Source organism: Nitrincola nitratireducens (genome assembly GCF_000585235.1).
Classification (GTDB): Bacteria; Pseudomonadota; Gammaproteobacteria; order Pseudomonadales; family Balneatricaceae; genus Nitrincola; species Nitrincola alkalisediminis.
The window spans coordinates 57672-111833 of sequence record NZ_AONB01000015.1 but is presented as its reverse complement, the minus strand read 5'-3'; the positions used below and the strand labels follow the sequence as shown (position 1 = coordinate 111833).

The following is a 54162-nucleotide window of genomic DNA, read 5'->3' as shown; positions in this document are numbered from 1 at the left end:
TACTTAAAAAGAAGCCCCGCTTCAGTGACTCTCCCCCGGAAGGGCTTGTCTCTCAAGCGAGGCGCGAATATTAAAGAGGTTTTTGGGAGAGGTCAACTACTTTTTTGTATTTATTTATCTAGGTGCACCCCCCGATGCTTACGGCAAGGAGGATGTCAGCAATATGTTTTTAAAGCTCCAAAGCAAGAAAAGACTATAACCGCTGTTTGGCAACACTTCTGTAGAGCGTGTCAAATGACACTTCCAACTCATACGCTGTTAATGATTTTGAAAACAGATACCCCTGTACAAACTCACATTGCAAGTCCTGAAGTATGGCAAGTTGATCATCCGTCTCAACACCTTCAGCCACAATTCTAAGCTTTAAGCTTTTTGCCATTGAGATGATGGCTTTAACCACAAGCATATCTTGCGTGCCATGCCCCAACTCTCGAATGAATTCGCGATCTATTTTCAATATATCAATTGGAAATCGTTTAAGATAACTCAGCGCTGAGTAGCCTGTGCCAAAGTCATCAATCGCTAACTGAACACCCATTCGGCTAAAGGAACTCAACCACTCAATGGTTGCGTGACTATTGTCTAACAACATCCCCTCAGTGATTTCAAGCACCAAACTTTCAGGCCTAAACCCTGTTGACTCAAGGATATTCCTTAGCACTATATCATCCAGGCCTAAACTTCGCTGACGCCCCGAAAGATTAACCGACATATATAAATGATATCCTTGTGCGACCCATTGGCCTGCTTGCCGACAAGCCGTCTCAAGCACCCATTGACCTATAACACCAATCATACCGGTATCTTCCGCTAGAGGAATAAAACGATCAGGTGAAATCATGCCATGCAAAGGATGATTCCAGCGGAGCAATGCTTCTACCCCGACTAAAGACAAGGTACGGCTATCTATAATCGGCTGATAATATACTTCAAGTTGCTTTTGCTCTAATGCAACTCGCAAATCCTGCTCCATTTCCATCATGCTATTGGCATCTTCTTGGAGCTGTTCACTGAAAAACTGGTAACGATTTCGTCCGCCTTGCTTCGCACTATACATCGCTAAGTCGGCATTTCTGAGCAGATTATCTGCACCTCCTGACACGCTCGGATACATAGCGATACCGATGCTTGCACCAATTATAATTTCTCGGCCAGCCAGCATGAACGGATACGAAAGTTGTTGGATCATTTTTTCGGCAATACGCCCTGCTTCTTTTCCCGAACAAATATTATGAAGTAGAACAACAAATTCATCCCCGCCAAAACGAGCAACCGTGTCACTTTCTCTCACACAGCTCAACAAGCGTCGCGCCACATTTATAAGAAGCTCATCACCGTATTCATGACCAAGCGTATCATTAACATATTTGAAACGATCCAAATCCACAAACAATAACGCCAAGGTTTGTTGATCTCGATTTGCTGAAACAATTGACATTTCAAGCCGATCCATTAACAACGTTCTATTCGGCAACTCCGTCAAAGCATCATAATAGGCTTGATGCCGAATCCGTGCTTCGGCATTTTTTCGACTGGTTATATCTGAAAATACAGATATATATTCACTAATGTCACCTGAGTCGTTTCGTATAACTGAAATTGAGAGCCATTCCGGATAAACACTACCGTCTTTACGTCGATTCCATATTTCACCAGCCCAAGCCCCTTCAACGGACAATGTACTCCAAAGCTGATGATAAAAGTTTCGATCATGTCGCCCAGAACTTAATATACTTGGATTTTTACCAATCACTTCTTCTTTTGTAAAACCTGTTATTTTAGTAAATGCGGGATTAACCGTTTTGATTCGCCCATTCTGATCTGCAATCATAATGGCTTCATTCGTTGTTTCAAATACAACAGCAACCATTTTCAACTGTTCTTCAAGCACAAGACGCTCAGTAATATCTTCTTTCACAGCTATAAAATGACTAATGTCACCTTCTTCTGTTCGAAGCGGAGATATAGATGTTGAGTCCCAAAAAAAACAACCATCTTTTTTTCTATTTAACAAGTGCCCCGACCACGTATTTCCACGATTTAGCTCTTTCCACATATCTGTAAAAACTTGACTCGACATTTCGCCAGATTTGAGAATGTTATTATTTTTCCCTAATAACTCTGATTCTGAATAGCCTGTCATTTCAGCCAACTGTGCATTAACATACTCAATGATACCTTTCCTATCGGTAATCATTACAGCCACTGGGCTTTGCTCCAAAGCACGCCCAAGCATTCTCAATTTGAACTCTGTCTGCTGTATAACACTGATATCTGTCCTAACACAAACCCATCCTCCATCTTGTGTCATGTTATTACTGGCCTGATAACATCGATTATTCGGCAAGTGTTCAATATAGTATTGACTCACTCGGGGATTTGCCGTCTGCGCGGATAGGCTTTTGATTCCGACTTCGGCATGCTTAGATGCAATGGACGGCCAATCAACTAACGAGTCATAATTCAACCAAGGATAATACTCAAGCCACTTTTGATTGAACAAAACCAACGACCCCTTTGCATCAAATAATGCAAAGGCCTCAGATAGGCTGTTTACAGCATCTTGTAAACGATTAGTTGCTTGTTTAGAAGCGTGTGTTTCATGTTGCAGACGCCTAAACAGCAGTGTCATAACCAACATTAGCAAGGCACTTAATACTAATAAAAAAAGCGTCAAGTACTCTGAAGCCTTCAATCGATTGAGGTAAACCTGTTGGTAGGATAGTTCTAATTGCCTTAAGATTATTCTCGTATCGACAGCAACATACTCATCCCGATACTGATGTAAATTACTTAGATGCCGCAAGCTTGTTGAGGCCTGAGAAATAAACAAGCTTAATAATTCATCACCCGTATTTTGCCTTACTAGATTATACAGCTGCAGCTCTAGCTCATCTCGTGATTCAGTCAAGGGATATAAATGGTATCGATAAAGCGCACTCAGTATACGAGCCGCGTCATCTCTATGCGGATGATTATCCTGCCTGAGTGCTTGCACCTGCTGTGGCATATATAAAAGACCATTTCGTATCAGTGATGCGGAATGTTTTATTTCTTCGACAACATCCTCTTTATGCAATTGCATGGACTGATAGGACTTTAAGAGCATGACAGAGGTTTCATCTAAACCAGCAATAAATGAATGACGCGTATCGAGCATCTTTTCTAGTAACTCATCACTGTTTCTTCGATACACCACAAGCTGGTCATAGTGTGTTCGCAGTCCTGATGCTATCAACAAGACCTCTTCGTCTAATAATGCATCTAATTCACGTAACTGCAAAAAGCCGTCTAGACGCTGCGTGTGCTCTAATACGTCATGCGTTCGCGTTGAGAAAAACAAAGCGAGCACAAGCCCTGCCAAAATACAGAAAAACAGTATAAAACCTTGTTTATGTTGATTAATCACTCAGCACCTGCTTAAGCAATGGGTGCTCACCTAATAGTGAACGAATAAATTCTGCAATATCCTGTGCCTGATCTCGAGTGAGCTGCCTTCCTAGCTGTACACGAGCCATCATATCGATCGCTTCTTCCAAGGAGCTTGCACTTGAGTCATGAAAAAAATAGTGATTTAAAGCGGCGGTTCTTAGCCCTGGCACTTTAAAAACGTACAAATGCTTACGATTTCCTGTTACGTTGTACCGACCAAGACTAACCTGCTCCATTTCAGCCGATTTAAATAAGGTAAAGCTTTCCAGCGATCCCATTCGAGCAAACATATTCCCTCCAACATTTGCACCTTGATGGCAACTGATACAGCCGTACTCTTGAAACAGTCTAAATCCGTTTTTTTGCTGCGCCGTAATCGCTTCCATATCACCTGCTAGCCAGCGATCAAAGGGGGAGTTGGTGAGCATTAATGTTCGCTGAAAAGCTGCCAACGCTATTCGAACCTGCTCTGGATTAAGCTCCTCATCAAACACTTTTTTAAACTCTGAACGTAACTGAGGGTCCGCGTTGAGTCGACCTATCACCAAAGGCCAATTTGAGGCCATTTCCAGTTCATCATGTAAGGGACCATCAACTTGCGCTTCCAAGGTTTTTACACGCCCATCCCAAAACTGCGTATGATTTAAATGGCTATTAAAGACGCTGGGGGCACGAATGACACCTTTTTTACCGCCAACACCTGTTGAGACCTTTGCAAGATCCATCCCTCCTGTCTCCAATGCATGACAGGTAGCGCAGCTCACCGTCTTATCACCTGACAAACGCTCATCATGAAAAAGCTGTTCGCCTAGCTTTACAAGCAGTGGATTTTGTTCTGGTGGGTTAGGTACAGGTAAAATTGTTGCGTGAAGCACCTGTGCAACAATGCAGCACAAAAGCAATATCACAAATCGGATCTCGCGGATCATTTTTAAGCGCTGCAAAACGGCGACCCCTAACCAGAATTATAATCAAACCATTAAGCATAGATTTAACCGCACATATTGCAACGTTTAAAAAACTCTTGATCTTGTCCTAGATCAACAAATATACACTTTTTCATCTTTTTAAACCCAAATCTGGATTTTAATGACATTAGCCCTTAACATTTCAATCTGTTACTAAGGGAATGATGACGAACCGCTCAGTACATTCTAATTTTCACATTACACCGACAAAGGAATTGGCGATGAAAAAACTCGCTTTTGTACAAAAGACTTCATATGCTGCCTGTCTAGCTATCACGCTCACACTCAGCGGCTGCAAAACCACAGGAAGCGACATGTCAGGACTGCTATCCGCAGGCATGGGGATGGCGACCGCAATTACGATGACAGACCAACAAATGAAGCTGATTGGTGATCAATCAATTGCCCACCTTGATAGTCAGCATCAAATTGCGCCCTCAAACAGCCGCTATGCTCAACGTTTAGCTCAGCTAACTCAGGGCTGGGAAACCGTTGATGGCCAGAGCCTTGAATACAAGGTCTATATGCTACCCGAAATCAATGCGTTTGCTGTTCCAAACGGCTCTATTCGCATGTACAGCGGCTTGATGGATGAAATGACCGATGATGAGGTACGCTACGTCATTGCCCATGAAATTGGTCATGTGGTGTTAGGCCATTCCAAACGCGCATTCCAAGTTGCCTATGCGGCTTCTGCCGCACGTGAAGCGGCGGCGGCCAGTGGCAACACAACCGCAGCAGCTCTTTCAAACTCGGAGCTAGGTGAACTGGGCGAAAAACTAGTTAACGCTCAATTCTCTCAAACTCAAGAGCATGAAGCCGATGACTATGCAATTAAATTAATGCAACGCCATGGTATGAATGCACAAGCAGCCGTGACTGCACTCAGAAAGCTAGAAGCAAAATACGGAAATAGCCGTAGCCTTTTCTCTAGCCACCCAGCTGCAGGAGATCGTGCGGACCGCTTAAGCAATTCACTCAGATAGCAAGCCTCTACCGATTGCGGTGCCTATGATCGACTGAGCATGCACCGCAGTCCACTAAAATATTCGCTTGCCAAGTGATGATTCCATTCCGTACTCTATGACCATCTAAAACATTCCCTTTCTTGCAAAACCAAACCACTAACGGATTAAGGATAAATCTATGAAAGTAGGCATAGCCTTAGGCAGCGGCGCATCCCGTGGCTGGTCTCATATCGGCATTCTTCGTGCTTTACATGAGGAAGGCATTACACCTGAAATCGTCTGTGGCACCTCAATCGGTGCGCTGGTGGGAGCCGCCTACGCAACAGATCATCTCGACAAACTGGAAGATTGGGTTCTAAAACTCACTAAACTAAAGCTTGCACAGTTTTTTGAAATTAACACGTCCTTAAATGGTTTTGTAAATCGTGATCGGTTAGTTGAACTACTTGATGGCCATGTTGCTCCGAAACAATGCAATATTGAGGACCTGCCTAAACAGTTCGCTTCAATCACAACTGATTTGGAAAGCGGTCGTGAGTTATGGATTACGGAAGGGTCTGTTTTAGATGCAGTATGGTGCTCAATTGCACTGCCTGGGTTGTTTCCGGCCGTCAAATACCAAAATAAATGGGTTGTGGATGGTGGGCTTGTCAATCCAGTTCCTGTATCAACTTGCCGAGCGCTAGGCGCTGACGTGGTCATTGCAGTGAATCTAAACGGTGACCTATTAACACGCCCCCAACCCAAACCTGTACAGAATGTCAAAGCCTCAACGCGTTCATCAAAAGCATCACCTGTTAGTAAAATTACCGAGCTTGTAAATTACGCGGGAGCCGTTTTCTCATCCAAGGAAGATACTGAAGAAGCCGCTCCCAGTATGTTTGATGTCATCGCAGGATCGGTCAATATCACTCAAGACCGAATTACGCGCAGTCGTATGGCAGGCGATCCTCCAGACATTCTTCTATCACCCCGCTTGGCCAAGATCGGATTGCTTGAGTTTTATCGAGCAGAAGAAGCGATTGACGAAGGAAGAGCCTGTGTTAAACGCATGTTACCCGCCTTGCAGCATGCGCTAGGGCTATAAAACCCTAACGCATGCTTGGCAACCTCAGCTAGCACTGCCTTGGTTTGGAGTCTCACCACAGCGAAACCAGAGCGCATAGAGTGCGGGAACAAAAATAAGCGTGATCAAGGTGCCAACAGCAACACCCCCAATTAAAACATACGCCAACGGCCCCCAGAAACTATCAAAGGTGAGCGGCACAAACGCCAAAACGGCCGCCAAGGCTGTCAAAATTACAGGACGGGCACGTTGCACCGCCGCCTCCACAACCGCATCGCGAGCACTCATCCCCTCTTCAAAGTTATCCTGGACCTGTTGAGTCAAAATCATCGTATTGCGCATCAAGATCCCCCCCAGACCAATCAAACCCAACAGCGCGACAAATCCGAAGCTGATCAAACATTAACAAGGCCAAAACAGCACCGACGAGACCTAAAGGCGCTGTAGCCACTACAATAAAAGTCCCTGAAAAAGATCGCATCTGCAACATGATAAAAATGAGCATGAGCACCAACATCAACGGTTGCAACTTCTGAATCGAGGCATCGGCTTTGCCAGATTGCTCGACTGTTCCACCTATATCGATACGATACCCCTCTGGCAGCGCTTGACGAATATCCTCTAAGGCTTGCCAAATATCGGCCGTGACATCAGGCGCCTGGGCACCCGACACATCAGCATGGACGGCCAAAAACCGCTCGCCACCAAACCGCTTTATAACAGGCTCTTCATAGCGTACTTCAAGCGTCCCTAATTGCGACAATGGAATACTGCGTCCTTCCTGTGTGCGGATTTCAATATCTTCTGGTGAACCTTGCTCAACACGCTGCGCCCTCGCATACATTTGTACTGTTCGGATATTTTGCCGAACCTCAGTCACCGGAGCGCCATTTAACTGAAACTGCAATTGCTGAGCGACATCCATTGGCGTCAAGCCATTAAGCGGATGTGATCCTTATCCATGACTAAGTGCAAGCTTGGAATTCGCTCATCCCAATCCAGGTGCGGATCCTCCGCATGAGGATGCTCACGCATGACATCTCTTACTTGATAGGCGATTTCACGAAGCTTCAGTGGATCTTCACCCACAACTCGAAAGCTTACCGGCCATACAACGGGCGGACCGTAAAGCAGCTTACTCACTCGCACTCGTGCCTCAGGAAACGCTCCTGCATGGATATGCGTCTGCAACATATCGATAATCCGATCACGCGAAGCTTCATCATGACCAATCGCAATCATTTTGGCAAAAGCCGGATCAGGCTGTTCAGGATTCGCTGAGATAAAAAAGCGCGGTGCGCCAGCTCCGATATATGCAGATAAGGATTTAACGTCATCCACCTCCGACAAAATAGCCTCTAATTTTCTAACTGTGACATCCGTTGTCAGAATAGAGGTACCTTGCGGATGCTGAATACTAATCAGAACTTCCGGGCGATCTGAACTGGGAAAAAATTGCTGCTGCACTACGCTTGCCATCGCAACCACACTGATAATCAGCAAAGATACCGTCAAGACAACGACTGTTTTACGATAGGTGACACATGCGCTGATAAACACACGCAATTTTTGATATAAAGGCGTCTGATACAACCCACTGTGACCAGATGCACTGTAGTCAGGTAAAAGCTTTACACCTAAATAAGGCGTGAAGGTAACAGCAACCAACCAGGACACAAGCAGCGCATAGGCCAACACCCAGAAAATATTGCCTGCATATTCACCAACACCTGACTGCGCAAAGCCAATCGGCACAAAGCCAGCCACCGTCACCAATGTTCCAAAGAGCATTGGGGCAGCCGTGACACTCCATGCATGACTGGCAGCACGAACTCGGTCCCAACCCGACTCCATTTTAACAATCATCATTTCGATGGCAATAATGGCATCATCCACCAATAAGCCTAACGAAATAATGAGCGCACCTAAGGTAATTCGGTCTAGATTGATACCGGCTAACTTCATGAGCAAAAACGTAAGCCCCAGTGTTAGCGGAATAGCAATACCGACCACTAAGCCAGCTCTAAAACCGATTGCCAAAATACTGACGCCCATGACGACTATAACAGCAACTAAAAACTTCACCTGAAAAAGGTTAACAGCCCCCGTGATCGCTTCAGTCTGATTGGTGATCACAGTGAGCTCAATGCCCAGAGGAAGTCGGCTCCGTTCACGTTCAACAAACTCGCCAAGCCGCTGCCCAAAATCCAAACCGTTCTCACCTGAGCGCATGACAACCCCTAATAACAGGGCATCTTCCCCTTGTGCCCGCACAAAATACGACGGAGGGTCTTCGTACCCATAGTGAATATCCGCTATATCGGATAAACGCAGCAGGTGATTCCCAATTCGCAAAGGAACAGCCGCCAATTGCTCTTGATCCGATAAATCAGCAGCAATTCGCAGATGAACACGCGGTCCATCCAATTCCCATGCACCAGCAGACACCAACTGATTGTGAGCCTGAATGGCTGCAAAGACATCTTGAGGGCTTAATTCCAGCTGACTCAAATAGGTCATATTAAATTCAACAAAAACACGTTCGGCTTGCTCAGCTAAAACTTGAGCCTTAAGCACACCCGGAACACGCTGCAACCGATCTCGCATTGCTTCAGCCTCTCGCGTCAAGTCACGCATGGGAAACCCAGGAGCAGTGAGCGCCATCAAGGAGAAATATACATCTGCGAAATCATCATTTACGATGGGACCGATAACGCCTGCTGGCAGGTTTGCGGCCTCATCCATCATGCGTTTTCGGACTTCATAAAAAAGATCAGGGACAATCTCACCTGGTGCGAAGTCTTGAAACTCGATCTGTAGAATCGCTTGGCCCGGACGAATCGTGGTTTCGATGTTGTATAGATAATCGATTTCTTGAATCCGCTTTTCCAATCGATCAACCACTTGGGTTTGCAATTCTTCTGTTGTGGCACCAGGCCATACAGCCGAAACAACAGCAAATCGGACTGTAAAGCTTGGATCTTCGGCGCGCCCTAATGAGAAAAAGGAGTAAACCCCTACGCAAACCGATAAGAGTATAAAAAACAAAGTAACGGATCGCTCACGAACAGCAAGCGCGGATAGGTTGGGAAAACTCATAGAGCCCTCTCCCTAACCTGCATGCCGGGCGTTAATAAATGCGTCCCCAACGCAATCACTCTGGATTGAGTATTAAGATCCGCTCGAATCCGTGCATATTCCGTTGTAAGTTCAAGAACATCAACCGAAACGGGCTGTGCCTGCCCTTCAATCACTTGCCAAACCTGAGCCCCCAAACCTCGCTCATCCAATGCAGCCAATGGAACTCGTAGCACATCCTCTGCATTATCGGATTTAAACAAGGTCACCTGCACGACACTGCCTAACAGCAAAGACTCATTTGACTCCAGCAAACGATAGCGTGCCCGCCAACTGCGACTTGATGAGTCTGCCGCGCCAGCTATTTCACGTAATTCAACCTGTATTGAACGCTCACCTCTTAAATCTATCTGCCCTACTTGAGGAGGAGATTGCCCATCTGGCAGATAAACTTCGATCTCTTTATCGCCTTCTTGAGCCAAGGTTGCCAGCACCTGTCCTGCTGCAACGACTTGCCCCGCCTCAACCTCAACATTAATCATTACACCTGCATGCTCAGCGCTGAGTTCTGTATAGGTGCGAGTATTTCGTGCTTGTGCCAATACCGCACGTGCTGACTCACGCTGACTCAACGCTTCCCGCTCGGCCAGCTCAAATCGTTCAAGCGCTTGGCGACTAATGTAGTTCTGCTCCAGCAGCTGCTGTTGACGCTTCAGCTCATTGCGTGCGGTCGCGAGCGCTGCATCCGCTACCGCCAACTGAGCCATTGCGCTTCGTTCAACCTCGTCAACATCACGTGGGTCCAGTGTGAATAAAGGATCATTGGCATTAACCTTTTGTCCAGCAACAACATGTTTTGTCAAAACCCGACCATTTAGCTGAAATGCGATTGGCGACTCATAGCGCGCTTTTACGCTACCCGACAGTCGCACGTCCGCTCGCTCATCTTGAACCACTTCACGTGTTAACACCCAAGGTATCGGCTTTGATTCAAGACTTGTATAATCCTCTTTAAAGCAGCCACTCAACAGAAGAAGTGGTAACAACAGAACGCAGACTTTCTTTAACATAACGGTAAGCCCGATCAGAAATTAATTACTGAACGCAATCGTACATTAATCTATTTGGAATGCAAAGTGCCAACGAATGAACGCGCAGGCCGCCCTGTCGACCCGAGCAAAGATTTAGCCATTATTTGTGCTGCCAGAAGACTTTTATTTAGTGAAGGGGCATCTGCTGTCTCGATTGAAGCTGTCGCTAAACTAGCAGGCGTTTCGAAAGTAACCGTCTATGCACGCTATGCTAATAAAGAAGAGCTTCTAAAAGCCATCACCGAGACAGAAACAGCGCAGCTCATGATCGGTCTTAATATAAGTCCGCAAAAACAGTCGGATGTCAAAGATGCTCTGATCACGTTTGGCACACATTTGTTATCATTCTTGATTAGTAATGAATGCCTGCATTTTATGAGAATGCTCGGAAATCCTGGCTGTTTTCCAACAGACGCTGTCAATCAACTGTATGCAATGGGGCCTGAATCCACCCATACGCAACTCGTACAATGGATGAAAGATGCGCACGCAGCAGGCTTGGTGCAGATTCCACAACCCGACAAAAGTGCGGAAATGCTACTCGGGATGCTATTTGGTATTGATATTGTCAGAGCCATGTATGGGCAACCCTGTATACGACATGTAGAAACGGTTCCAGAGCACGTCGAGTGGGTGGTAAATCAATTTTTACGCATTCACTCAGTGGAAGGCGAATCTACTTTCAGCGAAAGCTGATTTTTAGCCTCAATCCATTGAGACATGTACTGTGTGCTCTTCATACTGTGATGGCGCAGCATTGAACTCATGAAATGCTGCCCTCGCAAACCATTGAGCTGTGAATGATGCATAACCAACTTTTCAATTAAAGCCGATGCATGCAGAGAGGCTAAAAAGCGCGATGCCAGCAGAGCATCACCCCGTTCTTGTGCTTGGTGCCAACGAGCGGAATCCTGATAAAGGGCTACGGCCTTTTCAATAAAATCCTGATCGTCGTAGGCAATAGCACCGGGCCAATCGTCACTGATACCCTCCGCCCCCACTGGGGTGGTCACACTCGGAGTGCGTACCGTCATGGCATCAATCAGCTTACCTTTAATCCCCGCACCAAAACGCAAGGGAGCCAATAATATACGTGCTTGGCACATCACCTGCAAAGCATCGTCCACCCAGCCCTTAACACAAAAGCCATCTTTAGGATTGTGTAACTGGGTCGCTTTGGGCGGTGGATACGCACCGTATATATGCAACTCCGCCTTTGGCAGTTTTTTACGTATACTCGGCCACAGATGTTGCTTTAACTGCAGCACCGCATCCCAATTCGGTGCATGACGGAAGTTCCCGATCGTAATAAAATGCTGACGCTCATCGAAGCTGGGTAGGTGGCATGATGACTGAGCTTCAACCATCAAAGGGATATAATGCAACTGTGTCGCAGGGACATGAAACTGATTCTGTAAGAGTGTCATTTCCACGTCTGATATCATCAATGTCAGATCACTGCGAAAGATAGCTGCGATTTCGCGCCACGCCATCGGCGTATGCATATCGCGCAACTCAAACTCTCGCCCCTCCTTGACCGCTTGATGACGCCCATCTCTCAAACTGTGTAGATCTTCGGTATTCAGGACCCTGAGCGCACTGGGTAGACACTTCTCTACACGCCAGCCAAATTGCTCCTCCATCATAAAACGATCAAAAACAACGATATCAGGTGCCAGATGTTGAATAAACCGATCAAAGGATGCTGAGTTCAGCTCTATGCTATGGCAGGCTATCTCGATACGAGACAAGTCAGCCATGTGCTCTGTCATCTGTGCCGGACTTGCAAAATGCACTTGCCAGCCCTGACCTCGAAACACCTCCAACAACTGCATCATCCGACTGCCCGCTGCAGAGGACTTAGGTTCAGGCCAGACGTAACCGATTACCAATAGCTTCAAAGAAACACCCTAACCATTTGACTTAACAGGAGAAACCCACTCTAGAAAACGATCTGAAAGCGACGTTCTTTTTAAACTCACCAAGACAATACGCTCAAGTGGCGACTCGCTCTCATAATCGTGCTGATACTCTATTAAGCCCGTTAAACCGAGCAGCATCTGTATCCGATGCGTAAACGCATGCCAAAGCGTAGACTCAGGATCATAACCGCTAGAATCATCCGCCTCCTCTAACATCATTGGAAAAGTTGCAACGAGACGCTCAACGCATTGATCCGTCGTCACCCAATCATTTCGGGTCTTTAAAAAGCGCATCAAAAAGAGAGAAGTCAATCGTATGGACTGCAGCTCGGGATTTCCGTCTAGGTAGCCCCAGTTTAATTTCGTAATCAAGCACTCGATCATCGGCTGATACAGCTTCGACCATTGTTGTTTTTCTAAGGCCGCTTCTGATTTACGCGTCAACAAAAGACGCCCCTTTTGCACACGGCATAAACCAGAATTCTGAGCCAAGAGTCGAGTAATGTGAACCGGCAAAGAGTCTTCTTCACTTCGCAATCGCGGCTGATACACATCAAACCCATAAAAATAGCGTTGGGTATCGAGTGCATCATGCATAGCACGCACGACGGTCAGGGGCAGATTTCCTTTGGGCGTGAGTTTATTATTGCCCTGAAGAATCTCATCTGCCAAAACCTTAAACATCGCCAAAAAAGGCACTTGATCTGGTGTGGCATGCTCGGGATGAAAACGTATCACCTCTTCAGCCTGAAAGGGTGTGTAGAGCAAATCATGCAATTGGTTGGGACTCAATCCCAACAAGTCATCTTCAATCGGCTGCTCAAACATGGACCGAAAAAAGTCCTCGATGACTTCATAGCGCATTTCATCGGTTTCAAATTCAAACTCTTGCAATAACGCTTCAAGCTCCGATTTAGCATCATCTGCTGCGGCGCGAATTTCGGGATCTGTCATCAATGGCCCAAAGCGCGTCACTAAATCTAAATCCTGGTTGACACGCTCAGTATCAAAACCATCGTTATATAAGTCATCATAATTAAACCAAGGGTAACGATCGCTAAAAACCTCAGCACTTAAATGCTGTACAGCTGACTGCAACTCTAAATACCCTTCAACCCCTCTGGAAGACTCTGGCGGACACGCCCTTTCACCCGCCAAACACAAAATCACGGCTGATCATCATCAGCGAAATATGGCAAGGTTTTTTCAAGTTGAATGAGATGCTCCCAGCCATCCTCCTCGTCATAGCCATACATTAAGCTAGGCTGCTTGGTATGGAGAACATCACTTAACGTATATAGCGTTTCATCACGCTCTTCAAGCGCTGCGCTCGGATCACCATAGCAATTTCCCGCCGCATCTTCGAAATAATGCTCACCAATATCTTCCCAGCCCATGGTGACCTGCAAGATACAATGCAATTGATATAGGGACAGATCACTGGGAAGCAGTAATCGACGCCAAATTTCAGGCTGCACATGTTTTAGGGTAACTTTAATTTGAAGCAGAATGGGGGCATTATTCTTTGAGGGCATACTTCTCTAACATGCATTGTGACAAATGAAGGGATGAGTATAGAGACTCATTGCAGGCTTTGGCAACATCAATAAAAAAGGGGCTAGATCGCCCCTTCTCTGCTAAATCATCTTAGCTTAGTGCTTTTTTGATACGTGAAATCGCATCTTCCAGTATATCCATACTGGTCGCAAAGGATAAGCGCATATTCCCCGGAGCACCGAATGCAGATCCTGGAACCAGTGCCACGCCTGCTTCGAGCAGCAAGTATTCAGCCAATGCGATATCGTCAGCAAACTCTGGGCGGCTGTCGATCACCTTGTGAAAGCTTGGAAATGCATAGAAGGTTCCGTCCGCTGGGATACAATCCACCCCTTCGATTTCATTCAAAGCATTCACGACAAACTCATGACGTGCTTTAAAGGCTTTTACCATTTCAGCCACACAGCCTTGATCGCCATTCAATGCCGCTTCAGCGGCAACCTGGGCAATAGAGCATGGGTTTGATGTGCTTTGTGACTGAACCTTAGTCATAGCAGCAATCAACCAAGCAGGGCCTGCTGCATAACCAATACGCCAGCCCGTCATAGAGTAGGCTTTGGATACACCATTCAATACGATGGTTTGATCGTAGAGTTCAGGGCATGCATTTAAGATATTGCAGAAAGGCTCATCCCCAAAGAGAATGTGCTCATACATATCATCGGTTGCGACCAAAATATTTGGATAGCACTTCAGCACTTCACCTAAGGCCTTTAATTCGTCTAGTGTGTATGCAACACCAGATGGATTTGAAGGACTGTTTAACACAACTAAGCGTGTTTTATCAGTGATGGCATTTTGCAACTGTTCCGGAGTGATCTTGAAACGCGCCGCTTGGGTCGTTTCAATAATCACTGGCTTGGCATCCGCAATCAGGACCATGTCTGGATAAGATACCCAGTAAGGTGCTGGGATAATTGCCTCATCGCCCGCATTCAATAACGCTAGCGCCAAGTTGAAGAAGCTTTGCTTCCCGCCACTGGAAACCAATATTTGATTTGGTTCGTAATTAAGGCCATTATCACGATTAAATTTGGCTATAATCGCTTTTTTAAGGCTTGGCGTCCCATCAACCGCAGTATATTTTGTAAAGCCGCCATTGATCGCGTTGATCGCAGCTTGTTTAATATGCTCTGGGGTGTCGAAATCGGGCTCGCCCGCACCTAAGCCAATGATGTTTTTGCCAGACGCTTTAAGTTCAGCCGCACGTTTAGTAACGGCAAGAGTCGGGGAAGGTTTGATACTGTTTACGCGGTCGGAAAGCTGCACGTCCAAGCTGAAATCCTCGTTATATTCTGGGGCACAAATATCCATCAAAAAACAGCGCAAATCATACAGTATTGCGCTCGCGGTCTAAATCCCTATAAGGGTGAATTTACATTTAATTTTTACAGGAGTCGTCTGTGAAGCAACGTTTCAGAGTTCAATCAGCCTTTAAACCCGCGGGGGATCAGCCTATGGCCATTGCTGCCTTGGTTGACGGCATTGAATCCGGCTTAGCCGCGCAAACTTTGCTTGGCGTTACCGGGTCGGGCAAAACCTTTACGATTGCCAATGTCATTGCAGCTGTGCAGCGCCCTACAATCATTATGGCGCATAACAAAACGCTGGCGGCTCAACTTTATGGCGAGTTTAAAGAGTTTTTCCCTGACAACTCTGTTGAGTACTTTGTCTCTTACTACGACTACTATCAACCCGAGGCTTATGTTCCTTCCTCCGACACATTTATCGAAAAAGATGCATCCATAAATGATCATATTGAACAAATGCGCCTTTCAGCCACCAAGGCCTTACTTGAGCGAGAAGATGCCATTATTGTCGCGACAGTATCGGCTATTTACGGCTTAGGTGATCCTAAGTCCTATCTCTCGATGATGTTGCATTTAGACCGTGGTGATCAAATTGACCAACGCACGTTATTGAGACGCTTAGCAGAGCTACAATACACACGCAACGATATTGAACTGCACCGAGGTAATTATCGTGTGCGAGGCGATGTCATCGATATTTTTCCTGCAGAATCCGAGATGGAAGCTATTCGTGTGGAGCTGTTTGATGAAGAAATCGAACAACTTTCGTACTTCGACCCTTTAACGGGTGAGATCCTTCGCAAAGTCCCACGTGCAACCATTTATCCAAAAACGCATTATGTAACACCCAGAGACACGCTAGTGGAGGCAACGCAACATATAAAAGCAGAATTACAAGAACGCCTGGCGTTTCTTAAAGAGAACAACAAACTGGTTGAAGCTCAACGTCTTGAGCAACGCACAATCTATGATATCGAGATGATTCTTGAGCTGGGCTACTGCTCTGGTATCGAAAACTATTCCCGTTACTTATCTGGACGCGATCATGGTATGGCCCCACCTACCCTGTTTGATTATCTCCCCGACAATGCGTTATTGGTGATTGATGAGTCTCATGTGACCGTTCCGCAGATTGGTGCGATGTATCGGGGTGATCGGTCGCGCAAAGAAACTCTGGTTGAATATGGTTTTCGCCTACCCTCTGCGCTGGACAACCGCCCCATGAAGTTTGAGGAGTGGGAAACGATTGCCCCTCAAATGATTTTTGTCTCTGCCACGCCAAGCAAGTACGAAGCCGCGAATGCGCAACAGGTCGTTGAGCAGGTCGTACGCCCAACAGGATTAATCGACCCGCTTGTTGAAGTTCGCCCTGCCTCTTCTCAGGTTGATGATCTTCTGGGGGAAATTGATACAATTGTCCGAAAAAAAGAACGTGTCATCGTCACTGTGTTGACCAAGCGGATGGCCGAAGATCTAACAGACTACCTATCAGAGCACGGTGTCAAAGTTCGCTACCTTCATTCGGATATTGATACGGTTGAGCGTGTCGAGATTATTCGTGATTTACGGATTGGTGAGTTTGATGTGCTGGTTGGCATTAACTTACTTAGGGAAGGTATTGATATGCCGGAGGTTTCCCTCGTGGCCATTTTAGACGCCGATAAAGAAGGCTTTCTACGCTCAGAAACATCCATGATTCAGACGATTGGCCGAGCGGCACGTAATATCAATGGTCGCGCCATTTTATATGCGGATCGAATCACAGGATCAATGCAGCGTGCCATGGATGAAACGGAGCGCCGTCGGAATAAGCAGATTCAACACAACCTTGAGCAAGGGATCACGCCTAAAGGTATTTTCAAATCTGTTGCAGACATTATGGAGGGCGCCCAAGCACCTGGCTCTCGTAAGTCATCGAGGGGCGCTAAAAAAGCGGCTGAAACAAATGCTGAGTATCGCGTGGATGAAGCGATCCTATCGCCGAAGGATCTTGCCAAGGCATTGAGTCGTTTAGAAGATCAGATGTATGAAGCGGCACGCAATCTGGAGTTCGAAAAAGCAGCGAAATACCGTGATGAACTGGAGCGACTGAAGCACAGTACAAATATTTTATAAAAATCGTTAAAAAAACAGTTGCAAGGATCTCAAAGCTCTCTATAATACGCACCACAAAACAGGACTATAGCTCAGTTGGTTAGAGCACCACCTTGACATGGTGGGGGTCGCTGGTTCGAGTCCAGTTAGTCCTACCAAATTTACAAACAAAAACAGCGAGTTAGCGCAAGCGGCTCGCTGTTTTTGTTTGTGAGTTTCCATAAAGTTTCCAATACACCGAACGCCCACTGGTCGCTTATTTCTCAGATTACTACCCCAAACACTATTGACTTCCGGCCCAATAATTTTTTAAAAATCAAATCGCCATGATCAATCTTCACAAGATCATTATTGATCATCTAATACTCAATAAAGTAAAGCTAAGCACCTAGCAGCAAATCGCGAACTTCAGCCACAGATGAGTTTTGTGTTGCTGCCAGCACTGGCTGGCTAAATAAAACAGCATAAGCTTCCGGCCGAGTATGGTGAGCAGCTAAACGTGGGTGTAGACGTTGCTTTAATGCTTGACTACTTTCATGCGCTTGCACTCCCTCCCCCAAAACATCCAGCAATGCCCCTTCTAAGCACTGTGGTTGCCACAAAATAATACCGTAACCCGCTGCTTGGGCATTTTTTTGCTCGGCAGGTGTTGGTGGAATATCGGCATCTAGCACTAAGTAGCGCTGATTGTACGCTTCAGCCTGATAAGCGCGACTCGCATGGGTAATGATATTGCCGGGCGAACCACCATCACCGGCTTTTACCGTGACTTTACGGCCACTATATCTTTGCTGAAACAAATTCTTCAGATGATCAATAAAGGCTTTATCATCACTGCCTTCACCAACAATCAGTAGTGTTGTCAGGCTTACGTGGCGTTGCTTCCTTGGCATCCTTCCTCCTATAGATCCGGCACTGCACCCAATGCGCCTGCCATATACTTGGCATATAGGTTATCGTCGGCACGCAGGCCAATAATCTCATCCGCCCTCCAGGCTTCGCTGAATTGCCCAACCTTTTCTACCAGATAGATTTGATGCTTTTGCAATAGATTAAGCACTTCAGGCGTATGACAAGTAAAGATTAACTGCGCTTGCTTGGGGTTGGTATGCTCCAAGCGGAACCAGTCTAGCAGTATGGGAACCAGATGCGGATGTAAATCATTATCCAGCTCGTCAATTACCGCCACGCCCCCCTGTTGCAGCGTCTTTAAAATAGGCTCCAATAACACAAAAGCTGATTGTGTACCGCTGGATTCTTCAAAAAATGGCAGTTCAAAACTCTCGCCACTCGATGTTTGGTGCAAGCCAAATGGTACATGAATAGTACCCTCTTTACCCGTTTCATCACGGCTGACCAATTGCTTAATTTCAACACGGCTTAAGCCCAGATCAAACAGGCACATCGCCTCTATCATTGGTTCTATCAGCTCAGGTGTTTTAGCAAATCGTTCAGCCGCACGAATAAGGGCGCCATGCTGAAAATGTCTGCGACCGGAACTGGCTACATTGGTTTCAATGTGCTGAAAATAGTCCACAAATTCTTTGGCTTCAATGACGTCAAAATTATGCGCGGCACTAATGATAGAGGCATTGCTACGAATTTTTTCTGCTTGAGGTTTGGCAAAACCAAAGCCTTTTTGTTTAACACTGTAACCGTCTGCGTTTTTTTCTCTTTTTATCAAATAGCTAAACTGATTGCTAGTTTTTTCAAATATGGCCTCAAATTGTACCTCACCCTGATTGAGCTCAAGCTGATAGCGGTAATCTTTGTCATTTAACCGAAACTCAAGCACCAATAAAGTTGGTTTATCTTCAAGCAAACGATGCGAGGCGTAGGGAATATCATCATCCGGTGCAGTGCCTAAAAACGAGTCAGTAATAAACCAGCTTAAGAATGCCAACGGCTTTAACAGCTGTGTTTTACCCGAGCCGTTGGCACCAATAATAGCGACTGCTTTATTAAAACGCTCACCATTAAGATGAAGATCATACCCTGACGGAGTCGGCTTTTTACCAAGCGCAAAATCGATTACTGTTGTTTCTGCAAAGCTATAAAAGTTACTGATAGTAATTTTTTTAAGCATAAAAGGTCTATTTCAACAAATTTTTGTTTATTTTGCGCTTTTAAATTAAGTTAAACAAGCCTTAGTCAGCTATCCAAGCCAGCATTAAGCCGCTTAACTCCACCATCAATAGCTAGGCAATTATTGACAATAACCGCGGTCTATCACATTCGCTGATACATCAGCTGTTTAGCCCAGCGCCCTTATCTCCAGTCATTATTTCGCACGGCTTCGTTTTCTAAGCGCATGACCCAAGTGAAAAAAATAGTCCTCAAATGCGGCGTTTATTCGGCTTCTTTCGTCTCCTTGTGGATAGAGCCCTAACTGAGCCTCCTCAGATGATTTCGTCCCTTTCACCAAAAAATGATTACAAATCGAATGATCCTGCACGAAGGCTTCAAATGCTCTAGCTGCCATTTCTTCAGGCAAACTCCAATATAAAGTACCTTGTGCGCTATCGACTTGTTTAGATGATTGAAACAACTGGCTTGAATCTCGCCCCTTCTCGTCAAGGAAAATAGTCTCAAAGCATTTGAACAATCGATCATTTAGTGGATGTGGAACGGGCGTAGCATCGTGTAGCCAAGCTCTGGATGCAAACATTTTTATTGGCACATCACTAAAACATTTATCCGCCAAGTAGTGATCTAGGGCATGAAACCATTCATGTGCAATACTCCCAGGACCTGCATTTTTGGCCAGAGAAAAACACCGTGTAGAAAGATGGTAATGCGCCGAAACTCCGGGTCTTCCGCCGATACCATATTGAAATGCCAATGTGCCTCGAAGAGAAATAAGCGCCTCCGTACCATTGAGTATCGTCATAAGGTCAGCCAATGCATCATAAAAATGCGCTGCCGCTTCTTCATTTTCGGCTCGCGTAACCCAGCGGCCCACTTCAACAGAACGAAAGTCATACAACTTTCGAATACTCAGAAAATCAACGATTTCACCGTAACGGTGTTCAGGTCCTCGGCGATAGTAGGATTTCATAAACTCAGTACTTTTTGTTTTCGGATCCAGACTATATGAGACGCCATGTCAGGATCTGACTTTAATGCCTCAAGCGAGTTAAACCGCAAGGCCAACTCCATCTCATCATGTCGTCTATGCACCGCTCGATGACAGGGATAACACAACCAAACGCCCTGTTGGAGTTGCTCTAGAGTGTAATGTTTTTGGAATCGTGCTCGACGATGAACCTTGCGGGGTATCAAATGATGAAATGTCAGTGGCGCATCTCTCTGGCACAACTCGCAGTGAGTATTTTCAGGTTTCTTTCGCACCTTGATCTCCTTTAGGCTGCAGTAGAGCACTCAACTTGATAAAAGACCCATATGAGACTAATATAACAATACAATTCAATATGGGATCAAAGCAATGACAACGGTAGCAGAAGCCCAACATGCTCCAAGTATCAACCATGGCGCAGCGTTTAAAATGGGCAACAATATCCTTGATAAATGGGGATGTTCTGCTGCTCAAAAGCAGGCCATCTTGGGCATTCCAAAAAGTTCGTTTCATCGCTATCAAAAAGATGCCAGTACCGTCTTTTTAAGCAGTGATCAGCTTGAGCGCCTTAGTTATCTTGCCAACATTCATCAGGCACTCAGAATGGTGTTCTCCAATCCTGATAACGTGTATGGCTATATGGGTATGGTTAATCATAATCCATACTTCAATGGCAGAACACCGCTATCAATTATAAGCACAGGCAATTTTGGCGCATTGTATGAGGTGTTTAAACGAATCGATAGCATGAGAAGCGGGCAATGGTAGACAAGCAACCGCGCATTTCTTTTTCAAAACAAGAAGCCTATCGAATGGTTAACTCAAAGTTCCCTCCCATTACGTTGTTCGATGACGTAATAAGCGCGGAGGACTTTGAGACGGCCTATGCCTTGCAAGCATTAACCAACCCTAGAATTCTTAACGCGCTTGGCGACCTAACGCTTATTCCTACAGAGGAGATACCTTTTGGTATTACAGGGGTAAATTATGCAACAGCCCCATTTACCCATGTTAATCCTGACGGTTCTCGTTTCAGCGATGGCTCATTCGGCATACTTTATCTTGCCGATACCACCGCCACAGCCATCGCAGAGACTCGATATCACCAAGAAAAGTATTTTCGCAATGTTGAAGGTCTCCATTACGACACTGTTGATATGCGATGCCTCAAATTTACGTTTTCGGCCGAGCTTATTGATGCAACATCGATTGATACAATCCACGCACCCGATGATTACACGACGTCCCGAATTTTTGGTGCGCAGGTTAAAAAGTCAGGAGAGGCTGGACTTCAATACCGCTCTGTCAGAAATGAAGCGTCTATTTGCTGGGGACTCATGTCTCCTTCATTTGTAGAGTCCGCCGTTCAAACGCGGCACTTTGAGTTCGTCTTTGATGGTGAGAGTATCTCAAAGGTTCGTGAGCTCAAGTACACTATGAGTTCATAGCACCTGAGTTTTCCGCTTCGAAGTCAAAAATCGCCAGATTTATAGACATTCCATAAAAGCCACCTACCACCACACATCAAATATTATGTTATAGTATAACAAACAAATCTGCTTTTGGCCTTCTGAGTTAACCATGAATGATCTAAACCAAACGACCGATGTTCTTACTATCACCTTGCCAAACAAGGATGAGATCCACTTACCCTCACCCACTACACTGCTAGAAATCGCACAAAGAATTGGACCCGGTCTGGCAAAAAGCGCCATCGCGGGTCGTGTAAACGATCGGTTAGCGGACCTATCTGACCCGATTACAAGCGATGCCAGCGTCCAAATTATTACCGCCAAAGACCCAAACGCACTAGAGATCATTCGGCACTCATGCGCCCATTTGGTAGGGCACGCCGTCAAACAACTCTATCCTGATGCCGAAATGGTCATAGGACCTGTGATCGAAGATGGTTTTTATTACGATATTGCATACGACCGTCCTTTTACGCCAAATGACTTGCAAGCGATTGAGGAGCGGATGAGAAAACTCATCGCGCAGGACTATCAAGTTATCAAGAAAATGACGCCACGAGATGACGTCATCCGTCTTTTTAGTGAACGTAATGAGCGCTATAAATTACGTTTAATCGACGATATGCCCGATGAGACATCACTGGGCCTCTACTTTCATCAAGAATACGTGGATATGTGCCGCGGCCCTCATGTTCCCAACACGCGTTTTCTAAAACACTTTCAGCTGACTAAACTCTCGGGGGCCTATTGGCGAGGCGATGCCAGCAACGAACAATTACAGCGTATTTATGGCACTGCATGGGCCGATAAAGAAGCATTAAACGCCTATATAAAGCGGATTGAGGAAGCAGAGAAACGCGATCATCGCCGTTTAGGACGCCAACTGGGATTGTTCCATTTTCAAGAGGAGGCACCTGGCTCCGTTTTTTGGCACCCACACGGCTGGACTCTGCTTCAGATTCTCATCAATTATATGCGTCGTCGACAAAAAAACAGTGGCTATGTTGAAGTCAATACTCCCGATCTTATGGATAGAAGCCTCTGGGAAACCTCGGGTCATTGGCAGAACTATCGTGATCATATGTTTACTACGCAAACCGAGGATGAACGGCATTTAGCACTCAAACCCATGAACTGCCCTGGCAGCGTCCTTTTGTATAAACACGGTCTAAAAAGCTACCGTGATTTACCCATACGCATGGGTGAGTTTGGCAAGGTTCACCGCTATGAACCATCAGGATCGCTTCATGGCTTATTGCGCGTCAGGCACTTCACTCAAGACGATGCTCATATCTACTGCACGCCTGAACAAATGAATGAAGAGTGCCGTCGTGTTGTTGAATTAGTCTTAGACATCTACAAAGAATTTGGATTTGACAATATACATCTAAAGCTCTCTACCCGCCCCGAGAACCGAATGGGCAGTGATGCAGTATGGGACCGTTTAGAGGAAGCACTTGTCACCTCTCTAGAGTCAATGAGCTTGTCTTACACTTTCAACCCTGGTGAGGGTGCTTTTTACGGCCCTAAACTTGAATTTGTTTTACGCGATGCCATTGGACGCGACTGGCAATGCGGAACACTTCAAGTCGACATGAACCTGCCGGAAAGATTCGGTCTGGAGTATGTTGATGAGCAAGGTGAACGCCAGCGCCCAGTCATGCTGCATCGCGCCCTGTTTGGATCTTTAGAACGCTTCATTGGTATTTTAATTGAACATCATGCGGGTAAATTACCGGCGTGGCTTGCTCCCGTTCAAGCGGTGGTCATGTCGATCACAGAAGCTCAATCCGATTACGCCAATGCAGTGACGGATATCCTTTCAGGGGCGGGTCTTCGTGCAATAGCAGACATCCGAAATGAAAAAATCAGCTATAAAATTCGCGAACAAACACTGCAACGCATCCCCTACTTATTAATTGTGGGCGCAAGAGAGGCCGAAAACGCTCAGGTCACTCTAAGACACCGCGATGGAGAAGATTTAGGCACCTTCTCAGTTGAAGAAGTAGTAAAGCGTCTCAACACAGAATGCGCCGCACCCGATAGAGAAACACAGGAACGTCAGCAAGCGGCAAGACTCGCCGCTATCACACACTTAACCGCCTCAACCTGTTAGGGGTTTCATATGAATACGCTCGCAAAACGCTTACCCGTAACGGTTTTATCAGGCTACTTAGGCGCCGGTAAAACCACCGTCCTGAATCACATACTCAATAACCGCGACGGCCTCAAAGTAGCGGTGATCGTCAATGATATGAGTGAAGTGAATATTGATGCGGCACAGGTTCAACAAGAAGTCTCGTTAAATCGATCTGAAGAAAAACTGGTCGAAATGAGCAACGGCTGTATTTGTTGTACCCTGCGTGAAGACCTGCTGATCGAAGTCAGAAAACTTGCAGAAGAAGGTCGTTTCGACTGTCTTGTCATTGAATCTACTGGGATCTCTGAGCCCCTACCAGTTGCAGAAACCTTTACCTTTGCAGATGAAGACGGCATAAGTCTTTCAGACATTGCTAAACTCGACACCATGGTGACTCTTGTTGATGGCGTTAATTTTTTACAGGATTATGATGCCGCCTATTCACTTCAGGACACGGATGAAAACCTTGGTGAGGAGGATGAACGGAGTGTCACGGACCTGCTAGTGGAACAGGTGGAATTCAGCGATGTTATTTTAATCAGCAAAACAGATCTAGTCAGTGATGAGGATATCAAGCGTCTAACCGGTGTGCTTCGAAGCTTAAATACGGATGCTGACATTATTCCGATACAAAAGGGTGCCGCTCCCCTAGATAAACTACTGAATACGGGACGCTTTAGTTTTGAGCGAGCACAACAAGCACCTGGTTGGCTGAAAGAAATACGCGGCGAACACATTCCTGAAACGGAGGAATACGGTATTTCCAGTTTTGTGTATCGGGCACGCCGCCCTTTCGATCCCGCCAAATTTTATCAATTTTTAAATACCCGAGTGACCGAAGGCAAACTTATTCGCTCTAAGGGGTTTTTCTGGCTAGCCACTCGACCCGAGTTTGCAGGTCAATGGAGCCAAGCAGGTGGGATAGGTCATCACAGTATGGCTGGACTTTTCTGGAAAGCCGTACCCAAAAACCGCTGGCCTGATGATCCTGAATACTTAAAGTCTATTGAAGACATATGGGTAGAGCCCTTCGGTGATATGCGACAAGAGTTGGTGTTTATTGGCCAGAACCTAAATCAAAAAGCCATGATTGATGCACTCGATAACTGTCTGATCACCGACGAGCAATTATTAGCAGGTAAGTCGGAATGGGCTTTACTCGACGATCCTTTTCCGGCTTGGGAGTAGGATCATGACAATAACAAAAGAGCAGCTACTCCAGGCCTCTGAATCAGCGTATATGAATGATGAGCAGCTGAATTTTTTTAAAGCATTACTGGAAGAAATAAAATTTCAGACTCTAGAAGACATTGAAGCAAGCAAAAATGAGCTCTCACATCCACCTGAAATGAATGATGAGGGAGACCGTGCAGCTTATGAGGAAGAGTCCAGCATTCGGCTCAGGACACTTGATAGAGATCGAAAGTTAATCCCCAAAATTGATGCTGCTCTGAAACGAATTAACGATAAAACGTATGGCTACTGCTTGGAGTCTGGAGAGCCCATTGGCATCCCCAGACTCTTGACTCGGCCCACTGCCGAGCTTTGTATTGAAATAAAAACACTCGCAGAAATGAAAGATAGGAATTACTCGAAGTAAGCTAAGGCCAAGGTTTATTCCTTGGCCTAGCAATACTGAGTCAACCTGAATCACCTCCGCCAACGGGGTGCAACGCACCCACAATAAGATCTTTAAAATAACACTTCACGCCATGAAGTCCGGAATATAATATCCGGCTGCAATTGAGTCTCGGATGAATCACAGTTGCCTTCTTCATCACAGGTAATCATTTTGTCTTCAATAAACACTGGATTTCCAGTTGGACTGGAAGTGCCCAGCCCAGACACAGGCACTTTTTTATCATCAAAGGTCACATAATCGGACTCATTAAACACTCCATCGGAATTCACATCAAAGAAGCTGTAACTCAGTCTTCCACCAGTAAATGGATCTATCACCATCTGATAGCCGCGACCACCCGGCATACACCGATCACTAAAATCAGGTATTCGAGTTGTTCCCAGGAGCACCCGACCTCTAAAAACATTACTCAGTACCATGCGTTCCCCTTCCTGACCAAACGTTGGGGAAATCAAAGGAATAAACCAACCAGATTTACCTGCCATTTCGTTTGTAGTTCCCTCGCTTATCACACGCAGATCGCGACCAGCGGCAACGACTTCAGCAAGAATTTGTCGCTCAACCAACTGATCTTTTTTAATCAACGTATTAGAATCCTTTAGTCCATACCAAGTTTGTAAAGACTTATCCGTAACATCTTCAGCGACTAAATAGCGTCCTGTACCAAAGAAGATCCAGCGTTGCAGATCACTAGTATACGGATTCTGACCCAACAAAGGTGCACTCGATATGGGTTGCCCACCTGTCTCGAATAGCTTGGTGACCACTGGATTCGGGCTCAATAGACTTGAGAATTTCCATAAATTTCCCTTTTGATCACCAGCAAAGACTAAATCTATAAAGCCTTGCTTAGATGAATCCCACACCGAAGCTGCCGATAACCCATTGCCTCCACCCACTCCAGTATCTATCCATTCCATTTTTCCAGTATCAATACTAACGAGTAATAATTGAGCCTTGCCAGACTGACTGTTTAATCCATTACCGAAAATAACACGCCAATCTCCATCCGCCACTTGAGCAATAACAGGTTTTCCTAATATCACTCCAAGTTCTGGAGCACTGTCAGCACTAATTTCCCACAGCAGGCTAATATTATTAGGGTTCGTAACATCTAAAGCAAAAATCCCCTTGCCTCCCAAGCCTAGACTACCCACAAGCACACTTCGCCATTGATTATTAATAAAGACATCCGCAGCCGCCAACTCCCCATCGACTAGATAGGCATGCTCATAGTCTGGATTTGCCAACTCAACCATTTGACCTTTAATCACTGCATTCGGCACAAATGCAAAGGTCTCAACACCCGTGTTTGCATCAAAACTATGCAGCATACCCGAGTTACTGCCAGCATAGACTCTTGCAGCACGCGACTTTTGAGATCTTGCCCAAGTTAAATAGCTATTTGCGCCTTTAAATGTATACCCTTCGTATCGTGCCACATTTTCTGGGCTGCCTATATAAATCGGAAGGGAATTAATAAATGTACCCAATACAGACTGCCGAGTCCGATATACGCCATTAGGTTGCGATTGCTCTAAACTACGATCGCCCCGCAAATAGTTAACAAGTGTTTCATCCCCAAGTGCCGATTTTTGTTCAGCAGTTAAAAACTCAAACACAAACGGCACTAGTGTAGGCTTATGATTTACACCATAAGTACCGGAGTGAGTATAGATCTTGCGCCCACCAATTGCTTCCCAAGTTGGCAGTTGCTCATTGGCTCTCCAAACACGTTCGTTGCCGCCAGCGACAAGTGGTTTATAGGCAACTAGATCGCCACTCCAATGATTAGAATTATATTCAGTCGTAAAGGTTAACGTATTGCTGTTGAGCTCGCTGCTGGTGGCAACCACACCTCCACCAGAGGCAAAGCGTTCAGAACTGATATTTTTGAATGCATCTTCTAAGCTTTGCACCATTTTATCGGCTTCACTGGCAACATAAAAATTCCGTGGACGTTTGTCGCCTGTTTGGGTGAGTACATCACCGGAATCATGCCACCAATGATCAGGAATTGGGCCAGTGAAGGTCTCCGGATCAAAATCATCTGGAATCTGCAATCCACCATATTTAGCGGCCAACCAGTACTGATTGCTGTTTTTGCCCGCTAAAGCTTGACCTTCTCGCACATCGACCCAATGCGTTGATAGGGTTTGCTTACCTTGAAGATTCGGCCTTAGATCAGACGTTCTTGCATGATAGGCCATGCCCACCATATAGGCTGAGTTCTCGCGTCCAGTGAAGGGGGTATTAATGGTGATACCCTCCAGCTTCGCCACCTTATCCGTCCAACTCACAACGCCTTTGTCTCCATAGCTCGTATCTGAGGCAACTCGCTGAGGAACCGAAGAGGGCTCACCCTCCATCCGAGTGTTACCGGGCAGGTTTTTATCTCGGTGCGTATTCACATCTCCAATACCTAAAATAGCACCTGCTTGGCACCAATACTGGTAGGGATCGTCCCAATCAGTGATTACGGGAAAAGCATCCGCTAACTCCCAACGCTGCTTGTCCGTCAGTTGACCTTCTGGAACCGATGAATACGCCAGGATAGGTAGCTGATTCTTCATGTAGCGTAACGCGTGATAATACAGCTCACTGACTGGGTCATGTGATTTGTGTTGTTTTTCTGTTAACTGTCCAAATTTATTCAAATAGTTAATAACACCACTATTAGTTATATGAAAGTTTGAGTCTTTGATTGCATAGTAGGTATTGGTGGCACTTGCATCATTAGGATCTGGATTAGTGACAAGCACCCCTGTAACGGGATCCCATTCCCGATTGGGGTTCTCTTCCATTTGTCCTGATACTGGATTTAAGCGAACAGGGCCAACATACTTCTGTCTAGCTCGCATAACACCACCATCACGGAGTGCGTCATGATCGTTTAAAAAAGCGAACACGCTATAACGCATTCTTGATGCATACTCCTGAATTAAGCCTTCAGGTTTCCAGCCTTCTTTATATTGAACACAATTTGATTCAAGCAAACCTTGTACGCATACGGCCACTCTCACATAGAAATCGATGGGTGCTGACGACAGGTGAATATTATTTAAGACACCGCCCACACTGTCTTTATTGGCAGCACGAAACTCCAAACGATGTTGACCCGTTCGATTTGCATTGAGCGTTAACTCAATCACTTGCCAACTCGTATTGCTACCTGACAAGCTACGAATCAATGCTCCATCCCAGTAAACGTTTATGTTTGAAGAGTTCACATGACCTGAACGTGGCGCATATGAGAACTTCAACTGGTAAGTTTCTCCACTTCGAGCAGAAAGATCTCGATATAGATTGGACGCATCATTTGTATTCCGCTCTAACTCGATGACTAAGTCATCTCCCCCGGCGACTCCAAACGCAGAGGCTTTATTAATCTCTACCAGCCCATTGGGATTATCCGTTTGCCAAAAACCATCTCCCAGCCGATTGACAGGGACATTGGTGCCAATCAAGGCCGTTGGAATTTCAAAATCCACGGACTCTGATCTTACAACGCGCATACGATTCCCTAATCCATGCGCCACTTCTGATACCAACGCATTCGAGAAAGGTGTCACTTGATTCACATTGTTTTGCAAACTACGATTGCCGAAATACTGATTATTGCGATCATAACGAGCTTTCTCTAGCCAAGTAACTGTCGGAGTATCTTTTACTCTCAGCCCCCCCGTCAGCGCTTTTCGGAAGATCAATCGTCTGCGTTGCAGCCCAGTTAAGATAGTTACCACTCCACATAGCCCCTTCACATGAATACCCTGTCGTAAACATGAGTGGAAAAAAGTGCTCTTCCGATTTATTGGCAGAGGTTTGATAGCCATAACATTTATCTGAATCAAAATAACCTGAGTAACGCTGATTAAGAGAAAACCCACCCAAATTGGCAACACTCAAAATGGTCGGCCATTCCACTGAGGGGGTGAGTACTAAATTCGATGGCAAGTTTGACACTACCGTTAAAGGCTTAGTCGGAAGTTCAAGGGGCGTTGCAAATACCGAACCCGCATATGCAAAGAATAAGGTACTGGTAAACAACAAAGAGACTCTATTCTGAATAGCGAGTCCTTTTCGAGAAAACTGACGAAGCATTTGTCGAGTATCCATTTTAGTTCTCACTGAAGTTTTACCATCATTTGTAAAATCACTCTTCCACGCTCATCCCCAACCGAGCCACTCACGCTCGTCACTCTAAAATATCGAGTTGGGATTTTGGCGGACTCGCCATAGTTTTGAGTGGAGGACTGGGTTAAGTTCGATAAATCCTTTGATGCACGTGTTTCAAGGTATTGAATCATGTACTCGGCTCCAGAAGGGCCCGCACTCACCCACCCCTTCTCTTTCTGATCCGGCATACTGGCAGAACAGTCATTCGAGACTAGAGTGCAGTTTATAACCTGATTTGAGGAGATGAATGCATGAATATCTTTTTTTGCTTCTTGCAGTATGAGTGCTTCTGCATCATTTAGCGCATCCTCAGCGCGCTGAAACGCAAACGAGCGCTCTTGTAGATTGCCTGCCATTCGTTCTTGAAATAGTGTGGAGCGCATGACCGACAGACCTAAAACAGTCGAGATCAACAACATCACCAACGCGGTTAATAAAGAAACACCCGCTTGCCTTTGCATTAGTTTCGCCTCGCGATTGTATAGCAAAATCCTTGAGAACCTACATCATTGCAAAAGTCTGTTTCCGACATTAATGATCGCTCAATACGTTGAGACGGATGCGAAATTGACTCTAGACCAAAGGCAATTTCAATCACATTTGCGTTTCCTGCCCAAGAACGAATATTGAGCTGCGTCACGCCAGGGACAACTTCATCTATCACACTATTGCTTCCATCAAGCCTTACCCGGAACAATGCTCTGCCACTTGAGTTACTGGGCGAATGACCAACGTACCAAGTTTCAGCATGCAAAAATCCAAGAAGCGGTAAGGTATAGGATGACAAATTTAAAGACGCATCAAAAAAAATTGATTTTTTATTCGTACCCGTTGGGGCTGTAGCATTAAACAAAGCGACTCCACCGGCATCACACGCCATTAAGGCATCGCCCACGGACACATCATGCTCGGATGTGCTCAAATCAGAAATAACTCTAAAGCCTGAAGCAAGCCTTTCAGTCACTATCCAGGGATCATCTGCCATTCTTCTGATCATCAGAGCACTCGTGCCGTTTATCCGCTCCCCAACTTGATCACCAAATGCCACGGCTGGACTCGCTACATTCGCCGGATATACGGTTAATGCGTCATTCCAAGATGCTCCAGCCCACCAGGGTGACGGTGTGTTGGTTAGCAAGCTTTCCAATGGCTCATCGGGAGCACATCCTGTTGAGCCTGCTTCTCTGACTTCTCGCGCAAGGATTTCAAACGTCAAGCGAGCGCGGTCTTGCACTTCTGCAAGGGTTTGATTGGTTTTAAACGTTTCAATATTGGCTAAAACCACTGAGGTAATAGCACCCACTAGGACCAATCCAAGCAACATTGAAATCATTAACTCGATTAATGAAATTCCTTTGCTGTAGATGGGTAACAAACATCTTTCAAGTTTGTTTCGATTTAAAGTCATAACGTTATATCAACCGAAAATTGAGAAACGGCTAGGGCTTTTGCATCAGATTCGTTTAGTGCAGCTCTGGAATCATCCCACTCTACCGTGATTTGACATGCACGAACGACGCAACTGATTTGCCCTCGCGCACCGTTAAGTTGAGTGGATAAGTTTCGCCTCCACACCTGAACAGCTTGTGCTTGATAGGAACTGCCAGACGGAGTCGATGCGGACAAGGCAACGTTATAGACTGAATAGTCCTGTGTTTGAGAATCAGCCCTCATCATATCGACCATCGAATATACTTGACCCACCACTAACGAGCGATCCATCGCACTTTGACTTTGTTTAAGCGCAGAGACTTGCAGCGATGCGAAGCCTAAAATTCCGACAGTCACCAATAGTAAGGTAATGAGTATTTCTAAAAGACCAGCCCCATGTTGAGAGAAGTACCGAACTGTTCGCAATTTGATTGGCATTGAAGGGGCGTCTCCTTAACACACGGCTTTAACTGGATCCAATGTCATGATTTGCTGGGAGGATATCCCTAAAACCACTCTTCGAGTCCGCTCAGGTAGTGCCACTGAACACACTTCGATCCAAGGTTGGGGGTTAGAAGAGAGTAAATTACGGCCTTCATACGCAAAACCATTCCCTCTAAAATCAATACGGTTCCCGTTTAAATTGGATTGAACCTGCAATATTCCCGGAGTGATATCACCGCGCATACTGACCTGATTAGACTGATTATCTCTCAGGAGCCAAAAACGCCAAGGACCCGCAACGGTGGAACAGGCTATTGCTGTCTCAGAGTCCGCCTTACAAAATGAAAAGCTTGTATTACGTTTAATCGCCTCAGAGCGTGCCAACGACAAGGCTGCATGAATTTCATTAATCTGCGAATTAACACGATTACTCAGAACAAATGTCTGGTAATTGGGTAAAGCAATTGTGATTAGAATCGCAAGCACCATGATGCTAACCATCAATTCTATTAAGGTAAGGCCTTGATGACGTTTCATACGCTCACTGTTTCAAACAAGATCTTTCCGTAGTATAGATCAAAAAAATTTGATAATGAACAAATATAACTCACCCACATTCCTCAAGCGACACTCTGATCCCTACAGGCATGTGCAGTTAGAAAATAACGCAGCGATTCCCTTCAATCCGTCCTTTTCCCCTGCAGGATTACGCTCTGAAAAAGAACCCATAGCTTAGTCAAAAGCGTACCTTTTTTTAGCTCATAACCAACATGAATGATAAACTCTTTAAACCAAGACAATGCGAGGCCATACAATGAAGCACATTCGGGGCATAATTTTCGATCTAGATGGTACACTGGTGACCTCATCTCTCGACTTTTTGGCCATTAAGCATGAAATTGGCTGCCCTGATCATGAGGACGTGTTGTGTTTTTTGAAATCCCTGCCTGAACAGAAACAACACGAAGCTATGAGCATTATTCATCGCCACGAATTACGCGATGCTGAACGCAGTGAGTGGATGCCAGGCGCTCGGGCTTTTGTCGATCAATGCCTCGTTGAGAATATACCCATGGCGATCGTGACTCGAAACTCGCATCACCCTACAAGGGTAAAAATCAAGCGCAACTCAATCCCTATTCACCGTGTCATCACTCGGGAAAACTCAAAACCTAAGCCCGACCCTAGCGCCTTGCTCCAGATTGCAAACGACTTCGGACTCTCCACCTATTCAATGTTGATGGTCGGCGACTACAAGTACGATTTAGAAGCGGGTCGGAACGCAAAGATGCACTCTTGCTTAATTAACTATCCTTCTTTACCGGACTATCATCACCTAGCGGACTACACGTTTGAGCATTTTGATTTACTGCACCAAGCCATGTTTAAGTGATTCATAGACAAATAACTGTTAATTTGAGTCCAATGAGCCAGCGATAAAATCCATTACTGCCAAATCCAGGGTTATTCAATTGAAAGCAAATAATAAAATAGGGTCTACCACCGCAGATAATGAGTTAAAGCCGGATGACTCCCAGTCGCATAACGGGCCTAATACTGCTGAAAAAAACGCTCCAACCATTGCAACGCTTGATGACCTTGCCAAACTGACCAATTATTCACTGTTAGAGGCTCTCAATTGCGATCCTGATGCAACCGTCGATGGAGTGGATCACAATCCACGACAGGTTTTCTCCGGTCATTATGTCCCTGTTAAACCCACTCCTATCGAAAACCCTGAATACGTCGCACATAGTAAAGACTTCTTTCAAGAGTTGGGACTTGCTGATGACCTCGCGCAATCCGAAGCCTTCCTGCGCCTATTCTCTGGTGATATAAGCCAAGTCCCTGAACCCATGCGTGACCACGGATGGGCCTGTGGCTACGCGCTGTCCATTTACGGTACTGAATACACTCAGCAATGCCCTTTCAAAACGGGTAACGGATACGGCGATGGACGCGCTATTTCAATACTTGAGGCTGTGATCAAAGGGCGTCGGTGGGAAATGCAATTAAAAGGGGGTGGTCGAACGCCCTACTGCCGTGGTGCTGATGGCCGAGCTGTTTTGCGATCTAGCGTTCGGGAGTTCCTAGCACAAGAGCATATGCATGCGCTTGGCGTTCCTACGTCACGGTCTTTAAGCCTGTATGTTTCAAAGTCAGAAAAAGTTAAGCGGCCCTGGTATTCAGAGGGGTCACACTCTCTCGATCCGGATAGATGGGTAATGGAACCTGTTGCCATCTCAACGCGTGTCGCGCCTTCGTTTATTCGGGTGGGTCAACTCGAACTCTTTGGTCGTCGAGCCCGAAAACAGGAACACCCGCAAGCTATGATTGAGCTGAAACAACTCGTACTTCATTTAATTGATCGAGAATACAGTCAGGTCATCGACCCATCGCTCAGTCTGGAGGCGAAAATACTGTTACTCGCACGAGCGTTTCGTGATCGTTTAACCTCGCTGGTGGCAAACTGGATCCGTGTCGGCTATTGTCAGGGCAATTTTAACAGCGATAATTGTGCCGCTGGTGGCTTCACCCTTGATTACGGCCCGTATGGTTTCTGTCAGGCATTCCACCCCTACTTCCAACCCTGGACAGGTGGCGGACGCCATTTTTCGTTCTTTAACCAACCCATGGCGGCAGAACGAAACTTTCAAATGTTTTGCTCGGCCTTGCGCCCCTTGCTTGAAACTCATTCAGAGGCTGTGGTCCAACTTGATGAGATTCAAGAAGGCTTTACAGAGGTTATGCAAACTAAGCTGGAAAAGATGTGGGCTGCCAAACTGGGCCTCAATACATTTAACGCTGAGCTATTCAACGAACTCATCATGCTTATGCTACAAACGCCCGTTGATTATACGATCTTCTTCCGCGAGCTCTCTAATCTACCTAATGATATGATGCCCCTTACAAAAAGTTTCTACACGGAGGCCATGTCTAAATCAGAGTCACAACAATTGGATGCGCGCTGGGCCGATTGGCTCACTCAATGGACATCACTGATCGCGGAAAGAACACCACAACTCTCTCGTGATGAAATATCCAGTCAGATGAAATGCGTTAATCCTAAATACACTTTACGGGAATGGCAGGTGGCACCTGCTTATCAGCAAGCGAGTGATGGGGATTACGCTCTTCTTCGAGAAATTCAAGACGTCATGACACAGCCCTATACCGAGAAGTCAAAGGATGTGGACGATAAATATTACCGACTGCAACCCGCTGCATTTTTTGAGGTGGGTGGTTTGTCGCATTATAGTTGTTCGTCGTGACAGACGAAGTATTCGGCGACACGTATCAAGTATGAGCAATCATTAATGGCAGCCGCATCTAATCGACTCGACCGTTTTTTAGCACGCAGGTTGCAGCGCTCACTAAAACAAATACGGCTGGACCTCGTTAAAGGACGGGTAAACGTCGACAATGAACTTTGCGATGATCCCTCTCGGTTGGTGAATCAATTTACCCAAATTGATTACGATGGGCTGGTGCTGCAAAACAACCAGCCTATCTACATTCTGTTACACAAACCCATTGGTGTGGTGTGCGCGACGAAAGATGCTCAGCATAAAACGGTCATTGACCTAATCGAGCACCCTCAAAAAAATGAGTTGCATATCGTAGGTCGACTGGATTTAAACAGCTCTGGGCTGGTTTTACTCACCAACGACGGACGCTGGTCGAGTGCACTGACCGATCCTAAGCATAAGGTGAATAAAGTCTATGAAGTTGAAGTCGAGCACCCGATTACTGAGGACTACATTACCGCTTTTGCACAAGGCATGTATTTTGAGTATGAAAACCACATCACCGCACCTGCTTTACTAAGAATTCTTTCAGTAAACAAAGCACAAGTCGTACTAACCGAAGGTAAATACCACCAAATAAAGCGTATGTTTGGTCGGTTTCGCAACCCTGTACTTAAACTGCACCGAGTTGCAATTGGAAATTACACTTTACCGCCTGATTTAAAGGTTGGTGAATGGCAGTTACTCTAAATGCACAAGGTGTATTATTTGTTTTTTCGGCGACTAGGCCGAATACTCAAACATCTCTGTTAGAATTTGTTCTTTGTAGCCAGCGATGGACCTACGCATCGCCTTTAAAAATGACAACCGGATTGACACAATGAACCAAGAGCAACCGAACAACCCTTTACATGGTTTAAGTCTCGAGAAAATCGTCACTCGCTTGGTCGAGCATTATGGCTGGGAGGGTTTACATGCACACATCAATATCAACTGCTTTCACAAGGATCCATCAATCAAATCGTCACTCAAGTTTTTACGCAAAACCCAGTGGGCTAGAGACAAAGTAGAATCTCTGTATATCAACACCTTTGCTTGACATCTTCCAGCCTCAGAATGACTGGGTTTTACGCGCTATTCGATAAATCACACATCGACTAATGTATCGTCACAGGAGCCTTCGACATGAACCGTATGATGCTTTTATTAACCGCCCTTGTGATCAGTGGCTGTGCTTCGATTCCCTCCGATTTGCAAACAAATACTGAACAAGCACTCCTGCCTTTTTCAGCGACAGCGACGAATGGACCAACGGGCCAAAATGTGCGTTGGGGCGGTGAGATTGCCAAAATACATAACCTACAGGAAGGTAGCCTACTGGAAGTGGTTGAGTTTTCATTGAACAGCACAGGTCGTCCAGTGAAATCAGATACCAGCGGTGGTCGATTCCGTATTTTAGTATCTGGATTTATCGACCCCGCTATTTATGTGCCAGGTCGCCTCGTCACAGCCTTGGGCAATTTCTCAACCACTGAAGACGATAAGGTAGGAGAGCAATCTTACGTGTTTCCGGTACTCCATGCCCAACACCTGCATCTTTGGCCTGAGGTTAAAGAGTCTCCAACCCAACAATGCAATTGCGATCCCTTTTTTCTACACAGAAGCCTTATGATGCGGCCGATCATCGTCGTACCCGCCGATTCGAAAAGATCTGACTAGTCGCTAACTTGCATTAATTTACCTGAAGTTGGCAGACTCTCTGCATCAGATCAATCCTATTGAAGGAGCCCTATGTAGGTTGGATAACACTTGCATAAGGACTCTACGCGACGTCCATCAATTTAATTTATGCTCTTTGCCATGGCCTACTCACACCAAAATCGGTTATGTTAGGTCTCCTTTCAGACGATGACGCACCTAAAGGTTATTCGGTCGCGCCACAGCAGCTATTTCAGGATTTAAACCATGTCATTAAGTCAACGTCCAACGACCTGGGTGATGATCTTTCTTCCCTTTGCTCTGGGCTATTATCTTTCTTACCTGTTACGGACCGTAAATGCCGTCATTTCGCCCGAACTGACAAGGGATCTAGCCCTGTCTGCAGCGGATCTTGCTTATTAACCAGCGCCTACTTTTTGACCTTTGGTATCGCACAAATTCCGCTCGGCATTGCACTGGACCGTTATGGACCCAAGCGAGTTCTAGGCTGTCTATTGCTCCTGGCGGCTGGTGGTTCTGCTGCCTTTGCAATGGGGAATTCATTGGGACAATTAACCTTGGCACGGGCACTAATCGGCTTCGGCGTGTCGGCCTGTTTGATGGCGAGCCTAAAAGGGTTTGCTATGTGGTACCCGGCTGAGCGTCAAAGCTCAATGACGGGCTATATTATGGCCGCCGGTGCGTTGGGCGCATTGACCGCCAGCACGCCGATGGAGGCCATGCTTCCCTTCCTTGGATGGCGCGGTGTGTTCTGGCTCATTGCATGTATTGCTGCCGCCTTGTCAGTCTTTGTTTTTATCGCCCTCCCTGGGGATGCTCAACAAACCTCACGGGAATCGCTTAGCGCCACATTAAAATCGGTCGGAAAAATCTTTGTGGCACCAGACTTCCTGAGATTTGCAGGCTCTGCAACTTTCTTTACAGGCGGTTTCATGGCAATGCAAAGTCTTTGGGCTGTGCCTTGGCTCATGAACGTCAATGGCTTATCCCTTAGTCAAGCGGCCAGCTATTTAATGACGCTCAATCTTGGCATGTTAACGGGACAACTCTCGGTTGGTATCTTTGGGACAAGACTGAGCCAACGAGGCATCACTCCACTGAACTTTATGCAAATAGGCTATGGCTTGATGCTGATTGTGCAAGGCTTGATTTTGTCCGGTTGGGGTCCGATTTTAGTCTTTTGGTTCATGCTTGGCATGCTATCAGCCGCCAATGCACAAACCTATATTGCAACAGCGGCTAACTTCCCTAAATCCGCCTTTGGACGAGTCAGCACTGCCATCAATCTGATGGCTTTCGCAGGTGCCTTTATTGTTCAGTGGGGACTGGGCATTGCGCTGGATATTCTTCAGCAAAACGGCGTATCCATGTCCGGTTCATTACGCATGGCATTCGCCGGACTCATCGCCTTGCAAATACTGAGCTTTATTCCTCTGGTATATAAAAAACGCCTAGATAAATAGAGGCCTTAAGCCAACAAAGCCAACAAGGTTTCTTGATCCGTTGGTATACCTGCACGACCTGTTTCATCAAACAAGGCATCGGCCAATGCCTGCTTTTGCTGTTGCATCTGCTGGATACGCTCTTCCACCGTATCCGCTGCAACCAGTTTGTACACAAACACAGGCTTATCTTGGCCTATACGGTACGCACGATCCGTGGCTTGTTGCTCAACCGCTGGATTCCACCAAGGATCCAAATGAATAATGGTGTCTGCCGCCGTCAGGTTTAAACCACTGCCTCCGGCTTTCAAACTAATCAGAAACACCGGAACATCGCCAGATTGGAAACTGTCGATTGCTTCCTGGCGCTTTCGCGTCTGGCCTGTCAGCTTGCTGTACTCCACATTCAGCTCTTTTAACAAGACCTCTAGCAACCCCAATACGGCGGTGAATTGCGAGAAAATCAGCACTCGCCGCCCTTCGTCTAATAACTCAGGCAATGTATCCCGCAGCCAATCCAGCTTAGCACTTCCCTCTATCTGAGCAGCCTTGTCCAGCTTTACCAGTCGAGGGTCAATACAGGCTTGGCGCAGTTTCAGAAGCGCATCAAGAAACTCAATGTGGCTGCGAGCCAAACCTTTCGTCTCCACTAATTGTCGAATCCGTTGTTCCATACTGATGCGAATACTCTCGTAGAGCTCACGCTGCTGTCCTTCGAGCTCCACATACTGAATGATTTCCGTCTTGGGTGGCAGCTCTTGTACGACATCTGTTTTGGTTCGACGCAGCATGAAAGGCGCTACCCGCTTCGCAAGTGCTTGCTGCGACAAACGATCCCCTTCCTGCTCAATGGGATGGCGATAGAATTGATTAAACGACTTTAAACCTCCAAGAAGCCCTGGCATTGCAAAATCCATTAAGGCCCAGAGTTCACCCAAATGATTCTCCAAGGGCGTTCCCGTTAAACAAAGGCGATTGGCTGCATCCAGAGTGCGAACCTGCTGAGCAACCTTAGTATTGGGGTTTTTGATCGCCTGCGCTTCATCCAGCACAAGTAGCGAAAACTTACGCTTTTTATAGCGATCCGCATCACGCAAAAGCAGCGGATAACTGGTGATCACCAAGTCACATTTACTGATTTGATCAAACTGTGTGGCGCGGTTCGAACCATGAATCAAACAGGTTTTTAACTCAGGGGTGAACTGAGCTGCTTCGCGTTGCCAGTTGCCCATCAAACTGGTCGGTGCCACCACTAGAACAGGCCGCTTATATAAGCGCTTCTTGTCTTTCAAGCTTTGAATCAAACAAAGAGTCTGCAGCGTTTTGCCCAACCCCATATCATCCGCCAGAATGCCACCAAATCCATACGCTTGTAAAAACCCCAACCAGTTCAAGCCTTGCTGCTGGTAGGGGCGCAATTGTGCTTGAACATGCGTAGATAAAGGTAACTCTTCTAGCCCAGCATAGCTTTTAAGTTGTTTGACAAGCTTGGTGGTGAGCGGTGCCTGACGCTCATCCAATTCCAACGTGTCAGCCAACTGTGCTGCCTGAAAAGGGGGTAAGGAGACAGGTTTATCGAGTTTATTTTGCGAATAAAGCTCTAAAATCAAGCTATACAAGGACTTCAAGGGTTTCGTATCAATTCGTATCCAGCCATCGGTCAAAGGCAAACAGAGTTCATCCGGACTGCCCTCTTCTAGCCATTGTGCAACAATATCCTGTGTACTCAGACTTCGTTTATCATCAACGGGCAGATTCAATGCAAAATTGAACCAATTATTTTTACCATCAAGAAGATGAATATCAAATGCCGCCGATTGCACTGGCAATGCATAATCCGGGTCAATCTCAATCTGCCAGCCTTGAGCTTCTAAGTCAGACAGCCCCGTCTCCATAAAGGCTTGCCAATCATGCAACATCTGACGGCCATTAGGATTTTTGGGCACCCAAACATCGCGAAAGCCGCCCATCCGCCTTACCAATCCCAACTCATAGGATAGCAACTGCTGAAGCCAAACCTCCTCAGCAGACACATCTCGTTGAACAAGGTAGGTTTTGCCATTGTGTACACACACCTCAGGCTGGGTAGAGATCATGGCATCAAAATCAAGACCAACTCGATAGCCACCGTAATCAAATGCGACGAGGACACCTGGCAAAAGAACACCGCCATCAACCTCTCCCACGAACACTCGTAAACACGGAATTGGTGTATTCTCAATAACTGTATCGACCTCTTCAGGGAGCGGAACTTGCTCTGGAGTCAGATAACAGCGCAATGTCGCACTAAATTCAGCCATTTGTGCAGGTTCGATAGGCGGCAACTGAAGAAGGTGTGTGATTTGCTGACTATCGAGTAACGACTGTAGCACTCCGATACCATTGCGTTCTAAATCCATATAGCGCGGTGGATTAACGGGCAGGAGTTCCCAGCGGCTGGCATCCTGCACCTCAGGCAATAAGTGCTGTCCTTCATCCCCCTCTTCCCAGCGCCAACTTAGAGTTGTTGTTGGAAGTAATTGGATAGGCAATAACACTGAATTCGACGCTTCCACCCGATACATGCGCTCAGTACTGAGTACTTGGTCCAGCAGGAATGCCCCTGACTCCCCTTCAATCTGAAAACCTGAAGGGCCTTGCGCGCAGCCCATTAAAAGACGCAATATCTGCACATCAATTGGAGACATGAACTCCGGTGCTCTATAAATCAAGCTGTAAGGTTCCGGAGTATAGCGACTGATCTGACTCCACGTTCCATCCTGTCGCAAATAGGCCTTACGAAGACTCAGAAACCATTGGTCAGATGCGGCCTTATTCAAAAAATACAGTAGATAGAAGCGACTGGGAATCGGTGCTAAAGCAGCGGCGCGATCCGACAAGGGCAAAGCATCTAGCCACTCCCGCCAAGCAGTGGTACCCTTTTTTTTGGCATTCGCCTGTTTGATCTCATCAGCGTGCTCAACCTGTTTAGGTTTAATTGATAACCAATGAAGTGCAGCGGCGACGCCATGCTTGCAGTCAAGTGTCACTGGGCATGTACAGATAGATGAAGGTCCATCCTCCGTCATAAACACATCGACATCATAACGATTTCGGCCTCGTCCCTTCACCTGTGCACTAAAGGTCTCACTCGCCTCGTCATAGCCTAGCATCTTCACACGCTTCTGCTTGAAATACTCCACCCCTCTCTGAAAGGTTGCAGAGTCCGTCATTTTTTGGATGCCAGTGATAGTGAAGTTGAGCATAGTGACCAATGTAATCCTTAAACAAGTGGGCATTTTATCAATAGATTGCGATTGTAACGCTCAACAAGGATAAACACGAACGCTAAGTCGAAATAAGTTAACGGATTTGTTTCCCTCCTTAGCTGTGAAAACAGATAGACATCCCTTTCATCACTAAAGATAAACCTTAAGCTTAATCATTTGCATTTATAATTAGATATCTATATGATCAAATGCATTCCGTAACAGGCTAGCCAGTGTATTAGCCAGCGCAGGGTCCTATCCATCAACTTCGTCATCCTGACTGCCTCATAATGCTTAAAGAACCTTCGACTCATAATGATTTAGGTATGCTCTACCGTCAAAACAGGCAATGGTTATTGGGTTGGCTATGCAAGCGGCTTGGCTGCAACCACAGAGCAGCAGATTTGGTGCAGGACACCTTTGTGCGTTTATTGAAGCGAGATGAATGGCAGCATGCTCGTGAACCTAAAGCCTACTTAATGACCGTTGCAAAGCGGGTATTGATTGACCATTGGCGACATCAGCGCATTGAAGACGCCTATCTTGAAGCCTTTAAGCCAACACACGACATACCTGATCAGGTGGCACAACATGCCATTGAGCTTTTAATGGACTGGCAAACCCAAGCGGCTCCAAACACATGGGATCGAATTCTTGATTGGCGCCGAGAACACCCTGATCATGAGCGCGCCTGGCAACAGATTGAAGTCACTTACAAACACTTTGCCGCACTCTCTCCAGCCTCCACCGAGCTTGCACGCCAAACACTTAACTCATCCCAGCAGACTCGCAGGCGTACTGTAAAAATGCTGACGCTGCTCTGCGTTGGTGTTGGTGGCGGTTTACTGCTCAGCCAGCAACCCGATCATACGATCCAACAGGCCTATCACCAAACGGACACAGGAGAGCAGCTGACACTTGAGTTAATGAACGGAAGTCTCGTACAGCTCAATAGCCGGACGATTATTCAACTTGAGCGCAACTTGGAGGATATACAGATACGTTTACTGCAGGGCGAAATTTTTATTCGCACGGCGGCACTGGACTCAAGTGCTCCACGCCTACCCTTGTTCGTTACCACACAACAAGGGCTACTCACGCCCGTTGGCACAGAGTTCAATGTGCGTCAGTTAGCAACGACAACCGAAGTCTCCGTTCTAGCCGGGCAGGTCTTGTTGCTTTCCGGCCCAATCACACAACCTCACGTCATCCCGACTGGACACGTTATAACCTTTTCTAAAGATCAGCTACTTGAACAGCGCCCCATACACCCATCGGATGCGGCATGGACACATGGCATGCTAATCGCAGAAGGTATGCCCCTACGGCAGTTTATTAATGAACTGTCTGTTCACCACTTGGGTGTGATACGGCTAGATCCTGCGCTAGACACCTTAAGAGTCTCTGGGAGTTACCCAATCCACGATACCCAGAACGTCCTAGAAAGCCTCAGCTATAGTCTGCCGATACAGTTAAAGCACGTCTCGCGCTACTGGATTTCTCTGCATCCATCAAAGGAACTTAAAAAATGAAAAAAGATGGACTGATTTTCATTCTTAACCGTCAAGGTAGGTAAATGACGTTTCTTTGAGGATGTATTCATGTCATACACGGTGATTGCTGTACCTTTTAAACGTAAACCTATATCGCATTTGCTGTTGCTCGGTACCCTTTGTGTCGGTATCCCGGCGGGCATGCTCCCCTCCTCTGTAATGGCCTCATCGATGCAGGAAGCATCAACAAGCCGTCACTGGAATATTTCGGCAGGTCCCTTAGGACAAGCGCTCAATACACTGGGTCAACAAAGCGGCATTCTACTTTCTTACTCAACCGATTTAGTCGAGGGTAAATTCAGTGCGGGGTTGTCCGGTCATTACACGGTACAAGAGGCCCTCGATCTTTTACTGTCTAGCACCGGGCTCCAATCATCCCCCATCATGAGTGGCGGTTTTCTAATCCGCGCTAGAGGTCAAACAGATACAGATCAAACCGTTTTATTGCCTCTAATGAGAGTTGAAGGTGGATACGCTCGCTCAGGTTTTTCATCTCTTGAAAGCGGTGAAATGCGCAATGCCATGCGAGGGGATCTTGCAGAATCGCTCAGTATCATCCCGTCAGTTCGGGTTGCAGATCGTAGCAGCTCCAGCTTACAGCAAGGGGATATTAAACCAGCCGAGTTTTCCATCCGAGGTGCCGCACCCTATCAAAACAAACTGATGCTAGATGGTGCCGCGATTGATAATCTAATGGACCCTGCACAGCGTGAGGGGGTGGGTAATTACACCAGTGTTGCTGGCCACTCGCAAAGTATTTTTATCAATAGCGACTTTCTGCAACACGTAGAAGTCATCGACGTAAATGCATCCGCAAGTGAAGGAGGATTCACAGGCGGGGTGATCAAGGCAGAAACCAAAGCCTACCAAGGTGAAGATAGCTTTAGCATCAGCCGTCGTATGACCCGTGACAGCTGGACAACCTTTCATGTTGACCCTGTGCAGCAGGGTACGTTTGGTGATGCGGCGGCCCAGCTGCCTGTCGGACTACCAGGTGAATTTCAGCCCAACTTTCGCAAAGACCAAACCAGCATTCAGGGTGCCACTCGCTTAGGGGATATCGGAGTGTTTGCAGGATTGGATTTAAATGTCAGTGCAGGGCTCAGCTCAGATGAGCGCTACTTTGAAAAAAATATTATGGACCAGTACAAAAACACAACGGTCTATGACGGCGGCATGATCGGTGGCTATGGTGAGTTAGAAAACGAACAACACACCCTTAATACCACACTAAAATTCAGTTCTCCCTTGGCTGATACCTTAAGCTTTGATTATGGCGGTGAACTGCGCTGGACTCACTTCCGTCAAAATCGACTCAATGATTTTATTTTCAATGAATACAGACTAGATTTTACCCAACCACTGCCTCCTCAAATAGGCCTGGGGTCTTGGTCTCCGGCGGATCAATTTAAATACCGCCAAGTCATTTACCAAGCAGGTAAAACACAATTTTCCAACCTAAACTCAGCGGCTTTTGCTGAATTGCACAGCGATCAGCAACGTATTTTCTGGCGCACGGGTTTGCGTCTTGAGCGAGATGCCTGGCTAGGGAATACCAATGTCGCACCGCGATTAAGTGGGGGGATTTATCTGGATGACGATAAACGTTACCGCCTCAGTGCTGGCGCAAACCGCTATTATGGCAAGTCGTTCTTAGCCTACCGACTCAGAGAAAAAGAGCGTGATTTAATTGTCGAAACCTCACGGACCTCTCCTACTGGTGAGTTTATGCCAGTTGACCTGAGTCGCCGCTGGCTCTACCAAGATCTCGATACACCTTACGATGATGAAATTAATCTGGGCATTAGTGGCCCCGTATTATCCGGTGAAGCGGGTCTTGTCATGGTTGAACGACGCGGAGAACGGCAGGTACGTACACAGCAAGACACTGCAAAGGATCTCAAATGGTTTGATAACTCAGGGTCCAGTCGTACTCACCAGATTGATCTCTACTGGCGCTCAACACCAGCCGAATGGCTAGGTGCCTATTGGGCTGTCAATACCTCTGCATCCTGGATGGACAAACAAACTGACACAACCTATGGCAATGATTCATCGGGCTATCTGTCTAGCATCAACGGCGATGAAGAGGTTTGGTTTGACGGTAAGCGCATCCTTAAGCGAGATCTACCTGCCAGTAATTTTGCCACACCCGTCAGTGTCAATTTAGACCTGATTACTCGCAGCCCTAATGATCGTATTCAATTGCGAAATGCTTTTGCCTTCACGAATGGCTATCGTTACTTACGTAACCTGGGTCGTGATACAGCGACAGGTCTAAGTCGATACGATGTTTACAAACAAGGCAGTACGCTTCGTTGGGACATGAGCCTAGACTTCCGCTTACTGGAGTCAAAAAACTCACCCTATTTACGCGTTGATGTCGTCAATGTCACTGACAATCAAAACGTCGTGAGTGCTGAATCGAATGTCCAATTGTTTGGAGTGGGACGCCAGTACTGGCTAGAACTGGGGTATAGGTTTTAGGCAAGACGATGCAGAGAAGAGTATCCACCACCCGCGTCACAATCCTGCTTGCCGTGTTGCTCTTCGTGAGTCTAGCAAGGGCAGCAACGGATCCAATGATCGAGCTTACAGACAGCCTCCGTCCTTGTGGCCTATGGCGAATATCGATCCGGGCGTTGAGGCTGCTGAGCTCGCGCCCTTGCCCAGTCTCGACAGCCTCCCTGAATGGCAGCAACTAACACCCGACAAAGTCGTATTGGGCAAACAGCTGTTTTTTGAACGCCGCCTGTCTGCTTCAGATCAGATCGCCTGCGCATCATGCCATGATCCAGACCTAGGCTGGGCCGATGGGCGTCGAGTTTCCATCGGCCACAACCGACAACAGGGCGATATGAATGCACCCAGTATTATCAACAGCATATTTCTACATGAGGTCTTCTGGGATGGTCGAGCAGCCAACTTAGAGGAGCAAGTCATTGCCAGCTGGAGCAACCCCATCGAGATGGCCGGAGATCTTGAAATCTCAGTCGAAAAACTGTCTAAGATAGACGGCTACTCACCCTTGTTTGAGGCGGCCTTTGGTGACCCCAAAATAACGGTTGATAGAATCGCAACGTCTATCGCCTCATTCATGCGCAGCGTGAATATGACCGATACCCCCTACGACCGCTTTCTTAAGGGTGACTATCAGGCGCTCAGTACTGAACAGATACGCGGCCTGCATCTCTTTCGAACCAAAGCACGTTGCATGAACTGTCACCATGGTAGCCTGCTAAGCGATCAACAATATCATCATTTAGGGACCTCTTTTGAACGCGTCGGCAATTTTCTTGGGCGCTACCGCATCACCGCGAACACTGGAGACATGGGGGCCTTTCGGACACCAGCACTCAGAGGTATCAGCGAAACAGCACCTTACATGCACAATGGTTTTGCTCGCGACCTGGACATGTTACTTTCGCTGTACAATATCGGTTGGTGGCAAAATGCAGCACTGCCTGACAAACACTTAGACCTCCCCTTAGCGCAGCTTTCCTCCCTCATTCAACCGCTTGAATTGAGCAAAGATGAAGTAGCAGACCTCAAAGCATTTTTGCTGTCACTAACAGGCCACCTGCCCTATATGAAACCACCGCAAGAGTTACCCTAACGACCACAAGCGTTGATCGGTATAAAGGTTATTCTTGCACCCTATCAACGACACGGGTCTCTGCTCCAAACTGCAACGCGGCCAGACGTTGATACAGACCGGACTGCTGCAAAAGCTGCTGGTGTGTACCGGATGCCACCAATTTTCCCTGATCCATCACTAAAATTCTATCGGCGGAAATCACCGTAGACAGCCGATGCGCAATCACCAGCGATGTGCGCCCTTGCATGAGCTGATCCAAAGCGGCCTGAACCAGTTGCTCACTCTGAGCATCGAGTGCACTCGTCGCTTCATCTAATAAGAGAACCCGAGGGTCTCGAAGCAACGCACGCGCAATCGCCATGCGTTGACGCTGTCCACCCGACAACTGAATTCCACCGGAACCCAAAGGGGTTTTTAAGCCTAGCGGCAAACGTTGGATAAACTCCCAAGCCTGCGCCTGCATAGCCGCTTCAATTAAGTTCGCTTCTGTTGCGTCGGGACGACCAAACCGTAAATTGTCTTCCACTGTCCCCGTAAACAAGATCGTTTCCTGAGCCACCAGCGCCATACAACTGCGCAATGCTTGAGGATCCAAAGCTTTAATATTAACGCCATCCAAGCGAATTTCACCCTGTACCGGATCATAGAAACGCAGTAACAGTTTCAACAAACTGGATTTACCTGCACCCGAAGGTCCGACTAATGCAATACGCTCACCGGGTTGGATCGTCACAGACACCTCATCGACGACCGACGTTTCTGGGCGTGCGGGATAGACAAAACGGACCCCTTGAAAAACCACTTCACCACGCAAAGGCTGAGGCAAAGGGGTTACCGATAAGGGGGGCAAAATACTAGGCGTCGCATCCAGTAGCTCAAGCAAACGTTCAGCTGCACCCGCCGCCCGTTGCACTTCTCCAGCAACCTCGGCCAGAGTGGCGACAGCGCCTGCTGCGATCATGGCATAAAACACAAAAGCTGTTAGCTCCCCTGGGCTCATTCGGCCCGCCAGCACAGCATGCCCACCCTGCCAGAGAATCAATCCAACAGCCGAGAAAATCACCATCAGCGCAAAGCCTGTTAACAACGCACGCTGAACAATCCGTGCCCGCGCACTCTGAAATGCCTGCTCCACTCGGTGCTTATAATGACGCTGATCTTCAGCCTCGTGCACCGAAGCCTGCACCGTTTCAATCCCTTGAATCACTTCCCCCGCATAACTCCCAAGCTCGGCAACCCGATCCTGACTGGAACGTGACAGACTGCGCACACGTTTCCCAAACCAAACCACCGGTATCACCGTCACTGGAATACCCACCAACACCAACAAGGTCAACTGCGGGCTGGTGATGAACAGAAAAATTAGTGCGCCGATAAACGTCAACAGATTCCGCAAGGCCATGGAGATCGACGAGCCAAATAGGCTTTGCAAAACGGTGGTATCCGCTGTCAGTCGGCTTTGAATCTCACCTGCACCATTGCGAGCAAAAAACTCAGGTTCCATGGTCAGCAAATGCTTGAAGACCTGTTCTCGAAGATCCGCCGCCAAACGCTCACCTATCCAGCTGACATAGTAAAAACGTGCGGCTGACGCAATGGCCATCACCAGAACTACAACCAATGTCACCAGCAAACCAAAATTCAGCCACTGAACGTCATTCGCAGCAAAACCTCTATCGACAACCAACCGCAGCCCCTGCCCCAGCAACAACACGCACCCGGCTGCGACAATTAAGGCAATGGCCGCCACCGTCATCTGTATTTTGTAAGGCAACAAAAAAGCGGACAAGCGCAATAACAATCGAGGGTGTGTTTTTAATTGAGTCATGTGGCTCCTGAGAAGATGGCAGACAAACATTACTGTGAGTGTAGCGTGATCAAGCGTGATTTGATGCCTCTTCCACCTCATGCTGTCGCGCCTCTAGCACCATTTCTGAGGCAAGCTCGCCAACCGTCCGCACTGCGCGTTCTATAGCGGGTGTTAGAGTAAACGCATAATTCAGGCGTAAACATTGACGATACTTGCCAGAGGCTGAAAACAAAGATCCGGGCGCGACATAGATCGCGTGTTTTACCAAGCGTTCGTTAAGGCTCACACAATCCACAGCAGCAGGCAATTCAACCCATAACAGAAAGCTGCCTTGAGGGTAACTAATACCCGAACCTCTAGGAAAGTAGCGTTGCACCCAGCTAATCATGATATCGCGCTGCCGCTGGTATTGACGAATAGCATAACGAAGATGGCGTTCGTAATGCCCTTTAGCCACAAACTCTGCCAACGCCAATTGCGGCAATGTCGCCGAAGCGCCGGTGGAAACATACTTCATATGCAAGGCAAGATCACTGTAGCGACCGGGTGCCAGCCAACCCACCCGCAAGCCAGGGCCTACCGTTTTAGAAAATCCGCTGCAGAGCAAAACGCGCCCATCCTTGTCGAAGGACTTTACAGTGCGGGGTCTAGGGTGTGTAAATGCCAAATCACCGTAAATATCATCTTCGATGATGGCAACATCAAAGCGCTGGGCGAGCTGAAACAAGGCTCGCTTACGCGTCTCAGGCATGGTGTACCCTAGCGGATTATTGTACGTCGGCGTAACTTGTATTGCTCGGATTGGCCACTGCTCTAACGCCAGCTCCAATGCTTCCAAGCTTACGCCAGTTTGTGGATCGGTGGGTATTTCCAACGCTTTTAAGCCATTGGCTTTCAGTATCTGCATAGTGCCGTAAAAACTCGGTGAGTCCACCGCCACGACATCGCCAGGTTGGGTCAACGTCCGCAATGAAATCGCCAACGCCTCTTGGCACCCCGTCGTAATGATAATGTCGTCTGGATGCAACAGACAGCCGGAAGCCGTGGCTAAACGCGCCACCTGCTGACGAAGCTCAGGACTGCCGTTTAGTTTATCGTAATTGAACCCATTCAAGTCATTGCTTCGGTGTAAGCCGGACAGAATTTTCGACAAGGGTTTAAGCGTGTCATATGCCAAATTAGGCACTCCACGTCCCAACAGCAACCGCGTGTCATCACGCTGAGTGGCGGCAACCAGCTCCAATACCTGATCCCATTGCGAAATATCCAATGGACGTCGTGCAGGGCGCGACACTGAGGGTAATATCAAAGGCACTTGGCGCGGCAGTACAAAGTAGCCCGACTTAGGCCGCGACTCAATCAACGCCGCATCCATCAATTGCCGATAGGCCTCTTGAGCCGTTGAGATACTGACGTCTAATTCTTGGCACATTGCGCGGATAGAAGGTAAACGATCCCCCACTCGATAAAGGCCATGCTCAATACGTTCCCGCAATACACCCGCGACTTCTTCATAGCGCGTCATAACAACCACCCAGTTCTAGTTTAACAACAATACAGATGATCTAAAAATTGACCATACAGACGTAAAAATAACCAATCTGTATCTTAAAAATACAAAAACCTATATCTGTATTCAAAGCGTAGCACCGAATATTCTAGTTAGGCAAATTAAGAGGAGATAAATCATGAAATACTTCAGCCTTACACAGCTTTGCCATCAACTACGCAACTATCTCGAATACCGCCGCAGCCACCAGCAATTGCTTAGGCTCGAAGAGCGCTTGCTCAAGGATGTTGGCATTACTCGTTCACAAGCACAGAAAGAAGGACAGAAGCCCTTTAGGAAACACTCGTTATTTAAGAAACACGTGAATAAAGACAGTTGAGTATGGCCTGCTCAACGATATATAGGGTTATTAGCCAGACTGATTCATGTTCGCCCATAGCCGACACTACAGAACTGTTGGCTAAGTTAGGCTTTTTGAACCGAAAACACACCATGCACTTAAGCCACTTCCATCAGGGAAGGACGTTAGCCCTTCCCCTTTTTATCATGAGAACATCATTCATTTCGGTCCCATTAAGTACCAGATAATTAAGCCCAACAAAGGTAACAACAGAATTAACACCACCCACAGTACTTTAGAGCCGTTAGTTGCGTTACTTTGCACAATCCTGATGATGGCATAGACATTCAACGCCAACAACACAAGCCCCAGAAGACCCGAAATTTCAATCGATATCATAAACGTTTCCCTCATTCTTCGAAAAAATAGCTCTACTCAGCCATCCTCAGCACACCTAGTGTTAACATCTATGATAGACTATAGCGTATTCTTGCAACCGGTGATCAGAGAGCACAGCATCCGATGAGCAATGGTAAAACCCGCGTCCCGAGTGGACAAAAATTTCGTACAGAACAAGGCATTGCCGCCATCAAAGATGGTATCAAGCAATCTCACAACTCATCTTCAGAAACCTTTTCTCCGAAGCCATCGTGGCTGCGCGCAAAGATGCCCGGCGGCGCTCGCTTTGAAGCCGTTCGTCACAATGTAAAAGAACATCGATTGAGCACCGTATGCCAAGAGTCCCACTGCCCGAATATCGGTGAATGCTGGAGCAACGGCACGGCTACAATCATGCTGATGGGCTCTGTTTGCACACGCGCCTGCCGCTTTTGTGCTGTGGACACTGGCAATCCCAAAGGTTGGTTAGATGTTGATGAACCGGAAAACACGGCTAAGTCCGTCGAATTGATGGGTTTACGCTATATCGTGCTGACCTCTGTCGATCGTGATGATCTTGCCGATAGTGGTGCTGCTCACTATGCCGCTTGCGTGTCCGCAATCAAAGCACGCACTCCGCAAGTGATCGTCGAAGCCTTAACACCCGACTTTGACGGTGTAGAAGAACACATTGAGCTTGTCGTTGATTCTGGGTTACAGGTTTTTGCACAGAACATTGAAACCGTTCGCCGCCTTACCCACCCCGTCCGCGATAAGCGCGCAGGCTATGAAAAAACCTTGCGAGTCTTGCTCACGCCAAACAGTACCGTCCTGACATCATCACCAAAACCAGTATTATGGTGGGCTTAGGCGAGACCGACGAAGAGATTTTTGAAACCTTTGATGACTTACGTGCTGCAGGCGTCGACATTGTCACACTGGGTCAATATCTGCGCCCCACCAAAAATCATCTGCCCGTTGAGCGTTATGTGACACCAGAGCAGTTCAACCACTATCGTGAAGTGGGATTGGCGAAAGGCTTTATGGAGGTTCCCTCTGGTCCCATGGTTCGCTCAAGCTACCGTGCTGATCGCGTGTTCGAAAAGAATAATCTTGGCTTGGCCGCGCCAGCAACGGTTCCGGTCAGCAATGCAATTAACCAAATTCCGTTGAAACAAATCAACTGATATCGTATCTAGGCAGAGCGCTTAAGGGCTCTGCCTAAATCTCGCAATGGTGATCGTTACTTTCTGTCAATCACCAACACAGGTTAATTTATCCACCATCGCAACAATGCAAAACTGACCATTCCAACAACAATTGTCGTCAATAGGTCTTTGCGGACCCAAGCAACGATAGCGGCGATCCCTCCAGCTATCAACCATGGGTTTCGCCAATCCAACCATAAACTGCCCTGTGGCATTGCAATCGCCGGCATGACGATTGCGATGAGTACAGCAGGTGGAACAAAGCCCAGCGCTTTGATGACGCCCTCCGAAAACGTGACTTTCCCTGCGATTGCGAAAAGTACGTATCGAACACTGAACGTGGCTAAAAACATACCTAGAATTAATACAACTTCATTCATGGCTCGCACCTCTTTGCGCATACTGCCGACGTTGTTCTAACCAAAGCAGCGACACTCCAACAGCAATGCCGCAAGAGGCCGACAGTATTAATCCTAATTTATGAGGCATTGAATAGGTCGTTAAGGCTAAGGCTCCCGACACAATTACCGCCGCCCACATCGGACGGGATGTTAGATACGGAATAATCATACCAATGAAGGTCACCGACATAGCAAAATCTAACCCCCAGTTGCCGATATTTGGAAAGACACCACCTAACGTAATGCCAATCAACGTACAAAGCGACCAATTTAGGTACATAGGAATAAACGAGCCCAAGTAAAACCAGTGAGCTAAACGCTTATCCTTCTGCACCAAAAAACGGTTACTGACGGCGGCATAGGTCTCATCCGTAAGGCCAAATGCCATTAATACACGCCAAGGATGAGACAAGTGCCCCACGTGGGGCACGAGGCTTGCGGAATACAGCATATGACGTAAATTGACGATAAGTGTTGTTAAAACAATGATCGGGATACCCGCCCCTGCCGCCAACAACCCCAAGGCAATGAATTGACTGGAGCCCGCAAAGACGAATAGCGACATTGCAATGGCGCCGAAGGCTGATAAACCACTCGTCTGTGCAAGCGTACCAAATATAATTCCAAAGGGTATCGCACCTACAATCAGTGGCAAAGTGGCTTGAGCGCCCGCTAGAAATTCGTGCCGAGGTGAAGAGCTCATATCAACCTTATTAAAGAGACGCTAAAAATGGGGAATCGCATGTTATTCACTTTCAAGACAGATGTTTACAACCTGCGCCAACAATACGGCTTCGTCCACCCGTCTGGGGAATAACATTTATTTGGGTGCTGATCCTCTCTTTCAAGGCCGCCACATGCGAAATAATCCCAATCATTTTTCCATCCTGATGCAAACTCGACAAGGTTTCCAGCGCTGTCTCCAATGCCTCTTCATCCAAAGTGCCAAACCCTTCATCCAGAAATAATGAATCAACACGAACATTTTTACTCGCCATCTGCGAAAGCCCTAATGCAAGCGACAAACTCACAATAAAACTCTCACCGCCCGATAGATTTTTGGTCGAGCGGATTTCGCCAGCCTGATAGTTATCCAACACATTTAACTCAAGGGGCTGCATTGCATCCCTAACCAATAGGTAGCGGTCTGTCATTTTTTGTAGCTGACGATTGGCATAAACAATCATCATTTCGAAGGTCAACCCTTGTGCAAAGTTGCGATACTTTTTGCCATCAGACGAGCCTATCAACTGATGCAGGTTACCCCAACGCCTACACTCAACTTGCTGTGCTTCAATCGCTTGTTGCTTATCCTGGATACGCAGTTTAGCAGCAGCATTCTCCCTTAAGCGATGCCGACTGGTTACCAGTCGTTCACTAAGAACGTGGAGTGCTTTAGTTTGCTCATCAAGTTGTGCTTGCAGCACTTCAATAGGCTGATCCGTCAGTTGCTTGGCCTTCTCTTCCGCCAAACGCTGACGACAGTCCTCCTTGCGCGTTTGAATTTGGGTGTTCTGAGCATCAAGGGCTTGAGCTTTTTCGGACCAGGCATTGCGCTCCGAGATAGACAACCTGGCATTAAGATAAGCTGTCTCGTCCGCAAAATTCTGTGACTGCAATGCATGAGTGAACTCGACATCTAACACCGCAAGCTCTTTTTCGCGCTGCTCAGTATCCTTTTGCAAGGTTTCAATTTGTGCCTGCAGGCGCCCGAAGCGATCAGCGGTTTCTGCATACTTATCCCTCGCCGCTTTTTCCGCTGACTCTGCGAAGCGGACAGTATCCTGCAAACGCTGCTCTTCGATATCTGGAACCCGATCTCCATACCGCTCAGAACGCT

General features: G+C 46.9%; 47 protein-coding genes, 1 tRNA gene and 1 pseudogene (1 of these 49 cut by a window edge). 22 read left to right on the top strand and 27 right to left on the bottom strand.

All coding sequences use genetic code 11. From position 1 onward, the window contains the following. Positions 1-193: 193 nt before the first annotated feature. Together D791_RS13025 and D791_RS13020 are read right to left on the bottom strand one after the other, a co-directional pair. The gene (locus D791_RS13025) at positions 194-3409 is read right to left on the bottom strand and encodes an EAL domain-containing protein (protein WP_051514515.1); all 3216 of its coding nucleotides are present in this window, start codon (positions 3407-3409) and stop codon (positions 194-196) included. After that, positions 3402-4376 (bottom strand): cytochrome-c peroxidase, encoded by a 975-nt coding sequence (locus D791_RS13020; protein WP_051514514.1) that lies wholly within the window; start codon positions 4374-4376, stop codon positions 3402-3404. Before D791_RS13020 ends, D791_RS13025 begins: the two co-directional genes overlap by 8 nt. Before the next feature lie 245 nt (positions 4377-4621). Here D791_RS13020 and D791_RS13015 point away from each other — a divergent pair, with 245 nt between their 5' ends. Both D791_RS13015 and D791_RS13010 read left to right on the top strand, forming a co-directional pair. Beyond that, a complete protein-coding gene (locus tag D791_RS13015; protein ID WP_081763867.1) occupies positions 4622-5386 on the top strand; it encodes a M48 family metallopeptidase in 765 nt (254 codons plus the stop codon). Between the two features lie 160 nt (positions 5387-5546). Beyond that, positions 5547-6455 (top strand): patatin-like phospholipase family protein, encoded by a 909-nt coding sequence (locus D791_RS13010; protein ID WP_036512377.1) that lies wholly within the window; start codon positions 5547-5549, stop codon positions 6453-6455. Between the two features lie 24 nt (positions 6456-6479). Here the strand turns inward: D791_RS13010 and D791_RS21500 are convergent, their stop codons facing one another. The 4 genes from D791_RS21500 to D791_RS13000 are packed head-to-tail and all read right to left on the bottom strand — an operon-like array spanning position 6480 to position 10582. Beyond that, positions 6480-6776 (bottom strand): efflux RND transporter permease subunit, encoded by a 297-nt coding sequence (locus D791_RS21500; protein WP_272944846.1) that lies wholly within the window; start codon positions 6774-6776, stop codon positions 6480-6482. Beyond that, positions 6736-7359, bottom strand: coding sequence for an efflux RND transporter permease subunit (locus D791_RS21495; protein WP_272944845.1), 624 nt, complete (start codon positions 7357-7359; stop codon positions 6736-6738). The genes D791_RS21500 and D791_RS21495 overlap by 41 nt, the downstream gene beginning before the upstream one ends. Positions 7360-7364: 5 nt before the next feature. Beyond that, positions 7365-9533 (bottom strand): efflux RND transporter permease subunit, encoded by a 2169-nt coding sequence (locus D791_RS13005; RefSeq protein WP_272944844.1) that lies wholly within the window; start codon positions 9531-9533, stop codon positions 7365-7367. Continuing rightward, entirely contained in the window at positions 9530-10582 is a 1053-nt protein-coding gene (locus D791_RS13000; protein WP_036512374.1) for an efflux RND transporter periplasmic adaptor subunit, read from the bottom strand. Before D791_RS13000 ends, D791_RS13005 begins: the two co-directional genes overlap by 4 nt. A 66-nt stretch (positions 10583-10648) precedes the next feature. Between D791_RS13000 and D791_RS19095 the strand changes: the two genes are divergently transcribed. Beyond that, positions 10649-11299 (top strand): TetR/AcrR family transcriptional regulator, encoded by a 651-nt coding sequence (locus D791_RS19095; protein ID WP_051514513.1) that lies wholly within the window; start codon positions 10649-10651, stop codon positions 11297-11299. Here the strand turns inward: D791_RS19095 and D791_RS12990 are convergent. From D791_RS12990 to D791_RS12980, 4 genes are all read right to left on the bottom strand, one after another. Then, positions 11260-12504, bottom strand: coding sequence for a glycosyltransferase (locus D791_RS12990; RefSeq protein ID WP_036512371.1), 1245 nt, complete (start codon positions 12502-12504; stop codon positions 11260-11262). The two genes, D791_RS19095 and D791_RS12990, sit on opposite strands and share 40 nt — an antisense overlap. 9 nt (positions 12505-12513) lie before the next feature. Next, positions 12514-13695 carry a hypothetical protein gene (locus tag D791_RS19090; protein WP_051514512.1) on the bottom strand — a complete coding sequence of 394 codons (1182 nt, stop codon included), beginning with the start codon at positions 13693-13695 and terminating at the stop codon, positions 12514-12516. Next, a complete protein-coding gene (locus tag D791_RS12985) occupies positions 13692-14060 on the bottom strand; it encodes a plasmid pRiA4b ORF-3 family protein (RefSeq protein ID WP_051514511.1) in 369 nt (122 codons plus the stop codon). The genes D791_RS19090 and D791_RS12985 overlap by 4 nt, the downstream gene beginning before the upstream one ends. Positions 14061-14172: 112 nt before the next feature. Then, a complete protein-coding gene (locus D791_RS12980) occupies positions 14173-15396 on the bottom strand; it encodes a pyridoxal phosphate-dependent aminotransferase (RefSeq protein ID WP_193365004.1) in 1224 nt (407 codons plus the stop codon). A gap of 89 nt (positions 15397-15485) precedes the next feature. Between D791_RS12980 and uvrB the strand changes: the two genes are divergently transcribed. Together uvrB and D791_RS12970 are read left to right on the top strand one after the other, a co-directional pair. Continuing rightward, on the top strand, positions 15486-17507 hold the full coding sequence (gene uvrB, locus D791_RS12975; RefSeq protein WP_036512368.1) for an excinuclease ABC subunit UvrB: 2022 nt from the start codon (positions 15486-15488) through the stop codon (positions 17505-17507). A 60-nt stretch (positions 17508-17567) separates the two neighbouring features. Then, positions 17568-17644, top strand: a tRNA-Val gene (locus tag D791_RS12970). Between the two features lie 222 nt (positions 17645-17866). On the opposite strand, the gene D791_RS12965 is transcribed toward D791_RS12970, so the two are convergent. From D791_RS12965 to D791_RS19740, 4 genes are all read right to left on the bottom strand, one after another. Further along, positions 17867-18379 (bottom strand): hypothetical protein, encoded by a 513-nt coding sequence (locus D791_RS12965; RefSeq protein ID WP_036512366.1) that lies wholly within the window; start codon positions 18377-18379, stop codon positions 17867-17869. 8 nt (positions 18380-18387) lie between these two features. Continuing rightward, entirely contained in the window at positions 18388-19572 is a 1185-nt protein-coding gene (locus D791_RS12960) for an AAA family ATPase (RefSeq protein WP_036512364.1), read from the bottom strand. Between the two features lie 195 nt (positions 19573-19767). Next, positions 19768-20544: a CLCA_X family protein gene (locus D791_RS12955; protein WP_036512361.1), complete on the bottom strand. Its 777-nt coding sequence runs from the start codon at positions 20542-20544 to the stop codon at positions 19768-19770. Next, a complete protein-coding gene (locus tag D791_RS19740; protein WP_081763865.1) occupies positions 20541-20837 on the bottom strand; it encodes an HNH endonuclease in 297 nt (98 codons plus the stop codon). The genes D791_RS12955 and D791_RS19740 overlap by 4 nt, the downstream gene beginning before the upstream one ends. 94 nt (positions 20838-20931) lie before the next feature. Between D791_RS19740 and D791_RS12950 the strand changes: the two genes are divergently transcribed. The 5 genes from D791_RS12950 to dksA all read left to right on the top strand — a co-directional run bounded on the left by D791_RS12950 (position 20932) and on the right by dksA (position 25774). Beyond that, complete coding sequence (locus D791_RS12950) at positions 20932-21330, top strand: antitoxin Xre-like helix-turn-helix domain-containing protein (RefSeq protein ID WP_036512358.1); 399 nt, start codon at positions 20932-20934, stop codon at positions 21328-21330. Continuing rightward, on the top strand, positions 21324-22010 hold the full coding sequence (locus tag D791_RS12945) for an RES family NAD+ phosphorylase (RefSeq protein WP_036512353.1): 687 nt from the start codon (positions 21324-21326) through the stop codon (positions 22008-22010). The genes D791_RS12950 and D791_RS12945 overlap by 7 nt, the downstream gene beginning before the upstream one ends. A 133-nt stretch (positions 22011-22143) precedes the next feature. Beyond that, a complete protein-coding gene (gene thrS / locus D791_RS12940; RefSeq protein WP_036512350.1) occupies positions 22144-24150 on the top strand; it encodes a threonine--tRNA ligase in 2007 nt (668 codons plus the stop codon). Between the two features lie 9 nt (positions 24151-24159). Next, a complete protein-coding gene (gene zigA, locus D791_RS12935; RefSeq protein ID WP_036512348.1) occupies positions 24160-25362 on the top strand; it encodes a zinc metallochaperone GTPase ZigA in 1203 nt (400 codons plus the stop codon). 4 nt (positions 25363-25366) lie between these two features. Then, complete coding sequence (gene dksA / locus D791_RS12930; RefSeq protein ID WP_036512339.1) at positions 25367-25774, top strand: RNA polymerase-binding protein DksA; 408 nt, start codon at positions 25367-25369, stop codon at positions 25772-25774. Between the two features lie 92 nt (positions 25775-25866). On the opposite strand, the gene D791_RS12925 is transcribed toward dksA, so the two are convergent. The 6 genes from D791_RS12925 to D791_RS12900 are packed head-to-tail and all read right to left on the bottom strand — an operon-like array spanning position 25867 to position 32404. Continuing rightward, a complete protein-coding gene (locus D791_RS12925) occupies positions 25867-29559 on the bottom strand; it encodes a pilus assembly protein (protein ID WP_157682355.1) in 3693 nt (1230 codons plus the stop codon). Continuing rightward, positions 29441-29932 (bottom strand): hypothetical protein, encoded by a 492-nt coding sequence (locus D791_RS20070; protein ID WP_157682353.1) that lies wholly within the window; start codon positions 29930-29932, stop codon positions 29441-29443. Before D791_RS20070 ends, D791_RS12925 begins: the two co-directional genes overlap by 119 nt. An 8-nt stretch (positions 29933-29940) precedes the next feature. Further along, positions 29941-30453, bottom strand: coding sequence for a pilus assembly PilX family protein (locus D791_RS19085; protein ID WP_051514509.1), 513 nt, complete (start codon positions 30451-30453; stop codon positions 29941-29943). Beyond that, positions 30453-31400 carry a PilW family protein gene (locus D791_RS12910; protein WP_036512333.1) on the bottom strand — a complete coding sequence of 316 codons (948 nt, stop codon included), beginning with the start codon at positions 31398-31400 and terminating at the stop codon, positions 30453-30455. The genes D791_RS19085 and D791_RS12910 overlap by 1 nt, the downstream gene beginning before the upstream one ends. Then, entirely contained in the window at positions 31397-31861 is a 465-nt protein-coding gene (gene pilV / locus D791_RS12905) for a type IV pilus modification protein PilV (RefSeq protein WP_051514508.1), read from the bottom strand. The genes D791_RS12910 and pilV overlap by 4 nt, the downstream gene beginning before the upstream one ends. Positions 31862-31876: 15 nt before the next feature. Beyond that, positions 31877-32404: a GspH/FimT family pseudopilin gene (locus D791_RS12900; protein ID WP_036512331.1), complete on the bottom strand. Its 528-nt coding sequence runs from the start codon at positions 32402-32404 to the stop codon at positions 31877-31879. A 277-nt stretch (positions 32405-32681) separates the two neighbouring features. On the opposite strand from D791_RS12900, the gene D791_RS12895 reads away from it, so the two are divergent. The 7 genes from D791_RS12895 (at position 32682) to D791_RS12870 (ending at position 38297) form a co-directional block, all read left to right on the top strand. Continuing rightward, complete coding sequence (locus tag D791_RS12895) at positions 32682-33260, top strand: HAD family hydrolase (protein ID WP_036512328.1); 579 nt, start codon at positions 32682-32684, stop codon at positions 33258-33260. Positions 33261-33339: 79 nt separating this feature from the next. Continuing rightward, positions 33340-35139: a protein adenylyltransferase SelO gene (locus D791_RS12890; RefSeq protein ID WP_237748643.1), complete on the top strand. Its 1800-nt coding sequence runs from the start codon at positions 33340-33342 to the stop codon at positions 35137-35139. Positions 35140-35184: 45 nt separating this feature from the next. After that, on the top strand, positions 35185-35865 hold the full coding sequence (locus tag D791_RS12885; RefSeq protein WP_036512326.1) for a pseudouridine synthase: 681 nt from the start codon (positions 35185-35187) through the stop codon (positions 35863-35865). A gap of 130 nt (positions 35866-35995) precedes the next feature. Beyond that, positions 35996-36214, top strand: a complete 219-nt coding sequence (locus tag D791_RS12880) for a VF530 family protein (protein ID WP_036512323.1) — start codon at positions 35996-35998, stop codon at positions 36212-36214. 86 nt (positions 36215-36300) lie between these two features. Beyond that, complete coding sequence (locus D791_RS12875) at positions 36301-36834, top strand: Slp family lipoprotein (RefSeq protein WP_051514507.1); 534 nt, start codon at positions 36301-36303, stop codon at positions 36832-36834. Positions 36835-37080: 246 nt separating this feature from the next. After that, the gene (locus D791_RS20420; RefSeq protein ID WP_202806875.1) at positions 37081-37236 is read left to right on the top strand and encodes a hypothetical protein; all 156 of its coding nucleotides are present in this window, start codon (positions 37081-37083) and stop codon (positions 37234-37236) included. Between the two features lie 14 nt (positions 37237-37250). Beyond that, positions 37251-38297 carry an MFS transporter gene (locus tag D791_RS12870; RefSeq protein WP_202806874.1) on the top strand — a complete coding sequence of 349 codons (1047 nt, stop codon included), beginning with the start codon at positions 37251-37253 and terminating at the stop codon, positions 38295-38297. A 5-nt stretch (positions 38298-38302) separates the two neighbouring features. Here the strand turns inward: D791_RS12870 and D791_RS12865 are convergent, their stop codons facing one another. Continuing rightward, a complete protein-coding gene (locus D791_RS12865; protein ID WP_051514506.1) occupies positions 38303-41521 on the bottom strand; it encodes a DEAD/DEAH box helicase in 3219 nt (1072 codons plus the stop codon). A gap of 329 nt (positions 41522-41850) precedes the next feature. Between D791_RS12865 and D791_RS12860 the strand changes: the two genes are divergently transcribed. The 3 genes from D791_RS12860 (at position 41851) to D791_RS12850 (ending at position 46693) form a co-directional block, all read left to right on the top strand. Continuing rightward, positions 41851-43056: a sigma factor gene (locus D791_RS12860; protein ID WP_036512321.1), complete on the top strand. Its 1206-nt coding sequence runs from the start codon at positions 41851-41853 to the stop codon at positions 43054-43056. 69 nt (positions 43057-43125) lie between these two features. Then, entirely contained in the window at positions 43126-45564 is a 2439-nt protein-coding gene (locus D791_RS12855; protein ID WP_036512319.1) for a TonB-dependent receptor, read from the top strand. Positions 45565-45697: 133 nt separating this feature from the next. After that, complete coding sequence (locus tag D791_RS12850) at positions 45698-46693, top strand: cytochrome-c peroxidase (protein WP_051514505.1); 996 nt, start codon at positions 45698-45700, stop codon at positions 46691-46693. 28 nt (positions 46694-46721) lie between these two features. Here D791_RS12850 and D791_RS12845 read toward each other — a convergent pair whose 3' ends face one another. Both D791_RS12845 and D791_RS12840 read right to left on the bottom strand, forming a co-directional pair. Further along, positions 46722-48503 (bottom strand): ABC transporter transmembrane domain-containing protein, encoded by a 1782-nt coding sequence (locus D791_RS12845; protein ID WP_036512314.1) that lies wholly within the window; start codon positions 48501-48503, stop codon positions 46722-46724. A gap of 49 nt (positions 48504-48552) precedes the next feature. Beyond that, on the bottom strand, positions 48553-50010 hold the full coding sequence (locus D791_RS12840; RefSeq protein WP_036512311.1) for an aminotransferase-like domain-containing protein: 1458 nt from the start codon (positions 50008-50010) through the stop codon (positions 48553-48555). 163 nt (positions 50011-50173) lie between these two features. Here D791_RS12840 and D791_RS12835 point away from each other — a divergent pair, with 163 nt between their 5' ends. Further along, the gene (locus D791_RS12835; protein ID WP_036512308.1) at positions 50174-50374 is read left to right on the top strand and encodes a DUF1127 domain-containing protein; all 201 of its coding nucleotides are present in this window, start codon (positions 50174-50176) and stop codon (positions 50372-50374) included. Between the two features lie 180 nt (positions 50375-50554). On the opposite strand, the gene D791_RS12830 is transcribed toward D791_RS12835, so the two are convergent. After that, complete coding sequence (locus D791_RS12830) at positions 50555-50734, bottom strand: PLDc N-terminal domain-containing protein (RefSeq protein WP_036512305.1); 180 nt, start codon at positions 50732-50734, stop codon at positions 50555-50557. A 123-nt stretch (positions 50735-50857) separates the two neighbouring features. On the opposite strand from D791_RS12830, the pseudogene lipA reads away from it, so the two are divergent. Beyond that, positions 50858-51900, top strand: a pseudogene (gene lipA, locus D791_RS12825) (lipoyl synthase). 83 nt (positions 51901-51983) lie between these two features. Here the strand turns inward: lipA and D791_RS12820 are convergent. The 3 genes in view from D791_RS12820 to D791_RS12810 are tightly spaced (at most 52 nt apart) and all read right to left on the bottom strand, a layout consistent with a single transcriptional unit that may run on beyond the window. Next, positions 51984-52301 (bottom strand): AzlD domain-containing protein, encoded by a 318-nt coding sequence (locus D791_RS12820; RefSeq protein WP_036512303.1) that lies wholly within the window; start codon positions 52299-52301, stop codon positions 51984-51986. After that, positions 52294-53025, bottom strand: coding sequence for an AzlC family ABC transporter permease (locus D791_RS12815; protein WP_036512300.1), 732 nt, complete (start codon positions 53023-53025; stop codon positions 52294-52296). Before D791_RS12815 ends, D791_RS12820 begins: the two co-directional genes overlap by 8 nt. Before the next feature lie 52 nt (positions 53026-53077). Next, positions 53078-54162 carry the 3' end of an SbcC/MukB-like Walker B domain-containing protein gene (locus tag D791_RS12810; RefSeq protein ID WP_036512298.1) on the bottom strand. It continues 2164 nt past the right edge of the window, so only the last 1085 of its 3249 coding nucleotides appear in the window; the start codon falls outside the window, past its right edge; its stop codon occupies positions 53078-53080.

What these genes read in the sequence shown, in the direction of transcription:
- D791_RS13015 (WP_081763867.1), top strand. Translation starts at nt 4,622, where the DNA reads ATGAAAAAACTCGCTTTTGTACAAAAGACTTCATATGCTGCCTGTCTA.
- D791_RS13010 (WP_036512377.1), top strand. Translation starts at nt 5,547, where the DNA reads ATGAAAGTAGGCATAGCCTTAGGCAGCGGCGCATCCCGTGGCTGGTCT.
- D791_RS21500 (WP_272944846.1), bottom strand. Translation starts at nt 6,776, where the DNA reads ATGCGCAATACGATGATTTTGACTCAACAGGTCCAGGATAACTTTGAA.
- D791_RS21495 (WP_272944845.1), bottom strand. Translation starts at nt 7,359, where the DNA reads ATGGATGTCGCTCAGCAATTGCAGTTTCAGTTAAATGGCGCTCCGGTG.
- D791_RS13005 (WP_272944844.1), bottom strand. Translation starts at nt 9,533, where the DNA reads ATGAGTTTTCCCAACCTATCCGCGCTTGCTGTTCGTGAGCGATCCGTT.
- D791_RS13000 (WP_036512374.1), bottom strand. Translation starts at nt 10,582, where the DNA reads ATGTTAAAGAAAGTCTGCGTTCTGTTGTTACCACTTCTTCTGTTGAGT.
- D791_RS12985 (WP_051514511.1), bottom strand. Translation starts at nt 14,060, where the DNA reads ATGCCCTCAAAGAATAATGCCCCCATTCTGCTTCAAATTAAAGTTACC.
- D791_RS12980 (WP_193365004.1), bottom strand. Translation starts at nt 15,396, where the DNA reads ATGGATATTTGTGCCCCAGAATATAACGAGGATTTCAGCTTGGACGTG.
- D791_RS12965 (WP_036512366.1), bottom strand. Translation starts at nt 18,379, where the DNA reads ATGCCAAGGAAGCAACGCCACGTAAGCCTGACAACACTACTGATTGTT.
- D791_RS12960 (WP_036512364.1), bottom strand. Translation starts at nt 19,572, where the DNA reads ATGCTTAAAAAAATTACTATCAGTAACTTTTATAGCTTTGCAGAAACA.
- D791_RS12955 (WP_036512361.1), bottom strand. Translation starts at nt 20,544, where the DNA reads ATGAAATCCTACTATCGCCGAGGACCTGAACACCGTTACGGTGAAATC.
- D791_RS12950 (WP_036512358.1), top strand. Translation starts at nt 20,932, where the DNA reads ATGACAACGGTAGCAGAAGCCCAACATGCTCCAAGTATCAACCATGGC.
- D791_RS12945 (WP_036512353.1), top strand. Translation starts at nt 21,324, where the DNA reads ATGGTAGACAAGCAACCGCGCATTTCTTTTTCAAAACAAGAAGCCTAT.
- thrS (WP_036512350.1), top strand. Translation starts at nt 22,144, where the DNA reads ATGAATGATCTAAACCAAACGACCGATGTTCTTACTATCACCTTGCCA.
- zigA (WP_036512348.1), top strand. Translation starts at nt 24,160, where the DNA reads ATGAATACGCTCGCAAAACGCTTACCCGTAACGGTTTTATCAGGCTAC.
- dksA (WP_036512339.1), top strand. Translation starts at nt 25,367, where the DNA reads ATGACAATAACAAAAGAGCAGCTACTCCAGGCCTCTGAATCAGCGTAT.
- D791_RS20070 (WP_157682353.1), bottom strand. Translation starts at nt 29,932, where the DNA reads ATGGATACTCGACAAATGCTTCGTCAGTTTTCTCGAAAAGGACTCGCT.
- D791_RS19085 (WP_051514509.1), bottom strand. Translation starts at nt 30,453, where the DNA reads ATGCAAAGGCAAGCGGGTGTTTCTTTATTAACCGCGTTGGTGATGTTG.
- D791_RS12910 (WP_036512333.1), bottom strand. Translation starts at nt 31,400, where the DNA reads ATGACTTTAAATCGAAACAAACTTGAAAGATGTTTGTTACCCATCTAC.
- pilV (WP_051514508.1), bottom strand. Translation starts at nt 31,861, where the DNA reads ATGCCAATCAAATTGCGAACAGTTCGGTACTTCTCTCAACATGGGGCT.
- D791_RS12900 (WP_036512331.1), bottom strand. Translation starts at nt 32,404, where the DNA reads ATGAAACGTCATCAAGGCCTTACCTTAATAGAATTGATGGTTAGCATC.
- D791_RS12895 (WP_036512328.1), top strand. Translation starts at nt 32,682, where the DNA reads ATGAAGCACATTCGGGGCATAATTTTCGATCTAGATGGTACACTGGTG.
- D791_RS12885 (WP_036512326.1), top strand. Translation starts at nt 35,185, where the DNA reads ATGGCAGCCGCATCTAATCGACTCGACCGTTTTTTAGCACGCAGGTTG.
- D791_RS12880 (WP_036512323.1), top strand. Translation starts at nt 35,996, where the DNA reads ATGAACCAAGAGCAACCGAACAACCCTTTACATGGTTTAAGTCTCGAG.
- D791_RS12875 (WP_051514507.1), top strand. Translation starts at nt 36,301, where the DNA reads ATGAACCGTATGATGCTTTTATTAACCGCCCTTGTGATCAGTGGCTGT.
- D791_RS20420 (WP_202806875.1), top strand. Translation starts at nt 37,081, where the DNA reads ATGTCATTAAGTCAACGTCCAACGACCTGGGTGATGATCTTTCTTCCC.
- D791_RS12865 (WP_051514506.1), bottom strand. Translation starts at nt 41,521, where the DNA reads ATGCTCAACTTCACTATCACTGGCATCCAAAAAATGACGGACTCTGCA.
- D791_RS12860 (WP_036512321.1), top strand. Translation starts at nt 41,851, where the DNA reads ATGCTCTACCGTCAAAACAGGCAATGGTTATTGGGTTGGCTATGCAAG.
- D791_RS12855 (WP_036512319.1), top strand. Translation starts at nt 43,126, where the DNA reads ATGTCATACACGGTGATTGCTGTACCTTTTAAACGTAAACCTATATCG.
- D791_RS12850 (WP_051514505.1), top strand. Translation starts at nt 45,698, where the DNA reads ATGGCGAATATCGATCCGGGCGTTGAGGCTGCTGAGCTCGCGCCCTTG.
- D791_RS12845 (WP_036512314.1), bottom strand. Translation starts at nt 48,503, where the DNA reads ATGACTCAATTAAAAACACACCCTCGATTGTTATTGCGCTTGTCCGCT.
- D791_RS12840 (WP_036512311.1), bottom strand. Translation starts at nt 50,010, where the DNA reads ATGACGCGCTATGAAGAAGTCGCGGGTGTATTGCGGGAACGTATTGAG.
- D791_RS12835 (WP_036512308.1), top strand. Translation starts at nt 50,174, where the DNA reads ATGAAATACTTCAGCCTTACACAGCTTTGCCATCAACTACGCAACTAT.
- D791_RS12830 (WP_036512305.1), bottom strand. Translation starts at nt 50,734, where the DNA reads ATGATATCGATTGAAATTTCGGGTCTTCTGGGGCTTGTGTTGTTGGCG.
- D791_RS12820 (WP_036512303.1), bottom strand. Translation starts at nt 52,301, where the DNA reads ATGAATGAAGTTGTATTAATTCTAGGTATGTTTTTAGCCACGTTCAGT.
- D791_RS12815 (WP_036512300.1), bottom strand. Translation starts at nt 53,025, where the DNA reads ATGAGCTCTTCACCTCGGCACGAATTTCTAGCGGGCGCTCAAGCCACT.